Origin of the sequence: Roseivivax sp. GX 12232, from assembly GCF_021272185.1 — a bacterium.
Classification (GTDB): domain Bacteria; phylum Pseudomonadota; class Alphaproteobacteria; order Rhodobacterales; family Rhodobacteraceae; genus Roseivivax.
This window is the reverse complement of sequence record NZ_JAJSEC010000005.1, coordinates 113011-170681: the sequence shown is the minus strand read 5'-3', so window position 1 is coordinate 170681 and position 57671 is coordinate 113011. Positions and strand designations below refer to the sequence as shown.

The window sequence follows — 57671 nt, the reverse complement described above, 5'->3', positions numbered from 1 at the left end:
GCGGGCTCCTGCTGGAAAAGACCATGCGGGTGAACCTGACGCTGCAGGCGCTGGCGCGCTTCGGCGGGCTGATCATCGACCGCGCCGCCGAGGAGCGCGCGCTCGACGGCGCGATCTCCGAGTTCGACATCCGCGCCGGACGCCGCGACATGGCGGTGGGCAACCTGTCCGGCGGCAACCAGCAGAAGCTCCTGCTGGCCAAGATCATGCAGTCCGAGCCCCGCATCCTGATCGTCGACGAGCCGACGCGCGGCATCGACATCGGCACCAAGCAGCAGATCTACGCCTTCCTGCGCGCCTTCGCGGCGCGGGGCCACGGCGTGGTGATGATCTCCTCCGAGATGCAGGAGGTCATCGGCCTGGCCGACCGGGTGCTGGTGATGCGCACCGGCCGGGTCGCGGGCGAGCTGTCCGGGGACCGGATCACCGAGGACGCGATCGTGCGCCTGGCCATGGGGCTCGGGGCCGAGGAGACAGGGAGGGTCGCCTGATGACCACGGAAACCACCAATAGCGCGCCGCGCTGGACGCTGCCCTCGATGAGCGTCCTGGGCCCGATCCTCGCGCTGATCGTGCTGATCGCCATCGGCGCGGCGCTGAACTCGAACTTCCTGGGCGCGGCGAATATCACCAATGTGCTCGCGCGCTCGGCCTTCATCGGCATCATCGCGGTCGGTATGACCTTCGTGATCACCGCCGGCGGGCTCGACCTGTCGGTGGGCTCCATGGCGGCCTTCATCGCGGGGCTGATGATCCTGGTGATGAACGCCGCGCTGCCGACCCTCGGGGTGGGCGTGCCGATCATCCTGCTCGGCATGGCGGTCGCCATCGTCGCGGGCATCGCGGCGGGGCTTCTGAACGGCTTTCTCATCACCACCGTCGGGATCGAGGCCTTCATCGTCACGCTCGGCACCATGGGCATCTACCGCAGCCTCGTGACCTGGCTTGCCGACGGCGGCACGCTGAGCCTCGATTTCGGGCTGCGCACCTTCTACCGGCCGGTCTACTTCGAGGGCATCCTGGGCATCTCCTGGCCGATCATCGTCTTCGCGCTGGTGGTGATCCTGGGCGAGCTCCTGATGAGCCGCGCGCGCTTCGGCCGGCATTGCGCGGCGACCGGCTCCAACGCCGATGTGGCGCATTATTCCAATGTCGACGTGAACCGCACGCGGCTTCTGACCTACGCCATGCTGGGCCTGCTCGTGGGCATCGCGACCATCATGTATGTGCCGCGCCTGGGCTCGGCCTCGGCCTCGACCGGGCTTCTTTGGGAGCTCGAGGCCATCGCCGCGGTGATCATCGGCGGCACGGTGCTCAAGGGCGGCTTCGGCCGGGTCTGGGGCACGGTGATCGGCGTGCTGATCCTGAGCCTGATCGACAACATCCTGAATCTGACCGACCTCGTGTCGCCTTATCTCAACGGCGCCATCCAGGGGGTCATCATCATTCTCGCGGTCATTCTGCAGCGGGAAGCCAAGGCCAAGGGCTGAGCCCCGGCCGATCCAAAGGGAGGAAACCACATGAGCTACATGAAGACGGTTCTCGCCGGATGCACGGCGCTGGCGCTCGCGGGCCCGGCCTGGGCGCAGGACGACACCACGGTGATCGGCGTGTCGATCCCGGCTGCGACCCACGGCTGGGCCGGGGGCATGAACTTCCACGCCCAGGAGACGGTGAAGCGTCTCGAGGAGGCCTATCCGCAGCTCGACTTCGTGCTGGCGGCGGCCTCGGACGCGGGCGCCCAGGTCAACGACATCGAGGACATGGTCGCCACCCGCGACATCGACGCGCTGGTGGTCCTGCCCTTCGAGAGCGACCCGCTCACCCCGCCGATCCAGTCGGTGGCGGCCAATGGCACCTGGGTCACGGTGGTCGACCGCGGCCTTTCGGTCGAGGGGGTCGAGGATCTTTACGTCGCCGGCGACAACCCCGGCTTCGGCCGCGTCGCGGGGGAATACATGGCCGAGAAGATGCCCGAGGGCGGCGACATCGTCGTGCTGCGCGGCATCCCCACCACCATCGACAACGAGCGCGTTGCGGGCTTCGAGGCGGCGATCGAGGGCTCCGGCATCACCATCATCGACATGGAACACGGCAACTGGAACCGCGACGACAGCTTCAACGTGATGCAGGACTTCCTACAGAAGCACGAGCAGATCGACGCGGTCTGGGCCTCGGATGACGACATGGCCGTGGGTGTCCTGGCCGCGATCGAGGCGGCGGGCCGCGAGGACGTGCAGTTCGTCCTGGGCGGCGCCGGCATGAAGGAGATGGTCCAGCGGGTGATGGAGGGCGACGAGATGATCCCCGCCAATGTCACCTATCCGCCCGCGATGATCGCCACGGCGATCGAGATGACCGCGGTCGGCATGGTCTCCAACGCGCCGGTCTCGGGCACCTTCACCATCGGCTCGGTGCTGATCACCGAGGAGAACGCGGAAGACTTCTACTACCCCGACAGCCCGTTCTGATCGGTCCCCGGCCGGGCGGCGGGTGCGCCCTCCGGCCGGGACCTCCGAACGGTCGAGAGCCGGGCGGTCCGCCGCCCGGTTTTCTTGTTTGGGGGGCAACGTGCCTCCAGGCGTTCGACGCGTGCCCCTCGCCACCTGCGACCCTCAAACCTGAAAACCAGCGCAACAGAGGGCGCGCACCGGACCGGGGGCCGGCGCTGCTGACCTCCGAGCGAGGCGCTTTATCCACGCAAGGTCAGGACAAAAGATGAACTAAGCGCAACGCCCACAAGAGCGCCGGCCCAAGGGGCCGGTCCGGCGCGCGCCCGGCATCTTCGATGCTATTCGGGCGCAAGCGGGGGGTTGGTTGCATCGGGGTGCTTTAGTGAAGATGGCGGTGTGACGGGCCACGTTCACGGTCTGACGGGGCGTTTGCAGAGGCTGGGCTCTCTGCCCGCCACTGGCGCCCGGCGTCTAGGATTAGCGCACAACGCTTCAGGTGCTGCCCGCGTGCGAGGGCCACCTACCAGAAGCCCCCCCCCCCTCACACCTTCAAATCCCCCGCCCCGCTGTCGATATGCGGCGCCCAGAAGGCCACGCTTTCGGCGATCTGCGGGATCACCTCGCGGTCGTTGGGCTCGCGCTCCTTGAAGGAGAGCTCCAGGCAGATCTCGTTGTCCTCGGCCCCGCCCTCGGCGAAGGCTTCGAGCAGCGGCGCGGGCTGGATCGCGCCCTTGGCGTTGAACTCCGCGGTGAAGGGCCGGTGCCCGCCCTTGTCCATCAGCGACTGCTTGATGTGGATGATCGGCGAGACCTTCGGCACCGCCCGCGCCCAGGCGTAGGGGTCATAATCGGCGGGGTTGGCGCTCGTGACATCACCGTGGTCGATGTCGGCCATCATCCACATCGGCACGGCCATCTCGGCGGCGCTCAGACGGTCCTGCAGCGCCAGGCAGCTCTCGATCGTCTCGCCGAACTCGCGGCCGACGCTCATCGGCTCCCAGAAGACATAGTCCAGTCCCGCGGCGCGCGCGTGGTCGGCCACCTCGGCCCAGCAGTCGATGGCGATGCGGATCAGCTCCTCGCGGCGCGCCGGATCGTCGTAATCGCGGAAGGTGAAGATCGCGAACTGCGTGCCGACCGAGGCACCGCCGAGATCGCCGATGATGTCGGCGAAGGTCTTGAACCACTCGACGTAATAGCGCCGCACCTCCGGGTCGGGATGGCCGAAGTGGTTGAGCCGCCCGTAAGGCCCGGTCATCCCCGAGGTCACCCGCACCCCGGTGCGCTGGCAGGCGCGGTCCATCTCGCGGGTCAGCCGGCGCAGGGTCGCGGCCGGCCAGGAGGGATTGATGAACTCATGGGTGAGCTGCAAGTCGCGCAGCCGCAGATCGCGCGCGGTGGTCTCGATCAGGTCGGCGGGCTCGGCGAAACGGTTCACCAGCGGGTTGGTGTTGAGCGAAAGCGTCAGCGGCATCAGGCGGCCTCCTGCGCCTGGGCCGCGAACCAATCGGCGAAGGCGGCCTGTTCTGCGGCGCTCAGGTCGAGCCGGTGCTTGGTCCGGCGCCAGAGCACGTCCTCGGGCCGCCGGGCCCATTCATGCACCATGAGATAGCGCGCCTCGGCCTCGTAGAGCTGGCCGCCGAAATGCCTGCCGAGCCCCTCGAGCCCCGTCGCGCCCCCCGCGATCAGCGCCGTGCGCGTGCCGTAGAGCCGCCCGTAGTGCTGGCGCAGCTCACGCGGCATCCAGGGGTAGTCGGCCTTCAGCCGTTCGCGGAAGAGATCGTAATCGGCCGCCTCCATGTCGCCGCCGGGCAGGGGGGCGTCATGGGTCCAGTCTCCGCCCATCTTCGGGAAGACATGGGCGAGCTTCTGCAGCCCGTGCTCGGAGAGCTCGCGGAAGGTGGTGATCTTACCGCCAAAGACGTTCAGCAGCGGCGCGCCGTCGCGTTCCTCGAGGTCGAAGACATAGTCGCGGGTCACCGCCGAGGGGTTGCCCTGGCCGTCGTCGAAGAGCGCCCGCACCCCCGAGAAGGTCTCGAGGATGTCCTCGCGGCGCAGCTTCTCCTTGAAGTAGCGGTTCACCGCGGCGAGCAGATACTCGATCTCGTCGTCGGAGATCTCGGGGTCGGCGGCGTCGCCTTCGTAGGGCACGTCCGTGGTGCCGATCAGCGCCTTGTCGCCCTCGTAGGGGTTGATGAAGATCACCCGCTTGTCGTGGTTCTGCACCAGGTAGGAGTTCGGCCCCTCCCAGAACTTCGGCACGATGATGTGGCTGCCCTTCACCAGCCGGACGTTGCGGCTTGAGTTCGCCCCGGCGACCCGCTGGATCACGTCCGAGACCCAGGGGCCGGCGGCATTGACCACCACGCGGGCGCGGTAGCTGCGCTCCTCTCCGGTCAGGCTGTCGCGGGTCACGCAGGTCCAGGCGCCGTCCTCGCGGCGGGCCGAGACGCAGGGGCTGCGGGTCAGCACCGTCGCGCCGCGCTCGGCGGCATCGACGGCGTTCAGCACCACCAGCCGGGCGTCGTCGACCCAGCAGTCGGAATATTCGAAGCCGCGGGTGTAGCGGTCGAGGATCGGAGCGCCCTCGGGGTCGCGGCGCAGGTTCAGCGTGCGGGTGCCGGGCAGCTTCTTCCGCCCGCCCAGGTGGTCGTAGAGAAAGAGCCCCAGCCGCACCAGCCAGGCCGGGCGGTCGTCGGGCGAATGCGGCAGCACGAAGCGCAGCGGCCAGATGATATGCGGCGCGGCGTTCATCAGCACCTCGCGTTCGATCAGCGCCTCGCGCACCAGCCGGAACTCGTAATACTCGAGGTAGCGCAGCCCGCCGTGCACCAGCTTGCCCGACCGCGAGGAGGTGCCCTCGGCCAGGTCGTCCTTCTCGCAGAGCACCACGCTCAGGCCGCGGCCCGCGGCGTCCCGGGCGATGCCCGCGCCGTTGATGCCGCCGCCGATGACGAACAGGTCGACGTCTTGGGATTGGGTCATGGTCTCACTCCGGTCAAGTGGCCCGCGCGGTCGCGTCGAGCGTCATGTCAGTGGCTTCGCCCCGGGCCGGGGCATTGGCGCCGGCGCGGGCCTCGGCCAGCCGGTCCCAGACCGGCGGCAGGGTCTCGCGCGCGGCGACATAGGCGGGGAAGATGCCGCGGTAGGTCTCGACCAGCTCAGGGTCGGGGGCCTCGGGCGCGCCGAGAAGCGGCGTCACCCAGCGGGCGATGCAGGCGTCCATGTCGGGATAGGCGCCGATCGCCACGGCGGCCATCATCGCCGCGCCCGCGGCCCCGGCCTCTTCGCGGGCCGAGACCCGCACCGGCGCCTCGGTGGCCGCCGCCAGCACCCCGCGCAGCGCCGCCGAACGCGCGGCCCCGCCGGTCAGGCGCAGCTCGCGCGGCATGCCGCCCATGGCGGAATAGCAGTCCCGCGCCGCGAGCCCGAGCCCCTCGACCACGCCGCGCATCATGTCGGCGAAGCGGTGATGCGCCGAGAGCCCGATGAAGCCCGCCCGCGCCTCGGCGTTGACGAAGGGGCCGCGTTCGCCGGCCTCGGAGATATAGGGGTGGTAGATCAGCGCCCCGGGCTGGGCGCGGGCCATCCAGCCGTCGATCCGGCCCACGAGGTCGGCGTAGTCATGCGGGTGGCCGGTCTCGCTCATCAGGTCGGCGGCGACGCGCAGCGCCCAGTCGATGTTGAGCGCGGCGGCCATGTTGGTCTGCACCTGGGTGACCAGCCCCGGCACCGGCGCGCAGATCACGTAGCCGGTGCCCTCGGCGTTCAGATGCACCTCCTCGGCGGTGACCGCGCGCATGTGCACCCCGGTCGAGCCGATGGTCGAACAGGCCGCGCCCGCGTCGCCGGTGTGCACGCCCGCGCCGAGCGCTGTCATCATCATGTCGACATAACCCAGGCTGACCGGCGTGCCGGGCAGAAGCCCGGTCTCGCGCGCGGCCTCCTCGGTCAGCGGATGCGTCACCTCGGTCCCGTCGAGGATTTCCGGCAAGAGGTGTCGCCTATGCCCGAGCCCCAGCGCGGCGATGACCGTGTCGTCATAGGCCCGGCTGCGGAAGTTGCCGAAGGTGAAGCTGGCCTCGGAAGGGTCGGTCGCCCGCACCCCGGTGAGGTTGAGATAGAGCCAGTCCTTGCAGTGCAGCGCCACCTCGGCGCGGTCCAGAAGCGCAGGGTGATTGGCGTCCATATGCGCCATCTGCGCGCCCTGCTGGCAGGTGTTGAGCCCGGTGCCCGTGGCCTCGAAGCGCGCGCGGTCCTCCGCGCCCGAGGCCAACCGGCGCACGGTCGGTGCGGCGCGGGCGTCGAGCCAGAGCCAGGCGTCATCGACCGGGCGGTTGTCGGCATCGACCAGCCAGGTGCCGTCGCCCTGGGCGGTGACCGCCAGCGCGGCGCAGCGGCGGGCGAGGTCCGGCACCGTCTCGCCCAAGCGGCGCAGCGCGGCGCTCGCGTCGGCCCAGGTCTGGTCGAGCGATTGCACCGCCGCGCCGTCGGCACCGCTGCGGTAGTGGTTCAGGACCGAGGCATCGGCCACCTGGCTGCCCTCGAGGTCGAAGGCCACCGCCTTGACCACCGAGGTTCCGGCGTCGAGCCCGATCAGAAGATCCCTCTCTGCCATGTCGTGCTCCTCCTCCTGGCGGCCCCTCAGGCCGCGTCGCGGGCCAGAAGCGCGCGGGCACTGGCCTCGTCGGTGATCAGCCCGCTCAGATGGCCGCTTTTCAGGACCGCGGCGATGGCCTCGGTCTTGTCCGGCCCGCCGGCGATGGCGACCACGCGGCGGCCGCCCAGCTCGGAGAGCGGCGGCGCCACGGTGCGGGCGCTGAGCGGGGTGTCGACTACCGCGCCCGTCGCGTCGAAGAAATGCCCCAGCATCTCGCCGCAGCCGCCGCGCGCGGCGACGGCGTGGATCTCCTCGGGGTTGACCATGCGCGAGGCGACAAGCTGGGTGTCGGCCCGGACCGTGCCGATGCCCACGAGATAGAGCGCCGCCTGCCGCGCCAGCGCCGCCACCTCGGCGACGCCGTGCTGCGCCATGAGCACCTCGCGGTCGGCGGGGGTATTGGCGAAGAAGGGCACCGGCATGACATAGGCTTCGGCCCGGGTCTTGGCGGAAAGCTGGTGCATCACGTCATGCGGGTTGGCGGCGTAGTTCCGGGTCAGCCCGCCCAGGAGCGAGACGAAGCGCGTGTCGCGCGCCTCGAGCCGGGGCAGGGCGGCGATGGCGGCGGCCAGGGTGCGCCCGTGGCCAAGCCCGATCAGCCCGACCGCGGGGTCATGCACCGCCCGTTCGAGAAGCTGCGCCCCGGCGGGGCCGAGGGCGCGCAGCGGCAGGCCCTCCTCGCCGAGGTCCGGGACCACGCGGCAGTCGGTGAGCCCGTGGCGGGCGGAGAGCTGGGCCTCGAGCTCGAGGCATTCGACCACGTCGCCCTCGACCGAGACGCGCACCGCGCCGATCTGGTTGGCGAGCTGCACGAGGCGATGCGCCTTGACCGCAGAGACACCGAGCCTTGCGGCGACCTCGGCCTGGGTCAGCCCGCCGGCGTAATGCAGCCAGGCGGCGCGGACGGCGAGGCTCTGCTCGGCGGCGCTGCGCTGTCCCGGCTGTCGTCCCTCTGCGCCCATGCGGCTCTCCCGAAGTGGTGTCCTGGCGACTCGCTTTGGTGAGTCGCAAGAAATTTCATGTTACGAAAAATACTTCATGCGGGCGGATCGGTCAAGAAAATCACATAAGCGGTGTGATGTTCTCAGGTGGGCTAACGCTTGGGTTGGATTCTTTTGTGGGTGGTCGCCTGGGGTGTGGTGCTGTGGCGCTGTGCGGGGTGGGGCGGGTGGTCCGAACCTCAGGGGTGTCCATAAAAGCTCATAAAAACATAGGTTAGGGTGGGTTTTCGGGCGCATGCCTCCCGCCCGCCCAGCCCTCTTTGTCCGGCCTTCCATCAGCCCTCATCAACCCGCGCCACCCCATCTTCTTCACACCAGCCCCTCCCGCCGATCACAAGAATCAATTGACAGGCCGCTGTGAATTTAACATTGTTATCTCACAATGCCGCGGGCCGAGGTGGGGCGCATCCCCTCCGAAACCCCGGTCATGGGCCCCGATGCCGGCGCGAGGAGGGCGCGGCACCATGGGTCCGGGGGAGGAGGCGGCGGCGTCCCGCATCGGCGCCAGGACGCGCGGGCACCCGGAAGGGGTCGCGCCGGCCAAGACCCCCTGACAACAGAATTTCCGCGCCGGTCCGGCCTGTCCCGGGCCTGCGCGCCTCGACCGACGGAGGAAAGGTCCGAGCCATGAGCACTCCCGCCGATCCCGGCCGCCCCGGCGCGGCCCGCCTCTCCCTCAAGACGCTGCTCGGCGGCGCCGCGCTGGTGGCGATCCTCGCCGCCATGGCGCTCGACACCAAGGTGGTGGTGATCGGCTCCGAGGAGGACGTGCAGGACGAGGTCTTCGACCCGGCCAGCTACGGCCAGGCGCAGTTCCCGCGCATCCGCGACAGCATCCTCGAGCGCGCCGTCCCGGCCCCCGAGCTGGCCGCCGCCGTCGCCGAGGACGCCACCGCCGCGGGCCAGGAATATGGCGTCGGCGAGGGCTTCGGCCCGGTCGTCCCGGTCACCTTCACCGGCACCGCGGGCGAGGCGAAATCCGGCATTTACACCGTCGACGTCGAGGGCCTGCCCGAGGGCATGGGCATCCGCGTCCAGACCGGCCCGGCGATCAACGGCACCGAGCTGCGCGACGCCACCGGCGACATCGAGTTCGGCCAGTTCACCAACCAGATCGAGTATCAGGACGCCGGCGCGGCGATCAACAACGCCATGAAGGAAGAGGTCCTGGCCGGGGTCGACACCGCCAATCTGACCGGCAAGACGATCACCGTCACCGGGGCCTTCAAGCTGATCAACCCGAAGAACTGGCTGGTCACGCCGGTGGAGCTGTCGGTCGAATGACCCGCCACGACCCCATCGAGGCGCAGACCGGCGCGGTCGTCCTCTCGGCCCAGAACGTCGCCAAGTCCTACGGCAGCGTGCACGCGCTGAAGGGCGTGAACTTCGACGTCCACAAGGGCCAGGTGACGACGCTCTTCGGCGAGAACGGCGCGGGCAAGTCGACCTTGATGAAGATCCTCTCGGGGGTGATCCGGCCGACCTCGGGCGACATCGTGCTGGACGGTCAGCCGGTCAGCTTCGGCTCCGCCGCCGAGGCCCGCGACCTGGGCATCTCGATCATCCACCAGGAGCTGAGCCTCGCGCCCAACATGAACGTGCGCGACAATATCTTCATGGGCCGCGAGATCATCGGCCCGGCGGGCGTCGACTATGCCGAGGAGGCCCGCCAGGCCCGCGCGCTGATGGAGGAGCTCGAAGAGGACATCGACCCGCTGACCCCGGTCGAGGACCTGCGCCTGGGCCAGCAGCAGGTGGTCGAGATCGCCCGCGCCCTGTCGGTCAATTCGCGCATCCTGATCATGGACGAGCCGACCTCGGCGCTGTCGGCCTCGGAGGTCGAGGTGCTCTTCAAGGTGATCCGCGACCTGACCGCGCGCGGTGTCTCGATCGTCTACATCTCGCACCACCTCGAGGAGGCGTTGGAGATCACCGATCACGCGGTGGTCCTGCGCGACGGCAATATGACCGCCTTCGCCCCGCGCGCCGAGATCGACCTCGAATGGATCGTGCGGCACATGGTCGGCGACCATTTCGACCTGGGCGCGCCGCCCACCGGCTACGACTTCGGCGAGACCGCGCTCGAGATCGACAACCTCTCGGTGCCGGCGCCCGGCAACAAGGGGTACGACCTCGTCGACCGGCTGTCGCTGAGCGTCCGCAAGGGCGAGATCGTCTGCCTTTACGGGCTGATGGGCGCCGGCCGCACCGAGACCATGGAATGTGTCGCCGGGCGGCTGAAGCCCTCGGGCGGGCGGATCCTGCTGCACGGCCAGGACGTGGCCGGGCTTTCCATCGCCGAGCGCATCGCGCGCGGGCTGGTGCTGACCCCCGAGGACCGGCAGCGCGACGGGCTGGTGCAGACCATGAGCGTCGGGCAGAACCTCTCGCTGGCCTCGATCGGGGCCTTCACCCGCGGGCTCTTTACCTCCAAGCGCGCCGAGAAGGCGCTGGTCGACGAGGCGATCCGCGACGTGACCATCAAGACCGACGGCGGCGACGCGGCCATCGGCTCGCTCTCGGGCGGCAACCAGCAGAAGGTGGTGATCGGCAAGATGCTCGCCACCGGGCCCGAGGTGGTGCTGCTCGACGAACCTTCGCGCGGCATCGACATTGGCGCCAAGGCCGAGGTCTTCCGGCTGCTCTCGGAAGGGGCGGAGCGCGGGCTCGCGGTGATCTATTCGACCTCGGAAGTGACCGAGTGCCTGTCGATCGCGCATCGCATCATCGTCATGCACAAGGGCAAGATTTCCGCCGAGTTCGGCCCCGATGCCACCAAGGAACAGATCATGGCGGCCTCGGGCGAGGTCGACCTCGAGCAGAACCTGGCCGAGGCCTACGGGCTCGACCTCTGCGAGGTGGTCAGCGACCTGCACCAGGACGACCTGCCGCTGGCGCCCCTGGGTGCCGCGGGCGCAGCCTTCCTGGCCGGCGAGATCGGGCGCAAGCCCGACCTGTCGCTGGGGGTGAGCCACGGCCGGACGCTCCTGGCCTGCGCCGAGGCGCTGCCCGCGCTTGCCGCGCCCGAGGTCCGGGTGCAGGCGCTCATGGGCGGGCTGACCCGCCAGTCCGAGGCCAACCCCCACCAGGTGGTCAACCGACTGGCCGAGGCGACCGGCGGCACCGCCACGCTGATGCCGGTGCCCTTCATGGCCAATTCCGCGGCCGACCGCGCGGTGCTTCTGGGCCAGAAGGAGGCCGCCACCGCCCAGGACCAGGCCCGCGCCGCGGACCTTCTGGTGGTGGGCATCGGCGGCGTCGACGCCGAGGCGGAACTGGTGAAGACCGGCATGGTCACGCCCGAGGAAATGGCCGCCCTGGCCGAGGCCGGCGCCGTCGGCGAGGCCATGGGCCATTTCTTCGACGCCGCGGGCCGCCCGGTCGAGACCGAGCTGACCGAACGCATCCTGACCCTGCCGCGCGCCGATCTCGACCGCGCGCGGGTGGTCGCCGTGGCCGGCGGCCGCATGAAGGTCGGCGCCGTCCGCGCCGTCCTGGCCAGCGGGATGCTCTCGGGCCTGATCACCGACGAACACACCGCGCGCGAGATCACCGATGCGCTGCGCGGCGGCGCGGGGCCGCGATGAGCCACCCCCGCATGACCCATAGCGCCCCGGCCCGGCCCGGCGGCAAGACACCAGCAAGGGGACGACCCTCATGACCGACATGCCCGCATCCACGGCGAAACGCGGCGGCCTCTTCGGAGAGGACTTCAGCCTCGGCCGCGCCCTGCTCGAAGGCCGCGCCTTCTTCGCGCTCGTGGCGATCATCATCGTCTTCTCGATCCTGTCGCCGGTCTATTTCTCGACCAACAACTTCCTGATCATGTCGAGCCACGTGGCGATCTTCGGGATCCTCGGCATCGGCATGATGCTGGTGATCCTGACCGGGGGCATCGACCTCTCGGTCGGCTCGACCCTGGCGCTCGCGGGCGTCTGCGCGGGCTTCCTGATGCAGGGCATCACCATCGAATGGGCGGGGGTGATCCTCTATCCGCCGGTCTGGGTCGTGGTGATCATGACCTGCGCGGTGGGCGCCTTCGTGGGGCTGATCAACGGCGTGCTGATCGCCTTCTTCAAGGTGCCGGCCTTCGTCGCGACCCTGGGCCTTCTCTACGTCGCCCGCGGCGTGGCGCTGCTTCTGACCAACGGCCTGACCATGAACGACCTCGCGGGCGAGCCCGCGCTGGGCAACACCGGCTTCGACTGGCTGGGCTTCAACCGGCTCTGGGGCGTGCCGATCGGCGTCATCGTCATGGTGCTGGTGGCGATCCTCTGCAGCCTGATGCTGAACCGCTCGGCGCTGGGGCGCTGGATCTATTCGACCGGCGGCAACGCCCGCGCGGCGGAGCTCTCGGGCGTGCCGGTCAAGCGGGTGCAGGTCACGGTCTATGTCCTCTCGGGCATCTGCGCGGCCATCGCGGGGCTCGTGCTGAGTTCGCAGCTCACCTCGGCCGGGCCGACCGCGGGCACCACCTACGAGCTGACCGCCATCGCCACGGTGGTGATCGGCGGGGCGGCGCTGACCGGCGGGCGCGGGGGCGTGCGCGGCACGCTGCTCGGGGCCTTCGTGATCGGCTTCCTCTCGGACGGGCTCGTGATCATCGGCGTGTCTTCCTACTGGCAGACCGTCTTCACCGGCGCGGTCATCGTCCTCGCCGTGCTTCTGAACTCGATCCAGTACAGCGGCGGCAAGAAAAAGAAGCCCGCCGCCGCCAAGAGCGCGCCGCGCGCCGGGGGCAAGGCCTGAGGCCCGCCCCCCGGCCACCGCGCCGCGTCCACGAAGCCGGTCCGCCGGCAGCTTCACCACCGCCGGGGACCCGGCACCAACCGTGCCCTACCGGCACATAAGACCAAGGGAGTGAGACCACATGTTTACCCGCAGAAAGAGCCTCTTGATGGGCGCCGCCCTGGCCGCGGCCCCGCTGTTCTCCGGCGCCGCCTTCGCGCAGGACCAGGGGCTGATCTCGATCATCGTCACCGATCCCTCGAACCCCTATTGGTTCACCGAGGGCGAGGTCGCCAAGGCCACCGCCGAAGAGCTGGGCTACAAGGCCAATGTCTCGGCCCACAAGGGCGACACCAACACCGAGTCGAACCTGATCGACACGGCGATCACCAACCAGGCCAAGGCGATCATCCTCGATCCCGCCAATGCCGACGGCTCGATCGGCGCGGTGAAGAAGGCCGTGGCCGCCGACATCCCGGTGTTCCTCGTCAACGCCGAGATCAACGAAAGCGGCATCGCCATCGCGCAGCTCGTGTCGAACAACGCCCAGGGTGCCGCACTCGGCGCGCAGCAGTGGGTGCAGACGGTGGGCGACAGCGCCACCTACGTGGAGTTCTTCGGCAACCCCGCCGACAACAACGCCGCGACCCGCTCGAACGGTTATGAGACCGTGCTGAGCCAGTATCCCGACCTCGAGAAGGTGGCCGAGGAAGTGGCCAACTGGGACCGCACCCAGGGCTACAACAAGATGCAGTCCATGCTGCAGGCCAACCCCGACATCGACGCGGTGATCTCGGGCAACGACGAGATGGCGCTGGGCGCGATCGCGGCGCTCAAGGAAGCCGGCAAGCTCGAGAATGTCACCGTCGGCGGCTTCGACGGCTCGCCCGACGCGGTCGAGGCGATCAAGGCCGGCGAGATGGCCTATTCGGTGCTGCAGCCGGTGGCGGTCTTCTCCGCCGAGGCGGTCAAGCAGGCCGATTACTACATCAAGAACGGCGAGCCGATGGTCGACACCGAGAAGCAGCTCTTCGACTGCGTGCTGATCACCCCGGACAACGTCGATCAATACACCGCCCCCTTCACCCTGGAAGGCATGGCGGGCTAAGCGCGCCCTAGCGCTGGCACCGGCGGGCCCTCTCTCCCGGGCCCGCCGGATCCCCCCCTCCGCACCGCTTGGACCCGAGCATGTGATGACCGACCGAAAAGATCCCGCAGCGATCGACCAGCTGATGGCCGAGGAGGTGCCCGGCGACAGCCGCCAGGCGCGCCAGCTCGCCCGCCGCCAGATGATCGCCGAGGCGGTGATGGAGGCCGGCACCATGCGCATCGAGGATCTTGCGGCGCGCTACGACATTTCCCTGATGACCGCCCACCGCGACCTCGACGACCTGGCCGAGCGCGGGCTCCTGCGGAAGACCCGCGGCATCGTCTCGGCGGCGCCGACCAGCCTGATCGAGGCCAGCGACGTCTACCGCGCCGTGCGCCAGTCCGAGGAGAAGGCCGCCATCGCCGCCGCCGCGCTCGAGTTCGTGGAGCCGGGGCAGGCAATCTTCATGGACGACAGCACCACCGTGGGCCAGATGGCGCCGCTGCTGGCGGCGAAGACGCCGCTCACGGTGATCACCAATTCGCTGCGCTTGATGACCGAGCTCAGCGATGTGCGGGACGTGACGCTCCTGGGGCTCGGTGGGCAGTTTCACAAGTGGTGCCACGCCTTCATGGGGCGGATGACCACCAACGAGATCGGGCGGCTTCGGGCCGATACGCTTTTCATGTCGATCTCGGCGATCATCGACGACATCGTCTTTCACCAGTCGCCCGAGATGGTCGACACCAAGCGCGCGATGTTCGACTCGGCCAAGCGGCGGATCCTCCTGGCCGATCACACCAAGTTCGAGCGCCGCGCCCTGCACGGGCTGGTGGCGCTGCGCGACTTCGACGCGGTGATCGTCGACGAGAAGACCCCGGCCTTCCACCTCGAGCGCATCCGCGCCGGCGGGGCCGAGGTGGTCGTCGCCCCGCTGCGCCGGGCATGAGCCGCGCCACGCCCGGGCGGGGCGAGAGGACGGTTGAGGCTGGCCGCGTGGGGCTCGCCCGTCCCGAGCCGTCCCGCAGATCCCCAACCGACCCCCAACCGCGAAAGGGCGCGCCATGGCCTGCCTGATCGGCCTCGACAGCGGCCTGACCGTCACCAAGGCGGTGCTGTTCTCGGATGACGGCCGCGAGCTGGCGGTCGCCCGCCGCCGCGTGCCCCGCGACGTGCCGCGCCCGCGCCACGTCGAACGCGACATGGACGCGCTCTGGGCGGCCACCGCCGAGGCCATCTCGGAGGTGATCGCCGAGGCCCGCATCGACCCCGGCGAGGTCGCGGCCATCGCCGCCACCGCCCATGGCGACGGGCTCTACCTTCTCGACCGCGACAAGGCCCCGCTCGGCCCCGCGATCCTCTCCCTCGACAGCCGCGCCGAGCCGCAGGTCGCGGCCTGGCGCGCCGAGGGCATCTCCGACCGCGCGCTGGCGCTGACCGGGCAGGTGCCGCATGCCTCGGCCCCCTCGGCGCTCCTGGCCTGGATCGCCCGGGAGGAGCCCGACCGCTTCGCCCGCATCGGGCATATCCTCTCCTGCAAGGACTGGCTGCGCTTCTGCCTGACCGGTGAGATCGGCACCGACCGGACCGAGGCCAGCACCGCCTTCACCGCGCTCGAGACCCAGGACTACACCCCCGAGGCGCTGGCGCTTTACGGGCTCGAGGCGCTCTGGTCCGCGCTGCCGCCCGCGAGCCCCGTCGACGCGGTGGTCGGCCATGTGACCGAGGCCGCCGCCCGGCGCTGCGGATTGCGTCCGGGCACGCCGGTCGCGGCGGGGCTGCACGACGTGACCGCCTCGGCGCTGGGCATCGGCGGGCAGCGGGCGGGCGCCGCGGATGTGGTCGCCGGGACCTATTCGATCAACCAGGTGATCTGCGACAGCCCGCACCGGGACGCGCGCTGGTTCTGCCGCAACGGCATCGCGCCGGGCACCTGGAACGCCATGTCGATCTCTCCGGCCTCGACCACCAATTACGACTGGTTCGCCGAGACGCTCTGCCGCGACGGGGAGGCCGCACCGGATCACGCCGCGCTGGCCGCCGAGATGCGGACCACGGCGCCGACGCCCGGCGGGCCGATCTTCCATCCCTATCTCTACGGCAGCCCGCAGGGCGGCGGGCCGAGCGGCGGGTTCCTGGGCCTGCGCGGCTGGCACGGGCGCGGCGACCTTCTGCGCGCGGTGCTCGAAGGCATCGCCTTCAACCACCGCCATCATATCGACGCCCTGGGCGAGGGGTTCGCCTTCGACCGCCTGAGGCTCACCGGCGGCGTCTCGCGCAATCCCGATTTCGCCCAGCTCATGGCCGATGTGACCGGCCTGCCGGTCCTGACCTCGGCCACCGGCGAGGCGGCGGCCTGGGGGGCGGCGCTCTGCGCGGGCGCGGCGGCGGGGCTTTGGGAGAGCCCCTTCGACGACCCGCGCGACCTTTCCGCGCTGGAGACCGCGCATACCCCAGACCCCGACCGCGTCGCGGCCTATGCCGCGCGCTACGCGCTCTACACCGAGGCCGCAGCGGCGCTGACCCCGGTCTGGGAGAAGATCGAAGCCCTGAGCGAGCATGAGGACAAGACATGAGCGCGACGCCGGAGACAGGCGACTACGAGGTGGTGATCCTCGGGGCCGGGGTGAATGGCGCGGGGCTTTACCGCGACCTCTGCGCCCAGGGCGTCGACTGCCTGCTGGTCGACAAGGGCGACTTCGGCTCGGGCAGCAGCGCCGCGCCTTCGCGGCTGATCCACGGCGGGCTGAAATACCTCGAGACCGGCGAGTTCGGCCTGGTGGCGCAATCGACGCTGGAGCGGAACCTGCTGCTGCGCAACGCCCCGCACCTGGTGCATCCGCTGCCCACGGTGATCCCGATCTTCTCCTGGACGCGCGGCATCGGCGCGGCGCTCCGGACCTTTTTCGGGGCCAAGCAGGCGCCGCGCAGCCGGGGCGCGCTCCTGGTGAAGATCGGCCTCGCGCTCTACGACTTCTACGGCCGTCGCGCCCGGGTCATGCCGCGCCACGCGCTCTGGCGCCGGGGCCGGGCGCTGGAGAAGCTGCCCGCGCTGACGCCCCGGATCGTCGCCGCCGGCACCTATTACGACGCCTCCGTGACCGCGCCCGAGCGGCTGGTCTGGGAGCTTGTGGCCGAGGGCTCCGCCGCCAACCCCCGCTCAAGGGCGCTGAACGCCACCGCGCTGCGCCCCGGCGACGGCGCGGCGCTGAGCTTCGATCTGCCGGACGGCGGCAGCCTGACCACCCGCCCGCGCGTGGTGGTCAATGCCGCGGGCCCCTGGATCGACAAGGTCAACGCGCTGATGGGCGCCCCCTCGAAGCTGATCGGCGGCACCAAGGGCTCGCATATCCTGCTCGACCACCCCGAGCTGGTGCGCCAGCTCGCGGGCCGGATGATCTATTTCGAGGCCGACGACGGGCGCATCTGCCTGGTCTTCGACTACCTCGGGCGGGCGCTGGTCGGCTCCACCGACATTCCCGCCGAGGACCCCGACGCGGTGCGCTGCGAGGAGACCGAGACCGCCTATTTCCTCGAGAGCCTGCGGGGGCTCCTGCCGGGGCTCAGCTTCGACGCGGGTCAGATCGTCGCGCGCTACAGCGGCATCCGGCCGTTGCCGGCCTCGGACGGGACCGCGCCGGGGCTGATCAGCCGCGATCACTCCGCCCCGGTGGCCGAACCCGAGGGCGCGCGGCGCTTCCCGATCCTCTCCATGGTGGGCGGCAAATGGACGACCTTCCGGGGCTTCTCGGAGGAGGTCGCGGACACGGTGCTGGCCCGCCTCGGGCGCGGGCGCGAGCGCTCCACCCGCGAGCTGCCGATCGGCGGCGGGCGGGACTTTCCGAAAGGCGCTGCGGCGCGGGCGTCCTGGCTGGCCGAGGCCGCGCGGGAAAGCGGTGTCGAAGAGGCGCGCCTTGCGGTGCTGCTCGACCGCTACGGCACCACGGCAGCGCGGATCGCGGGCCACGAAGGGCCGGGGGCCGCGCCGCTGGCCGATGCCCCGGGTTACACCCGGGGCGAGATCGACTGGATCGCGCGGCACGAACAGGTCGTGCACCTCGCCGACGTGGTGCTGCGGCGGACGACGCTGGCGATCACCGGGCGGCTCACCGGGCGCGACCTGGAGGCCATCGCCGGGATCCTGGGCGAGGCGCTGGGCTGGGACGATGCACGGCGGGAGGGCGAGCTCTCCGAGACGCGGCGGCTGTTGGAGGAGCGGCACGGGGTGCGGCTTTGACGAGGGGGCTCGCGCCGGGTGGCGGACTGATCGGCGGGCTCTAGGGCTCAGCCCTCTCGGCAAGCCTCAACGTAAGGCTCCGAACCCGCCCCATGACGTGAAAAAAGAAAACCCGGGGCGCTCTCTCGAACGCCCCGGGTCTCTCACTCTCCTCCAAGACAGCCACGCGCGGCCAAAGCCCCGCGTGCCGCTCCGCTCAGGCCGTGTGATACTTCCGGTCGAGCGCGTCGATCGCCTGGACGTTGCCGGCCGATTTGCCCTCGGGGTCGAAGACCGCGCCGAGGAAGGCCTCGGCGATGTCCTTCGCCAGTTCCGCCCCCACGACGCGCGAGCCCATGGTGATCACCTGCGCGTTGTTCGAGGTCGCGGCCTTGCCGGCGGAATAGGTGTCATGGGTCTGGGCGGCGCGGATGCCCGGCACCTTGTTGGCCGAGAGGCAGACGCCGATCCCGGTGCCGCAGCAGAGGATCGCGCGGTCATAGGTGCCGTCGAGCACCTGCGCGCAGACCCGGTCGGCGAGATTGGCGTAATATTCGCCGCCCGCGGGCGGATCGGAAAGCTCGGCGACCTCGAAGCCCTGTTTGGCGCCCAGGTGCTCGGCCAGAACCTTGGCCAGCGGGGCGCCGGCGCTGTCTCCTGCGATGGCGAGTTTCATGGTGGGGTCCTTTCCTCAGATGACGCGGGCGCAGCGGTCGAGAATGTCGAGGTAGCCCTCGACCTCCCAGGCCGAGCGCCCGATGAAGAGCCCGTCGACATGGTCGCGGACGATGAGTTCGGCGCAATTGCCGGGGTTCACGCTGCCGCCGTAGAGGCAGGGCACATGGCGGCCGAGCGCGGCGCGGGCGACCCCGGCGATATGGGCGTGGCGGGCCTCGGCGTAGTCCGGCGTCGCGGGCGTGCCGCCGGCGCCGATGGCCCAGACCGGCTCGTAGGCCAGAAGGATCGGGCGCGCGGCCAGCTCGGGCGGCAGCCCGGCGAGGCAGCTTTCCACCTGGCGGGTCAGCACCGCGTCGGCCTCGCCGGCGGCTTTCTCCTCGGCGGTCTCGCCGATGCAGATGAGCGGCGTGAGGCCATGGCGCAGTGCCGCGGCGGTCTTCAGCCCGACGGTCTCGTCGGTCTCGCCGAAATGGGTGCGGCGCTCGGAATGGCCCAGCTCCACCAGGTCGAGCCCGCAGTCGGTCAGCATGAGCGGCGAGACCTCGCCGGTCCAGGCACCCGCGTCGTCCCAATGCATGTTCTGCGCGCCGACGGCGACGTCGGTCTCGGTCAGCGCCGATTTGACCTCGCGCAGGGCGGTGAAGGGCGGGATCACGAAGCGCTGGATGCGTGGGTTAGGCGCCGCGCCGCGCAGCCCCTCGGCGAAGCGCAGCGCCTCGCCCAGGGTCTTGTTCATCTTCCAGCTCGTGCCGATCCAGCGGCCTGCGGCTTCGGCCATCTTCAGCCCTCCTCGTGGAAATGCAGCGCGATGCCGCGGTCGCGCAGCGCCGCCGCGCGCGGCTCGGGCAGGGCGCTGCTGGTGACGACGCCGTCGAAGGCGTCGAGGTCGGTGACGTAATGCAGCGCGGTGCGCCCGAACTTGCCGTGATCGGCCATGAGGTAGCTCCGCGCCGAACAGGCGATCATCCGGCGTTTGACCTCGAGCACCTCCTGGTCCTGGTGAAAGGCGGTGTGCCCGTCGATGGCCGAGGTCGACAGAAGCGCCACGTCGGCCCGCAGGTTGGTCAGCGCGGTCAGGGTGACCACGCCGAAGAAGCCGTTGAACTTGCGCGAATAGGTGCCGCCGAGCGCCACCAGCTCGATGCCCGAGGTGCCGGCCAGCCCCTCGATCAGGGCGTGATTGTTGGTGATCACCGTGAGCGGGCGCAGCTCGATCAGCGCCGAAAGGATCTGCTGCGAGGTCGAGCCGTCGTCGACCATGACGCTCATGCCCGGCTCGAGGAAGCGCGCCGCGCGTTCGGCGATCTGGCGCTTCTCCTCGCCGGCGCTGCGCATGCGGTAGCGGAAGTCGCTCTCGAACTGGCCCGAGGCCTCGATGGTGGCGCCGCCGCGCATCTTGCGCAACAGCCCCTCCTGTTCGAGCTCGTCGAGGTCGCGGTGGATGGTCATCTTCGAGACGCCGAACTGGCGCGACAGGTCGTCGAGGCTCGCCGAGCCCAGGTCGACAAGCAGTTCCACGATTTCCTGCCGGCGGTCTTCAGGCTTCACCGCGCGCCCTCCTGCTACTGCGTTGTTTCTGAAGATAACATCGAATCTGTGTGATGCAACATAATTTATGTGACTTTGTGATTTTAACTTGTGATTTATAACGCGATATATAACATTGCACCGAGATCGAGGAGGGACTCACCATGCCCATTGACCGCCGGGCGCTGCCCAGCCGGACCCCGGAAGGCCGCGCCTTCCGCGTGGCCCCCGTGGCCGCAGCGACCCGCGCGCACTGCGCGTGCCACGCCACCTTCACCACCGCAGCACCCCAAACGGTGCCCGCATGACCCAAGGCCCGCTCTTCACCCCGACCGACGACCCCGAGGCCCGCGCGCCCGCGCTTTCCGATCACCTCGAAGGGCAGGGCGCGCCGGGCCTCGCCGAGATCGTCCAGGCCATCGCCGAGGCCGCCCGGCCCATCGCGCTGCGCCTCGCGCTCGCGGGCCTGCCGGGTGATCCGGCGGCCAAGACCGGGCAGAACGCCAGTGGCGACAGCCAGAAGGCGCTCGACCTCGCCGCGCATGACCACATGATCGCCGCGCTTGCCCGCACCTCCGTCGTGCGGGTGGTCTCGGAGGAGGCGGAAGCCCCGATCACCCTCAACGAGGCAGGTGAATGGGACGTGGTCATCGACCCGATCGACGGCTCCGGCAGCATCGGCATTGGCGCGCCGCTGGGCCTTCTCTTCGGCATCTTCCCCAAGGGCGAGAGCGTCCTGCGTCCGGGCCGCGAGATGGCCGCGGCGGGCTATGTCTCCTTCGGGCACAGCACCGACCTGGGCGTGAGCCTCGGCGCCGGCGTGAGCCTCGCCACGCTCGATCCGCGCGACGGGGTCTTCCGGCTCACCCGCTCCCGCGCCGAGGTGCCGCCCACAACGAAGATGCTGGCCTACAACGCCTCGAACGAGCGTCACCTGGCACCCGGCCTGCGCGCCTACCTGGATGAGGCCCGGGCCGGGGTCACGGGCCCGCGCGGGGGTGACACGAACATGCGCTGGATCGCGGCGGCGGTGGGCGACCTGCACCGCATCCTGATCCAGGGCGGGGTCTTCCTCTATCCCGCCGACGCGCGCCCCGGCTATGAGCGGGGCCACCTGCGGCTTCTCTACGAGGCCTTCCCCATCGCCTTCCTGATGGAGCAGGCCGGGGGTGCGGCCTCAGACGGTGCCGGGCCGATCCTCGACCGCAGCCCCGCCGAGATCCACGACAAGACCCCGCTTTTCTTCGGCGCGAGAGACGAGCTTGCCCGTCTGCACGCCCATCTCACCGAGTAAGGAGACCCTCATGTCCCGCATCACCCTGCGCCAACTGCTCGATCACGCCGCCGAGAACGACTACGGCGTGCCCGCCTTCAACATCTCCAACATGGAACAGGGGCTGGCGATCATGGCCGCCGCGGATGCCTGTGACGCGCCGGTGATCCTGCAGATGAGCCGTGGCGCGCGCGCCTATGCCAACGACCTGATCCTGTCGAAGCTCCTGGACGGGCTGACCGAGATGTATCCGCATATCCCCGTCTGCGTGCATCTCGACCACGGCAACGACATCGCCACCTGCGTGACCGCGATCCAGCACGGCTTCACCTCGGTGATGATGGACGGCTCGCTCAAGGCCGACGGCACGACGCCCGCGGATTACGCCTATAACGCCCGGATCACCGCCGAGGCGGTGCGCATCGCCCATGCCGCCGGGGTCTCGGTCGAGGGGGAACTGGGCGTCCTCGGCTCGCTCGAGACCGGGATGGGCGACCAGGAGGACGGCCATGGCGCGACCGAGAAGCTCGAGCGGGAGCAGCTGCTGACCGACCCCGACGAGGCGGCGCGTTTCGTCGCCGACACCGGGGTGGATGCCCTGGCGGTGGCCATGGGCACCAGCCACGGCGCCTACAAGTTCACCCGCGCGCCCGACGGCGAGGTGCTGGCGATGGATGTGATCGAGGCGATCCACAAGCGGCTGCCGAACACCCACCTGGTGATGCATGGCTCGTCCTCGGTGCCGCAGGACCTTTGCGCCGAGATCAACGCCCATGGCGGCGAGATCCGCCCGACCTGGGGGGTGCCGCTCGAGGAGATCCGCCGCGGCATCCGCCACGGGGTGCGCAAGGTGAACATCGACACCGACATCCGGCTGGCGATCACCGCCGCGGTGCGCCGGACGCTGAGCGAGACCCCGGGCGAGTTCGATCCCCGGAAATACATGGCGCCGGCCATGGCCGGGGTGCGGGCGCTCTGCGAGGACCGCTTCGCAGGCTTCGGCACCGCCGGCCACGCCGCCGCGATCCGCAGCACGCCGGTGCGGGAGATGGCGCGGCGGTATGCGGCGTGAGGGGGGGTGGGGCTATGGGGTGGCGCCTTAGGTGTTCGCAGCAGCCCCGCTGCGCCTGACCTGACCGTTACGCACCACCCGCACCCTTCTTGCGCCCGAATAGCACCGAAGGTGCCGGGCGCGCGCCGGACCGGCCCGATGGGCCGGCGCTCCTTCGGGTGGCGCGCTTAGCGTTTCGCTAGCCCCGACCTTGCCGGGATAAAGCGCCTCGCTCGGAGGGCAGCAGCGCCGGCCCCCGGTCCGCCGCGCGCCCTCTGTCGGTGTTAGCCGACAGGGCGGCAGGGCGCTGTCTTTGCAGGAGGCGCTTTGCCTGACCCGGTTCCCTGGCACCCCCGCTATGGACGGCTCTCCTCTTGCGCCCGAATAGCATCGAAGGTGCCGGGCGCGCGCCGGACCGGCCCCTTGGGCCGGCGCTCCTTCGGGTGGCGCGCTTAGCGTTTCGCTAGCCCCGACCTTGCCGGGATAAAGCGCCTCGCTCAGAGGGCAGCAGCGCCGACCCCCGGTCCGGCCCGCGCCCTCTGGTGCACGGGCTTGCAGCCGGGGAAGGCGTCACGGGTTCACTGCAGACGGTGAGCGGTGGGAAAGGGCGCTGCCACCGGCCTTAATTCCGGTCGCGCAGGGCGCGGCGGTCCCGCCGCACCCCGTCATCAAAGCGGAGCCGGAGCTAGACGTCCCCGCCTCACCCCACAGCCCGCGCCACACTCACGCTGCCGCGGACGGCGCCACGCTCACGCCGCCGCGGACGTCGCCGCCGGAGTCGCCTCCAGCCCCGCGTGCAGGCGGGTGATCGACACCGCGGCCTCCGCCGCCTCGGCGCCCTTCTTCACGAAATGCTCGGAGAAGAAGCCCTCGTGTTCCTCCGTCGGCTGGAAGTGATGCGGGGTCAGCGACACCGACAGAACCGGCACGCCGGTGTCCATCTGCGCCTGCATCAGGCCCGAGACCACGGTGCTGGCCACGAAATCATGCCGGTAGATCCCGCCGTCGACCACCAGCGCGGCGGCGGCCACGGCCTGATAGCGACCGGTCTCGGCAAGCTTCCGCGCCAGGAGCGGCATCTCGAAGGCGCCGGGCACGTCGAAGACCTCGACCCGGGCCTCGGGGTCGAGCGCGGCCAGCCGGGCCTCGAAGCCCACGAGCGCGCGGTCGACGATCTCTGCGTGCCAGCGCGCGCGGATGAAGGCGAAAGTAGGGGATTTTGTCACAGCTCTGGTTCCTTTCCACATGACAAGATCCCAGAGCGTCAGAGGCGCACGGCCAAAGCCGCGCGCGTCATTCTCTCCCATCCGGACTGTCACCGTCGGCCCCGGAGTTTCACCGGATCTGCTGACCCATCCCGAGGGATGGCGCTCGCGGGCTGTCACCGCCGGTGGGGAATTGCACCCCGCCCTGAGAATGGCCTTCAGATAGCGGCTTTCCCCCCGCGCGTCAAAGGCCGGGGCGGGCAGGAGCGCCTCAACCCTTCAGGCGGAAGCGCTGGATCTTGCCGGTCTCGGTCTTGGGCAGGGCCTCGGTGAAGATCACCCGGCGGGGATACTTGTAAGGCGCGATCTCGGCTTTCACGTGGTCCTGCAAGGCCTTGACCAGAGCGTCGTCGCCGCTTGTGCCCTCGGCCAGGACCACATGGGCCTCGACGAGAGCGCCGCGCTCCTCGTCGGGCTGGCCGACAACGGCGCATTCGGCGACGGCGGGATGCGACAGGAGCGCCGCCTCCACCTCGGGCCCGGCGATGTTGTAACCCGAGGAGATGATCATGTCGTCGTTGCGCGCGGCGAAATGCAGGTAGCCGTCGGCGTCCATGACGAAGGCGTCTCCGGTGACATTCCAGCCGTCCTTGACGTAATCGGTCTGGCGCGGATCGGCGAGGTAGCGGCAGCCGGTGGGCCCGCGCACCGCGAGCCGCCCGACGGTGCCGCGCGGCACCTCGGCGCCCGCCTCGTCGATGACCTTGGCCTCGTAGCCCGTCACCGGCCTGCCGGTGCAGGCCGGGCGGTGGTCGTCGAAGCGGTTGGTGACGAAGATATGCAGCATCTCGGTGGCGCCGATGCCGTCGAGCATGGGCTTGCCGGTCTTGGCGATCCAGTCCTCGTAGACCGGCGCGGGCAGGGTCTCGCCCGCCGAGACCGCGGCGCGCAGGCTCGAAAGGTCGGCCCCGTCCTCCATGGCGCGCAGCATCACCCGGTAGGCGGTGGGCGCGGTGAAGGAGACCGTGGCGCGGTAGGTCTCGATGATCTCGATCATGTTCGGCGGCGAGGCGTTCTCGAGGAGCGTCGCCGCCGCGCCGAAGCGCAGGGGAAAGACCGCGAGCCCGCCCAGCCCGAAGGTGAAGGCCAGGGGCGGGGAGCCCACGAAGATGTCCTCGGGGGTGACGCCCAGAACCTCTTTCGCGTAGCCATCGGCGATGGCCAGGATGTCGCGGTGGAAATGCATGGTGGCCTTGGGCGCGCCGGTGGTGCCCGAGGTGAAGCCCAGGAGCGCCACGTCGTCGCGGCCCGTCGGCACCGCCTCGAACTGCACCGGTTTCTGAAGCGCCAGGCGGTCGAGCTCGGCGTCGTGGTTCGAGGTGCCGTCGAAGCCCACCACGGTCTTCAGATGCGCGCTGGTCTTGGCGCAGGTGACGATCTCGTCCATCAGCCTCGTGTCGCAGAGCGCGAAGGTCACCTCGGCCTTGTCGACGATCTTCGCGAGCTCGCCCGCGCGCAGCATCGGCATGGTGTTGACCACCACCGCCCCGGCCTTGGTGGCCGCGAGCCAGACCGCGACCATGGCGGGGTTGTTGGCCGAGCGGATCAGCACCCGGTTGCCGGGCTTCACGCCCAGGTCCTCGACCAGCGCATGGGCCAGGCGGTTGGTCCAGTCGGTCAGCTCCTTGTAGGTGCGCCGCCGCCCGTTGCCGATCAGCGCCGTGCGGTCGCCGTGGCCCTGGGCGACCATGGCGTCGGTCAGCTCGACGCCGACGTTGATGCGCTCGGGGTAGTCGAAGCCCGCCAGCAGGAAGTCCGGCCATTGCTCGACCGGCGGCAGGTTGTCCCGCGCGAAAGTGTCGGTATGGGCCGAGGGGCCCAGAAGCTCGTCCGCCGTTTGTGCCGCCATTCTACCCTCCCTTGTGCCGGCCCCGCGGGGCCCTGTCGTGCCGTCTCAGGCCCCGGCGCCGAGCGTCTGCCGCGCGATGATGACCTTCTGCACGTCCGAGGCGCCCTCGTAGATCCGAAGCGCGCGGATCTCGCGGTAGAGCCGTTCGACCACCTCGCCCGAGCGCACGCCGTCGCCGCCGTGCAGCTGGACCGCGGCGTCGATCACCTTCTGCGCCTCGTCGGTGGCATAGAGCTTGGCCATGGCCGCCTCGCGGCTGACCCGCGGCGCGCCCTGATCCTTGGCCCAGGCGGCGCGGTAGACCAGGAGCGCCGCCGCATCGACGCGCAGCGCCATCTCGGCGATATGCCCCTGGACCATCTGCAGCTCGGAGAGCGGCTGGCCCTGCACCTCGCGGGTGGTGACCCGGTTCAGCGCCGCGTCGAGCGCCCGGCGGGCGAAGCCCAGGGCGGCCGCGGCAACCGTGGTGCGGAAGACGTCGAGCACCGACATGGCGATCTTGAAGCCCTGGCCGGGCTGGCCGATCAGCGCCGACTTGGGCAGCCGCGCGCCCTCGAAGCGCAGGGTCGCCAGCGGATGCGGCGCGATGGTGTCGAGCCGCTCGGCGATGCTGAGGCCGGGCGTGTCGGCGGGCACCACGAAGGCGGAGAGGCCCTTGGCCCCCGGCCCCTCGCCGGTGCGGGCGAAGAGCGTGTAGACATCCGCGATGCCGCCGTTCGAGATCCAGGTCTTCTCGCCGTCGAGCACCCAGGCGTCGCCGTCATCGCGCGCGGTCATGGTCGAATTGGCCACATCCGAGCCCGATTGCGGCTCGGTCAGCGCGAAGGCCGAGATCGCCTTGCCCGAACGGGTGAGCGGCAGCCACTCGGCCTGCTGCTCGGGCGTGCCGAAAAGCGAGATCGCCCCGGTGCCGAGCCCCTGCATGGCGAAGGCGAAATCCGCCAGCCCGTCGTGGCGCGCCAGCGTCTCGCGCGAGAGGCAGAGCCCGCGCACGTCCAAGGGCTGCGGATCGGCAGGGTCCACGGCGGTGGCCTCGAGCCAGCCGTCGGCGCCGAGCCGGGCCACGAGGTCGCGGCAGGCGGCGTCGGTCTCGGCGTGGTCGATGGGCCCGTAGCCTGCCATCCAGGTGTCGAGCGCCCCGGCCCGGGCCTTGTGCCGGGGCTCGAGGAAAGGCCAGTCAAGGTAGCTGCGGTCGGCCATCAGTCGCCCTCGAAGACGGGTTTTTCCTTGGCCACGAAGGCCTTGTAGGCGCGGGTGAAGTCCTGGGTCTGCATGCAGATCGCCTGGGCCTGGGCCTCGGCCTCGATCGCCTGGTCGAGCGACATCGACCATTCCTGGTTCAGCATGGTCTTGGTCATCATATGCCCGAAGTTCGGCCCCGCGGCGATTTTCCCGGCCAGCTTCTGCGCCGCCTCGGAGAGCTCACCCTCGGGCACCACCTGGTTCCAGAAGCCCCAGGCCTGGCCTTCCTCGGCCGACATGGCGCGGCCGGTATAAAGAAGCTCCGCCGCGCGGCCCTGGCCGATGATCCGGGGCAGCATGGCGCAGGCGCCCATGTCGCAGCCCGCCAGGCCGACGCGGGTGAAAAGGAAGGCGACCTTGGCGCCGGGCGTGGCGATCCGCATGTCCGAGGCCATGGCGATGATTGCGCCCGCGCCCGCGCAGATGCCGTCGACCGCGGCGATCACCGGGGTGCCGCAGTTGATCATCGCCTTCACGAGGTCTCCGGTCATCCGGGTGAAGGCCAGAAGCTCCTTCATCGACATCTCGGTCAGGGGGCCGATGATCTCATGCACGTCGCCGCCCGAGCAGAAGTTGCCGCCGTTCGGGCCGAAGACCACCGCGCGCACGCTGTCGTCGTAATGCAGTTCGCGGAACCAGTCGCGCAGCTCGGCGTAGCTGTCGAAGGTCAGGGGGTTCTTGCGCTCGGGCCGGTCGAGGCAGAGCGTCGCCACGCCGTTCTCCACGCTGCAGCGGAAATGCCTGGTGTCGGTTCTCATCTGGTCTCCTCCCGGTGGCTGACGGCCTCGAAGCGGTCCGAGAGGCTGTCGGCCTCTTCGGTGTCGAAATCCTGCAGAAGCTCGGAGACCCAGCCCTCGTGGGCGACGGCCTGGCGGGCGAACTCCTCCTGGCCCTTGCGGGTCAGCCGCACCAGCGAGGCGCGGCGGTCGCCGGGCACCTGCACCCGGACCGCCAGCCCGTCCTCGGCGAGCCGGTCGACGATGCCGGTGACATTGCCGTTGGAGACCCGAAGGACGCCCGAAAGCGCGCTCATCTTCAGGCCCTCCTCGTAGCGCGCGAGCGCGGCCATGACGTCGAAGCGGGGCAGGGTGGTGTCGAACTCGGTGCGCAGCCGGTCGCGCAGGACGGCCTCGACGCGGCGGGTGCTCTTGAGCATCCTGAGCCAGAGGCGCAGCCGCGCCTTGGCGCGCTCCTCGGCGGTTCCGCCGCGCGGCGCCTGCTTGTCGATCCCGGGTGTGGTCACGCCTCCGGCCTCCTTCGCCGTCTGTGCAGATCAAAGGCTAGGCAGGGGCAAAAATTATTTCAAGCAAAAAAGGTTTGAGCTTGAAATACTAATCGACCTTGGTCAGGATCACTTCTACGGGCTGCGCCGCACCGCTGGGGCGCGGATGGAAAAATACTTGCGGGACGGGGCGATCGCGCCCTCAATGGACCGGCACTAAGCCTTGGCACGACGCCCGACAGACGGCGCGGCCACCTCACCAACACGGGAGACCATCCATGACCCTGACGACCAGACTCCTTCTGACGACCGCGCTTGCGGCCGGGCTTGCCACCACGGCCCAGGCGCAGGACGTGCCCGCCTCGGCGGAGGACGACGTGCTGAAGATCGGCCTTGTCTACACCCTGTCCGGCCCCGCCGCCGCGCTGGGCAAACAGGCCCGCGACGGCTTCATGCTGGGCGCCGAGCAGATCGGCGAACTGGGCGGCATGGAGGCCGAGATCGTCGTGATCGACGACGAGCAGCGCCCCGACAAGGCCGCCGACGACGCCCGCGAGCTGGTCCAGCGCGAGAACGTGGACTTCGTGGTCGGGCCGATCTTCTCGAACATCCTGGTGGCGATCCACCAGCCGGTGACCGAGACCGGCACGATCCTGATCTCGACCAATGCCGGCACCTCGAATTTCGCCGGGGCGGAGTGCAACGAGAACTTCTTCGTCACCTCCTACCAGAACGACCAGAACCACGAGGTCATGGGCGCCTATGCCGAGCAGCAGGGCTACCAGAACGTCTTCCTGATGGCGCCGAACTACCAGGCCGGCAAGGACAGCCTGGCGGGCTTCAAGAACTCCTACACCGGCGGCGTCGCGGGCGAGGTCTTCACCGAGCTCGGGCAGCTCGACTTCTCCTCGGAGCTGGCGCAGATCGCGGCCTTCCAGCCCGACGCGCTTTTCACCTTCATGCCGGGCGGCATGGGCGTGAACCTGGTGAAGCAATACGACCAGGCGGGGCTCTCCTCGATCCCCTTCCTCTCGGCCTTCACCGTCGACGAGACCACCCTGCCCGCGACGCAGGACGCCGCGGTCGGCCTTCTGGGCGGCCAGAACTGGGCGCCGGATCTCGACAACGCCGCCAATGAGGCCTTCGTCTCGGCCTTCATCGAGAAATACGACTACGTGCCCGGCACCTATGCGATGCAGGCCTATGACGCGGCGCAGCTGATCAACTCGGCGGTCGGCAAGATCGGCGGTGAGCTCACCGACCGCGACGCCCTGCGCGCGGCCCTGAAAGAGGCCGACTTCGACAGCCCGCGCGGCGACTTCTCCTTCGGCGTGAACAACTACCCGGTGCAGGACTTCTACCTGGTCGAGGCGGTGAAGCGCGACGACGGCCGCTACGCGACCTCGATCGTCGAGAAGATCTTCGACGATTACGTCGACAACTACGCCGACCAGTGCGGCATGGAGTGAGCCCCAAGGGCCTGACCTGAGGAGACCACGTCCATGACGAACCTCTTCGTGCTTCAACTCCTGAACGGGGTTCAGCTCGGTGTGCTTTTGTTCCTGATCGCCGCGGGGCTGACCCTGGTCTTCGGGATCATGGACGTGGTCAACCTCGCCCACGGGGTGCTCTACATGGTGGGGGCCTATTTCGTCGCCACCTTCGCGGCCTGGACCGGCAGCTTCTGGTGGGGGCTCCTGTTGATGCTGCCCGCAGCGGTGGCGGTCGGGCTGATCCTCGAACTGGTGGTGATCCGGCGATTGTACACGCGCTCGCATCTCGACCAGGTGCTGGCGACCTTCGGGCTGGTGATGATGGCCAACGAGACGGTGAAGATCGTCTGGGGCGTCTCGCCGCTCTCGGTGCCGATGCCCGAACTGCTCTCTGGGTCGGTGCCGCTCATGGGGCCGCTGCAATATCCCGTCTACCGCATCGCGATCATCGTCGCGGGGCTGGGCGTCGCGGCAGGGCTCTTCCTGATGGTGAACTACACCCGCATCGGGATGCTCCTGCGCGCCGGCGCCACCAACCGGGCCATGGTCTCGGCGCTGGGCATCGACATCGGCAAGCTCTTCGCGGTGGTCTTCACCCTGGGCGCGGTGCTGGCCTGCCTCGCGGGTGCGCTGATCGCGCCGATCCTCTCGGTCGACACGGGCATGGGGGAAAGCGTGCTGATCCTGACCTTCGTCGTGGTGGTGATCGGCGGCATCGGCTCGATCAAGGGCGCCTTCCTCGGCGCCATCCTGGTGGCCGTGGTCGACACGCTCGGCGGGGTCTTCGGGCCGATCCTCCTGCGCGAGGTGCTGGACCCGGCGGCGGCCGGGCAGGCGGGCCGGATGCTGGCGCCGATGCTGGTCTACATCCTCATGGCGGTGATCCTCTTCGCCAAGCCTGCGGGCCTTTTCGGAGGGCGCGCCTGATGGCCGAGACAACCGTCAGCGCCGCCCCGCACCGGACCCCGGCCATCGCGCCCAGGGTCAAGGCCGCCGCCGTCCTCTTCGTGCTTTTCGCGCTGGTGCCGCCCGTCGTCACCGCGCTCGGCGATCCCTTCCTGGTGCTGGTCGCGACCCGCATCCTGGCCTATGCCATCGCCGCGCTCGCGCTCGACCTGATCCTGGGCTACGGCGCCATGGTCAGCTTCGGCCATGCCGCCTACCTGGGCTTCGGCACCTACGCGGTGGCGATCCTGTCGAGCTACGGGGTCAACGACCTCTTCCTGCAGATGCTGGGCGCGATCCTGGTCTCGGCGGTCTTCGCCTTCGTGACCGGCGCGATCTCGCTGCGCACGCGCGGGGTCTATTTCATCATGATCACGCTGGCCTTCGGGCAGATGGCTTTCTTCTTCTTCATCTCGCTTTCGGCCTATGGCGGGGACGACGGCTACGGGCTGTCGAACCGCTCGACGATCTTCGGCAGCGACATGCTGGAGAACGACGTGACGCTCTTCTACGTGACGCTGGCGCTGCTGATTGCGCTGTTTGCGCTCTGCCACCGCATCGTCAGCTCGCGCTTCGGGCGGGTGCTGACCGGCATCCGCGAGAACGCCACCAGGATGGAGGCGATCGGCTACGCGCCCTTCCGCTACCAGCTGACCGCCTTCGTGATCTCGGGCTGCATGACCTCGGTCGCGGGGGTGCTCCTGGCCAACCAGGCCGAGTTCGTCTCGCCCGCCTTCATGTCCTGGCACCGCTCGGGCGAGCTGATCGTCATGGTGGTCCTGGGCGGCATCGGCACGCTGACCGGCGCCATCGGCGGGGCAGTCGCGGCGCTGCTTCTTGAAGAGTTCCTGGGCATGGTCACCGACCACTGGCAGCTCTGGTTCGGCCTGTTCCTGGTGCTCATGGTGCTGTTCAGCCCACGCGGCATCACTGGGCTCGTCGAACAGATCGGGAGGCGCAAGCGATGAGCCGCCTGGAGATGACCCATCTCGACAAGAGCTTCGGCGCGCTCAAGGTCACCGACGACGTGAGCCTGACCATCGAGCCGGGCGAGATCCACGCCATCATCGGGCCGAACGGCGCGGGCAAGACGACGCTGGTGGCGCAGCTCTCGGGGCAGCTCGCGCCGGACAGCGGGCGGATCACCCTCGACGGGCGCGACATCACCCGGGCGACCATGCCCGAGCGGGTGCACCTGGGGCTCGCGCGCAGCTTCCAGATCACCCAGGTCCTGCCGAGCTTCACCGTCCTCGAGAACGTCGCCCTCTCGGTGCAGGCGCGGGAGGGCTCGAGCTTCCGCTTCTTCGCGCCGGTCGCGGGCGAGACGGCGCTGAACACCGCGGCGCTGAAGGCCCTGGCCGAGGCGGGGCTCGACGAGCGCGCCGATCTGCCCGCAAGCGCGCTCAGCCACGGCGAGCACCGGCGGCTGGAGCTGGCTATGGCGCTGGCGACCGATCCCAGGACGCTGCTGCTCGACGAGCCGCTCGCGGGCGTCGGCGGCGAGGATGCGGATGCCTTCATCACCCGGCTCATGGGGATGAAGGGGCGGTTCACCATGCTGCTGATCGAGCACGACATGGACGCGGTTTTCCGCCTCGCCGACCGGGTGTCGGTCCTGGTCTACGGCCGGATCATCGCCACCGGCACGCCCGAGGAGATCCGCTCCGACCCGCAGGTCCGCGCCGCCTACCTGGGCGAGGAAGAGGAGGCGGAGGCATGAGCCGTGCGGAGTGCATGAGGGGGCCGCGCGGGGTGGTTCTGGCCATGCCGCACCCGGCGCGCGTCTCCTGGTTGCGGCCTGTCAGCCGCCCCGCCCACCGCGCCGCCACCACGGCGCCCCCCTTGCCACATCACATCCCCGTGCGCGCGTCCCTCGCGCCGCACCCCGGCCTCCCTGCCGCCCGCCGCAAGGCGCGCGGCGCGGGGCCCGTCCGGCCCGGCGCGGCCCCCAAGGCGTCGCACTCGCGCCCGGGGCCCTGCCGCGTGCCGGACGGGCACTTGCCGGAAAGGAGAGGCCCATGCTGACCGTCGAAGCCCTGGAAGCCGCCTATGGCGACAGCCGCATCCTCTTCGGTATCGACCTCTCGGTCGGCCAGGGCGAGGTGGTCACCCTTCTGGGCCGCAACGGCATGGGCAAGACCACCACGGTCAAGTCGATCTTCGGCATGCTGAAGCCCCGGGCGGGCCGGATCAGCATCAACGGCACCGACCTGACCGGCGCCGAGCCGCACCGGGTTGCGCACGCGGGCCTCGGCCTCGTGCCCGAGGGGCGGCAGATCTTCCCGACCCTCTCGGTCGAGGAGAACCTGCGCGCAACCGCGCGGCCGGGCAAATGGGACCTCGCCAAGATCTACGGGCTTTTCCCGCGCCTCGAGGAGCGGCGCCGCAATATGGGCAACCAGCTCTCGGGCGGCGAGCAGCAGATGCTGGCGATCGGCCGGGCGCTGATGACCAACCCCCGGCTGGTGGTGCTGGACGAGGCGACCGAGGGGCTCGCCCCGCTGATCCGCGCCGACATCTGGGCCTGCCTCGAACGGCTCAAGGCCGAGGGCGAGGCGATCCTGGTGATCGACAAGAACGTCGACGCGCTTTGCCGCTTCGCCGACCGCCACGTGGTGATCGAGAAGGGCCGCATCGTCTGGACCGGCAGCACCGCCGACATCCTCGCCACGCCCGACGTGAAGAACCGCTTTTTGCATGTCTGAGCCCAGAAGGAGACACCCATGACCATGCTGCCCGGCGTCACCCGCTCCCATACCGGGATCGACGACATCTCCTGGAACATCCTCGGCCAGACCTATGTGCCGAAGCAGAAAAGCGCCGCCTCCTTCGGCTGGCACGCCACCCTGCCCAAGGGCACCTTCGTGCCGCCGCATATCCACCCCACGCAGGACGAGTTCATCTATGTCCTCGAGGGGCGCTTCAACCTGCTCCTGAACGGGGTCGAGGCCTATGCCGAGCCGGGCGACCTGATCCGCCTGCCGCGCGGCATCCCGCACGGGATCTTCAACAAGACCGACAGCACGATCAAATCGCTGTTCTGGGTGGCGCCCTCGCGGCGGCTCTACGACCTGTTCTGGGCGCTGCACAACCTCGGCCCCGAGGCCAACCCGGCGGATGTGGTCGCGGTCTCGGCGGAACACGAGGTCGACTTCCTGCCGCCCGACGACGAGGACTGAACCCATGCGGGTCCTGATCGCGGGGGCGGGCATCGGCGGGCTCACCACGGCGCTGATGCTGCATGCGCGCGGGGTGCCCTGCGTGCTCTACGAGGCCGCCCGCGAGGTCCGTGAGGTCGGCGTCGGGATCAACGTGCTGCCCCATGCCATCGCCGAGTTCGCCGCGCTGGGGCTGCTGCCCGCGCTCGACCGGGTCGGCGTGCGGACCCGGCGGCTGACCTATCTGACCAAACACGGCCAGGAGGTCTGGTCCGAGCTGCGCGGCATGCACGCGGGCCACGAGGTGCCGCAGTTCTCGATCCACCGCGGACGGCTGCAGAAGGTGCTGCACGACGCGGTGATCGAGCGCCTCGGCCCCGAGGCGGTCCGCACCGGGCGGCGGCTCTCGGGCTTCGTGCAGACCGAGGCCGGGGTCACCGCGCAGTTCACCGACGCGGTGGCGGGCGGAGCCGCCGAGACCACCCGCTCTGAGGTCTTGATCTGCGCCGACGGCATCCATTCCGCCGGGCGCCGGACCTTCTACCCGGGCGAGGGCGCGCCCTCCTGGCAGGGCGTGGTGATGTGGCGCGGCGCCGCCGACTGGCCGATCTGGCAGGACGGCGAGAGCATGGCCATCGGCGGCGGGCTCGGCGGCAAGGTGGTGCTCTATCCGATCGCCCCGCCCGAGGGCGACCGGCAGCTGATGAACTTCGTGGTCAACGTCCGGGTGAAGGATCCCGCCGTGGCGACCCCGCCGCCCGACAACTGGTCGCGGCAGGCGCCGCTCGCGCGGGTGCTGCCGCATGCGCTGCGCTTCTCGGTGCCCGGCATGGACATCGGCGCGCTCGTCCAGGCCGCCCCGGCGATCTACGAATACCCGATGGCCGACCGCGACCCGCTGCCGCGCTGGACCTTCGGGCGGGTGACGCTTCTGGGCGATGCGGCGCATCCGATGTATCCCGTGGGCTCCAACGGCGCGAGCCAGGCGGTGCTCGACGCGCGCTGCCTCGCCGATGCGCTGGCCCGCGCCGAACACCCCCGCGCGGCGCTCTGGGACTACGAGAAGGAGCGCCTGCCGAAGACCGCCGACATCGTGCGCACCAACCGCGCCGGCGGGCCCGAGCGGGTGATCGACGTGGTCGAGAAGCTGGCCCCGGCCGGGTTCCGCGACATCGAGAGGGTGCTGACCGAGGCCGAGCGCCGCGCCATCGTCGGCGGCTACGCGGCCATGGCGGGGTTCTCTGCGGTTCGCGCGCGGCGCTAGGTCCGGCCCCCTGGGCCGGGCGAGAGGCGCTGCCTCTCGCGCTCTCCGAGGTATTTGCACCAGCTGAAGGGCTGGGGGTGGCGCGCCGGGGTCGCGGTTGGCGCGCGGAATGTGAGGGGGGGAAGGGCGGTTGCGCTTCGGGGCGGGGCTGGTCTCAGACCTCGCCGCCAGCGATGGCGATGGCCTGGCCGGTCACGCCTTCGGAGCCGGGGCCGCAGAGCCAGAGGGCGGCGCGGCTGACCTCTTCGGGGCGGATCAGGCGGCGCTGGGGGCTCATCTTCTCCAGGCTCTCGCGGGCGGCCTCGGGGCTCATGCCGGTCTTCTCGGTGATATTGGCGATCGAGCGCTCGGTCATCTCGGTGTCGAGAAAGCCGGGGCAGAGCGCGTTCACCGTCACGCCGGTCCGGGCGAACTCCAGCGCGGCGGATTTCACCATGCCGATCACCCCGTGTTTCGAGGCGGCATAGGCGGAGACATAAGGATAGCCCTTGAGCCCGGCCGAGGAGGCCACGGCGATCAGCCGGCCCCAGGGGGCCTCTTTGCCGAGGCGGCGGGCGGCCTCGCTGAGGGTCAGGAAGGCGCCGGTCAGATTGACCTCGACCATCTGCCGCCAGTCCTCGGCGCTGGTGCGGGTGAAGGGCGCGCTGAGCGAGCTGCCGGCATTGGCCAGGACGATCTCGCAGGGGCCGGTCCTGTCGAACAGCGCCGCGACCGAGGCCGCGTCGGTCACATCGGCGGGGACGGCGCTGATGCCGGGGTGGCTGGCGGCCAGGGCTTCGAGCGGCGCGGCGCGGCGACCGGCGACCCAGACCCGGGCCCCGGCCTCGGCGAAGCGCCGGGCGAGGTCGGCGCCGAGCCCGGTGCCGCCGCCGGTGACCAGCGCGGTCTTGCCACTGAGATCGCTCATACCCGGATCCCCAGGCCCTCGCCGCGCTCGGCGAGGCGACGCATCTGGTCGCGGCCGGGCAGATAGGGCAGGGGCCAGGCGCTCTCCTCGTCCTGCAGGGCGGCGGCGGCATGCAGCGTCCAGTAGGGATCGGCGAGATGCGGGCGGGCGAGGCAGACGAGGTCGGCGCGGCCCGCCATCAGGATCGAGTTGACGTGGTCGGGTTCGTAGATGTTGCCGACCGCCATGGTCGGGATGCCGCGCTCGTTGCGGATGCGGTCGGAGAAGGGCGTCTGGAACATCCGCCCGTAGACCGGCCTGGCCTCGACGCTGGTCTGGCCCGCCGAGACGTCGACGATGTCGACGCCGGCATCGCGGAACATGGCGGCGATCTCCACGGCTTCCTCGCCCTCGACGCCGCGGTCGCCGACCCAGTCGGTGGCGGAGATGCGGACCGACATCGGCTTGGCCTCGGGCCAGGCGGCGCGCATGGCGCGGAAGACCTCGAGCGGGTAGCGCATGCGGTTCTCGAGGGAGCCGCCGTAGTCGTCCTCGCGACGGTTGGAGATCGGCGAGATGAAGGAGGAGATCAGGTAGCCATGGGCGGCGTGCAGCTCGATCATGTCGAAGCCGGCGCGGTCGGCCATCTGTGCCGCGGCGACGAACTCGTCGCGCACCCGGTCCATGTCGGCGCGGTCCATCTCCTTCGGCGCGGCATGGCCCTCGTCCCAGGGGATCGGCGAGGCGGACATGGTGGGCCAGTTGCCCTCGGGCAGCGGCGCGTCCATCTCCTCCCAACCGAGCTGGGTCGAGCCCTTCCGGCCCGAGTGGCCGATCTGCATGCAGAGCTTGGCGTCGGTCTCGGCATGCACGAAACCGGTCAGGCGCCGCCAGGCGGCCTCGTGTTCCGGCGCGTAGAGGCCGGGGCAGCCCGGGGTGATCCGGCCTTCGGGGGAGACGCAGGTCATCTCGACGTAGACAAGGCCCGCACCGCCCTTGGCGCGTTCGGCGTAATGGGCGAAATGCCAGTCGGTCGGGCAGCCGTCCTTGGCCTTGTATTGCGCCATGGGCGAGACCACGACGCGGTTTTTCAGCCGCATGTCGCGCAGTTGGAACGGCGCGAACATCGGCGCGCGGTGCACGCCGTTGGCCCCGGCCTGGGCCTGGAACCATTCCTCGGCCTCGCGCAGCCACTTGGCGTCGCGCAGGCGCAGGTTCTCGTGGCTGATGCGCTGCGAGCGGGTCAGCAGTGAATAGTTGAACTGCACCGGGTCGAGATGCAGGTAGCGCTCGACCTCCTCGAACCATTCGGTGGAGTTGCGCGCGGCGGACTGCAGGCGCAGCACGTCGAGGCGGCGGTCCTCTTGGTAGGTGGTGAAGGCGGCCTCCAGCGTGGGTTTCTCGGTCACCAGTTCGGCCAGCGCGATGGCGCTTTCGAGCGCCAGCTTGGTGCCCGAGCCGATGGAGAAATGCGCCGTCGCCGAGGCGTCGCCCAGAAGCACCACGTTCTCGTGGTGCCAGGTCTCGCAGAGCACCCGGTTGAAGTTCAGCCAGGCCGAGCCGCGCAGGTGCTTCATGTTGGAGATCAGCGCATGGCCGCCGAGGTGATCGGCGAAGATCTCCTCGCAGCGGGCGATCATCTGGTCTTGGTCCATCTGGTCGAAGCCGAGCCCGCGCCAGGTGTCCTCGGCGCATTCGACGATGAAGGTCGCCGTGTCCGCGTCGAACTGGTAGGCATGGGCCCAGATCCAGCCCGCGTCGGTCTTCTTGAAGATGAAGGTGAAGGCGTCGTCGAACTTGGCGTGGGTGCCGAGCCAGACGAACTTGCAGGCGCGGGTGTCGATCTCGGGGCGGAAGGCGTCTTCGTAGGCCTTGCGGGTCTTGGAGTTCACCCCATCGGCGGCGACCACCAGGTCATACTCGCGGCGCAGGGCCTCGATGTCCTCCACTTCGGTCTCGAAGCGCATCTCGACGCCGAGCTCGCGGGCGCGGTCCTGCAGCAGGAGCAGCATGGTCTTGCGCCCGAGCCCGCAGAAACCGTGGCCGGTGGAGGTGATGGCCGTGTCTTCCTTGACCACCTTGATGTCGTCCCAATAGGCGAAATGGCCGCGGATCGCGGCGGCGCTCTTGGGGTCGTTCTTCTCGAGGTTGTCGAGGGTCTCGTCCGAGAGCACCACGCCCCAGCCGAAGGTGTCGTCGGCGCGGTTGCGCTCGATCACCACGACCTCGGCCTCGGGCTGGCGCAGCTTCAGGCTGATGGCGAAATACAGGCCGGCGGGGCCGCCGCCCAGACAGACGGTCTTCATCGCCTTGTCCTCCCAGTAGACTGTCTTCGACACTCCCAAACCCGGGCAATCATTTCAAGCCTAAAACTTTAGGCTTGAAATTTTTAGCCCGGGCGGGGACATTGACAGGGTCACGCGCGGGATCCGCGCGCCCATGCGTGGCAGGACCTAGCGCGCTTTGCCGGAAAGGACCGCCCGATGCTTCGAACTGCCGCGACAGGGAGCTGAGCCATGGCCGCCTTCGAGCACCGCATCCCGGTGATGTTCCAGCATTGCGACCCCGCGGGGATCGTCTTCTACCCGCGCTATTTCGAGATGATCAACGCCACGGTCGAGACCTTCTTCGCCGAGGCCGTGGGCTGGTCCTTCGGCCAGATGCATGTGGCCGAGCGCGTCGGCGTGCCGGCGGGCAAGATGGAGACCGACTTCCACGCCCCCTCGCGGCTGGGCGACGTGCTCGACTGGCGCCTCACGGTGCAGCGCATCGGCGGGGCGAGCCTCGATCTCGAGATCGCGGCCAGCGCCGAGGGCGAGCCGCGGCTGACCGCCCGGGTGACGCTGATCCTGGTCGACCTCGACCATATGACCTCGCGCCGCTGGCCCGAGCCGCGCCGCTCGATACTGGAAACCTACAAGGAGGAGTGAGGCCGTGGCCCTGATCCCCATCCATCCCGAGGGCTGGAAGCCCGCCAAGGGCTACGCCAACGGCATCCTGGCCGAGGGCCGCACGCTCTATGTCGGCGGGCAGATCGGCTGGAACGCCCAGCAGGTCTTCGAGACCCATGACTTCATCGGGCAGATGTCCCAGGCGCTGCGCAACATCGCCGCCGTGGTCGAAGAGGCCGGCGGCAGCGTGGAGCATGTCACCCGGCTGACCTGGTATGTGACCGACAAGACGGAATACCTCGCCCGCCAGAAGGAGATCGGCGCGGCCTATCGCGCGGTCATGGGCTATCATTTCCCGGCCATGACCATGGTCGTGGTCGCCGCCCTGATCGAGGACGAGGCGCTGGTCGAGATCGAGGCCACCGCCGTCCTGCCCGCCTGAGCGCCGCGCCGCCGGACCGGCTGGGTCCGGCCCCGGCCGCGCCTAGGCCCGACATCCTGCCCCCGGGCGCCCGAGCGGCGCCCGCCACGCCCGCCCCGGAGCCCGCCCATGTCCGATCCCTACAACCCCGAAGACGACGGCGCGCAAATGTCCTTCGACCGGGACATGAGCTACGGCGATTACCTCGGGCTCGACCGCATCCTTACCGCCCAGGCGCCCCTGTCGACGGCGCATGACGAGATGCTCTTCATCATCCAGCACCAGACCAGCGAGCTCTGGATGAAGCTGGCGCTGCACGAGTTGAACGCCGCGCGCGAGGCCATCGCGGCGGGGGCCTTCCAGCCCGCCTTCAAGGTGCTCTCGCGGGTGGCGCGGATCTTCGATCAGCTCAACTCGGCCTGGGACGTGCTGCGCACCATGACGCCCAGCGACTACACGACCTTCCGCGAGAGCCTCGGCAAGTCCTCGGGCTTCCAGTCGCATCAATACCGGCTGATCGAATACGTGCTGGGCAACCGCAACCTGAACCTGATGAAGGTGCACGACCACCGCCCCGACGTGCTGGCGCTGCTCGAGGGCGAGCTGGCGCGGCCCTCGCTCTACCACGTCACGCTCGAGGCGCTGGCCGGAGCGACCGGCCACAGCCTGCCGGACGCGGCCTACCAGCGCCGCGCGCCGCACGCCCATGTGCCCGAGGTCGAGGCCGCCTGGCGCGAGGTCTACCTTGACACCACCCGCTACTGGACGCTCTACGAGCTGGCCGAGAAGCTGGTGGACCTGGAGGATTACTTCCGCCGCTGGCGGTTCAACCATGTCACCACCGTCGAACGCGTGATCGGTTTCAAGCGCGGCACCGGCGGGACGAGCGGCGTGGTGTATCTGCGCAAGATGCTGGACGTGGAGCTTTTTCCCGAGCTCTGGAGCGTCCGAGGAGGACTTTGAGACATGCCCACCGTGACCCGCAAGGAGATGTTCCACCTGCCCGAGGGCGTGATCTATCTCGACGGCAATTCGCTCGGCCCCCTGCCGCGCGCCGTGGCGCAGCGCACCGCGACGATGATGCGCGAGGAATGGGGCGAGATGCTGATCCGGGGCTGGAACGCGGCTGACTGGATGGGCCAGCCCGCCCGCGTCGGCGACCGGGTGGCGGGGCTGATCGGCGCGCCACAGGGCTCGGTGGTCATGGGCGACACGCTCTCGATCAAGGTCTACCAGGCGCTGGCCGCGGCGCTGGCGATGCGGCCCGACCGGCGGGTGGTGATCTCGGACAGCGGCAACTTCCCGACCGATCTTTACATGGCCGAGGGGCTCTTGCGGACCCTGGGGCGGGGCCACGAGCTGCGCGTGGTCGCCCCCGAGGAGGTGACCGAGGCCATGGGCCCCGAGGTCGCCGCCGTCATGCTGACCGAGGTCGACTACCGCACCGGGCGGCGGCACGACATGGCGGCGCTGACCCGCGCCGCGCAGGACGCCGGCGCGGTGATGATCTGGGACCTCGCCCATAGCGCCGGGGCGCTGCCGGTGGATCTGACCGCCTCGGGCGCGGAGTTCGCGGTAGGCTGCACCTACAAGTATCTCAACGGCGGCCCCGGGGCCCCGGCCTTCATCTACGTGCGCCCCGATCTCGCCGAAGAGGCGCAGCCCGCGCTGCAGGGCTGGCTCGGCCATGACGCGCCCTTCGCCTTCGACCTCGACTACCGCCCCGCGCCGGGGATCGAGCGGATGCGCGTCGGCACGCCCCCGGTGCTGCAGATGACCGCGCTGGAAGAGGCGCTGCGGGTCTGGGACTCGGTCTCCATGGAGGATGTCCGCGCCGAGGCCGTGGCGCTGATGGAGCGCTTCATCTCCGGCGTCGAGGCGCGCTGCCCCGGGCTGGAGCTTGCCAGCCCGCGTGACCCGGCGCAGCGCGGCAGCCAGGTCTCCTTCCGCTTCCCCGAGGGCTACGCCGCCATGCAGGCGCTGATCGCCCGCGGGGTAATCGGCGATTTCCGCGCGCCCGACATCATGCGCTTCGGCTTCACCCCGCTTTACCTCGACGCCGGCGACATCGACGCGGCGGTCGAGGTCATCGCCGAGGTGATCGGCGAGGAGCTCTGGCGCGCCGAGGAATACCAGAGCCGCGCGCGGGTGACCTGAGCTGGGGGGGCCGATGAAGCGCCCGATCGGGCGGCGGAGGCACGCCCCGCGCCCGCCCATCGCGGGCTGAAAACGCCCCGTCGGCAATCCTCTGCCGAATCCCTCTGGAATCAGCCGCTTCGCCTTGATTCGCGCGATAGTCACCTCGCAGCGGGGTGATTCGTTTCCGCGACCACTGCCCGTTTCCGCGGCAGATGCTGCGGCGCATGGGTCACAGTTCGTGTCATATTCACGTTTTGCTTGCAGCGCGAACACGGCTTCCCGCCCGCCGGGACCGACCGCATTCACCAATGTTTCAAGGGCTTGGGCAAATCTGCCACGGTTTTTCCGGCTCTCTCCGAGGGCCGGATCCCGGTCAAGGTCAGGCTTACCGGAGTAGACGGACAACCCGGCAGCTTTTATACCGATTACGCCTCGTCAACGGCTCTTGAAATTGGACGAGGCGGACCCAGGGGCTGCCCCTGCTGCCGGGAGTTTTTATGATGTCGGACCGTCGTTTTGGTCGGGAAAGTCAGGCGCTTCTGCGCGAACGCGTGAAAGACGGCATGGCCGCCCTGAAAGAGGGCGACATCGACAGCGCCCGGGACATTTTCACCGACCTTCTCGAGGCGCAGCCCGATCTTGCGGTCGCCCACCTGGGCCTTGGCCGGGTCTTCGAAAAGCTCGACGACCCCCAGCGCGCGCTCGAGCACTTCCAGGAGGCCCAGGCGCTGAAGCCCGACCTCGTGCCGGCGCAAATCCTGAGCGCGGGCATGCTGGGCAAGCTCGGCGACACCGACGAGGCCATGGCCGAGCTGGAAACCGCCATTCACCTCGATCCCACCGCCTCGGCGGCCTACCTGCGCAAGTCGCGGCTGCTGCAGCAGAAGGGCCGCCCTGAAGAGGCGCTGGCGCTCCTGCGCGACGCGGTGCTGCACAATCCCCAGGAGGTCCGGCTGCGCATGGCGCTGGCGACGCATCTCGCCAAGGCCGGCGAGACCTCGGCCGCCGCCGAGGAGCTGCGCCGCGTCTCCGAGATCAACCCCGACCTCTGGATGCCGCATTTCCAGCTCGGCCGGATCTACCGCGAAGAGGGCGATCTTTCCGCCGCCCGCGAGGCGCTCGACCGCGCCGCGGCGCTGGCGCCCGACCGGGTGCCGGTGCACCAGGCCTTGGGCCAGGTGCAAAGCGAGCTCGAGGATCACGCCCAGGCGCTCAAGAGCTTCGACCGCGCCATCTCGCTCAAGCCCAACAACCTGCGCGCCACGATCCGCGCCGCCCAGGCCCGCGCCCAGACCGGGCGCCACCGCGACGCGCTGGCCATGCTGACCAAGCTTGGCCCGAAGGCGCGGCGCTCGGGCTTCGTGCAGAAGGCGCTGGGCGACGTCTACCTGGCGATGGAGCGCAACCGCGACGCGGTGGATTGCTACCGCGCCGCGATCCTGAACTCCGCGCAGCTCTGCGAGGCGCATCCCGAGCTCAAGACCCTGGCCGAGGCCGAGGTGCCCGAGGATGCCGCCGCCCATGCCGTTCTTCTGCGCGACAGCATCGCGCAGAAGCTTTCGGCCCGGCAGGAGCGGGGCGGTGACCGGCGCGACGCGCTCCGGGCGCGGCTCGCGGCCCGCCGCGAAGCGGCCGCCGGCTGAGGAGGGGCGCGGGATGCCTCGCAACCTCGTCCTCATCACCTACGATTCCTGCCGGTATGACAGCGTCATGGCCGCTGCGGCGCCGAACCTGCGGCGTCTGGGCGAGATCGAGCAGCGCCATGCCTATGCCTCCTGGACGGCGCCCTCGCATTACACCTTCATGATGGGGCTGGTGCCGCATCTCGCGCCCGCCAAGGTCTATGCCTCCGAGGTCTACAAGGAGGATTTCGCCAAGTGGTCCGACCGGCTCGAGATCCCCGATCTCGCCTTCGAGACCTTCCTGCCGCAGCTCTCGCTGCCGGGCATGCTGCGGCAATACGGCTACCGCACCGTGGCGCGGGTCTCGATGCCGGTCTTGAACCCGCAGACGGTGATCTCGAACGCCTTTGACGACTACAAGCTCATGTCGAACCACAATGATTTCGCCGGCATGATCGAGGAAATCAGCTTTTCCCGGGACCATCCGAGCTTCCATTTCCTGAACCTTGGAGAGACCCATTACCCCTATATGCTCAAGGACGAGGCCCTGCCGCATATCTCGGGGCTGCACGGGGTGGCCAAGACCCTCGCGCAGGGCGGCGACGCGGGCGGGCGGGTCTGTCCCGGCAAGGCGATGAGCCTTGATGAATTCTTCTCGGACGAGGTGATGCGCGGTCTGCACCAGCAGCAGATCCGCTGCGTCGACTACCTCGACGAACTTCTGGGGGCGCTTTTCGACAAGGCGCCGTCCAACACCTGGTTTATGATCATGGGCGACCACGGCGAGGCCTTCGGGGAAGGGGGCTATTTCGGGCACGGGCCGGTCATGCACGACAAGGTATTCGAGGTCCCCTTCGTGGAGGGGGCACGGCCGAGAAAGGCCAGTTTGATGTGATGTATTAGCACGGGCCGTCGCCCCGTCGGGGCCGCGTCCGGTGTGTCATAGGGGAGCGGAACGATGGCACATGACGACGACGACAAGCGCCGGGCGGCGCTGGAACGGCTGCGCGAACGGCGCGGTCCCGGGGCGGCGCAGCGGCCCTTTCTGAACAACCAGGGTGTCGGCGGCGGCGGCGGCGCGGCGGGCCCGGGCGGAGAGCGCGGCGCCTTCCTGCGCAAGATGCTGGCCGAACGCCAGGCCGGCGGCGGCGGTGCCGCGGGTGGTGGCCTCGGTGGCGGCGGCGCGCTTGGCGGCGGCGGTCTGGGCGGCGGTGGCCTCGGCGGCGGCGGTCTGCGTGAACGTCTGAAGGCCCGCGCGGCGGGCGGCGGCGGGCTTGGCGGTGGCGCCGGGCTTGGCGGCGGCGGTCTCGGCGGCGGGCTTGGGGCCCGGCTCGCGGGCGGCGGTGCCGGGGCTGCCGGCGGCGCGGGCGGCGGCCAGGACCGGCCGCTTCTCCGGCGGCTCCTGGCCGAGAAGGCCGGCGGCGCGGGCGCAGGGGCTGCGGGCGGTGGCGGTGCGGCTCCGGCCCCCGGCCAGCTGCGCGAGGCGCTGGAAGAGCGCATCGCCAAGCTCCAGGCCCGGCTCGACGCACTCGAGGGCGCCCAGTCCCAGGACAGCGACATTCCCGACGCGGAGGTGACGGAGACCACCCCGCCCCCGGCCGCGGCCAAGAAAACCTGACAGGAGCGCCATATCTCGGCGGCATCCGGAGACGCGACATGACCCATCCCTTCGGCATTCTCGTTCTGACCCCCGCCGGGACCGGCGATCCGTCACTGGCCATCGCGGCGCAGCGCGCGGGCCGCATCGGGGTCTTCAATGCCGAACTGCCGCTGGCCGAGGGCGCGCTCGAGGCCGGGCTCGACCGGCTGGCCGAGGCGGCGCCCGGGGGATGGGGCCTGCAGATCACCGACCTCGACGCGGCGACGCGGCTTGCCGGGCTCTACAAGGCGCGCGGGCTGGGGCTGGTGATCCTGCCCGCCGAGGCGGCGCTGGCGGCGCCCGAGCCGCTGGGCGCCCTGCGCGCGGCGGGGCTCACGGTCCTGCTGGAAGCCATCGCCTGGGACGACCGGCTTGCCGGTCCGGCGGCGGCCCAGGGCGTCGTCCTCAAGGGCCACGAGGCCGGCGGACGGGTCGGCGAGGCGACCACATTCATCCTGCTGCAACAGGCCCGCGCGGCGGGGGCCGCGACGGTCTATGCCCGCGGCGGCATCGGGCTGCATTCGGCCGGCGCGGTGCGCGCCGGGGGCGCGGCGGGCGTGGTGCTCGACGATCAATGCCTGATGCTGCGCGAATGCGCGCTGGGCGAGGCGCTGGCCCCGGTGCTGGCGCGGATGACCGGCGGCGAGACCGCGCTGATCGAGGGCCGCGCGGGCATCCGCTGGCGCGGCGTCGAGGCGCCGGGCCGCCAGGCCGCCGCCGGGCTGCGCGCGGCGCTGGCCGCTGCGGAAAGCGCCGGGGCTGAGGCGACCCGCGCCGAAGTGGCCTTCGGCTGGGACCTCGCCGCGGGCCAGCTCGCGCCCATGGGCCAGGCCGCGGCCTTCGCGCCGGACCTCGCACAGCGCTACGGCGGGCTCGGACGGCTCTGCGCGGCGCTCGACCGGCTTTCCGCCGAAGCGGTGGCCCGCGCCGCCGATACCGACATTCTTGGCGCAGGCACACCGCTGGCCGCCGACCATGGCACCGAGTTTCCCATCGTCCAGGGGCCGATGACGCGGGTCTCGGACACCGCGCCTTTCGCGCAATCCGTGGCCGAGGGCGGCGCCCTGCCGATGGTGGCGCTGGCGCTGATGCGCCCGGCCCAGGCCGATACGCTGCTGGCGGATGTGGCCCAGCGGCTCGCGGGCAAGCCCTGGGGCGTCGGGCTCCTGGGCTTCGCGCCCTCGCAGCTGGTCCAGGAACAGGTGGCGGTGGCCCGAAAACACGGGCCCGCCTTCGCGTTGATCGCGGGCGGGCGTCCCGACCAGGCCATCGCGCTCGAGGGCGATGGCATCCCCTCCTACCTGCATGTGCCCTCGCCCCGGCTTCTGTCGATGTTCCTCGAACAGGGCGCGCGGCGGTTCGTCTTCGAGGGCCGCGAATGCGGCGGCCACGTTGGGCCGATGTCCTCGCTGGTGCTCTGGGACAACATGGTCCGCACCCTGCTCGAGGAGGTGCCCGACAAGAAGACCGCCGCCGAGATTTCGGTGCTTTTCGCGGGCGGCATCCATGACGCGGCTTCGGCGGCCATCGTCGGCGCCTTCGCCGCGCCGCTGGCCGCGCGCGGGGTCAAGGTCGGCGTGCTGATCGGCACCGCCTACCTCTTCACCGAAGAGGCCGTGCGCGACGGCGCCATCGCCGAGACCTTCCAGGACACGCTGCTCGCCTGCTCCGAGACGGTGACGCTGGAGACCGGCGCGGGCCATGCCAGCCGTGCCGCGCTCACGCCCTTTGCCGAGGAATTCGCCGCCAAGCGCCGGGCGCTCGAGGCCGCGGGCACCGGTGCCGAGGACATGCGCGAGGAGCTGGAGAGCCTGACGCTCGGCCGGCTGCGCATCGCCTCCAAGGCGACCGAACGCCAGGGCGACGCGCTGCGCGAGGTGCCGGTCGACCGCCAGCAGGCCGAGGGCATGTATATGATCGGCCAGGTCGCCCAGCTCCGGCACGGGCTGACCGACATCCGCAGCCTGCACCGCGGCATCTGCGAGGAGGGCGCCGCCCGCCTGCGCGAGATCGCCGGCACCGCCACCGAGGACCGGGGCCCCGCGCGGCCCAGGACCCCCGAGCCCGCCGATATCGCCATCGTCGGCATGTCGGCGCTTCTGCCGGGCGCGCGTGACCTGCGGGAATACTGGGAGAACCTGCTCGACGGGCGGGCGGCGATCTCGGAGATCCCGGCGCACCGCTGGGACTGGCGCATCTACTTCGACCCCGATCCCAGCGTGCCGGACAAGATCTATTCGCGCTGGGGCGGCTTCCTCGAGGACATGCCCTTCGACCCGATGGCCTATGGCATCCCGCCGCGCGCGGTGAAGTCGCTCGATCCCTTGCAGCTGATGACGCTGGAGGTGGCGCGGCGCTGCCTCGACGACGCAGGCCTGACCGGCGCCGCCGGGATCGAGGGGCCGCGGCTGCGGACCTCGGTGATCCTCGGCGCCTCGGGCGGGGCGGGGGACGTGGGCGCGCAATACGCCGTGCGCTCCGAGATGCCGCGCTTCCTCGGCGGGATCGACCCGGAGGCGGCGGGCTATCTGCCGGAATGGACCGAGGACAGCTTCGCCGGGATCCTGCTCAACGTCGCCGCCGGGCGCACCGCCAACCGGCTCGATTTCGGCGGGGTGAACTACACCGTCGACGCGGCCTGCGCCTCGTCGCTCGCGGCGGTCTACCAGGGCGTGCTCGAGCTTGAGACCGGGCGCTCGGACATGGTGCTGGCCGGGGGCATCGACACCGTGCAGGGCCCCTTCGGCTACCTGTGTTTCTCCAAGACCCGGGCGCTCAGCCCGCGCGGGCGCTGCGCCTCCTTCGAGGCCGGGGCCGACGGCATCGCGATCTCCGAGGGGCTCGCCATGGTGGCGCTGAAGCGGCTCGCCGATGCCGAGCGCGACGGCGACCGCGTCTACGCGGTGATCAAGGGCGTCGGCGGCTCCTCGGACGGCAAGGCCAAGTCGATGACCGCCCCGCATCCCGACGGGCAGATCCGCGCGCTCAGCCGCGCCTACGAGATGGCGGGCTACGGGCCCGAGACGGTGGGCCTTTTCGAGGCGCATGGCACCGGCACCGTGGTCGGCGACACCGCCGAGATGGAGACCGTGACCCGGCTTCTGACCTCGGCCGGGGCGGCGCCGCGCTCGGCGGCGATCGGTTCGGTCAAGACCCAGATCGGCCATACCAAGGCCGCAGCGGGCATCGCGGGCATGATCAAGGCGGCCTTGGCCTGTCACCACGGCGTGCTGCCGCCGCATGGCCGCGAGGGCGCGCCGAACGAGAAGCTCCTGGAGGAAGAGCTGCCGCTCTACCTCGTCGACCGCGCTCGGCCCTGGAACGCGGGCGCGCTGCCGCGCCGGGCCGGGGTCTCGGCCTTCGGCTTCGGCGGCACGAACTTCCACGTCACGCTGGAGGAACACGACGCCAAGCGCGCGATCCCGGCGCTCCGGCCCGCCGCGCGGCGGCGCTGGCCGCATGAGCTTCTGGTCTGGCGCGGCGCCTCGGCGCGCGGCGTGGTCCAGCAGATCCGCGCCCAGCTCGACCGGCTGGGGCAAGGCTGGGCACCGGAGCTGGCCGACCTCGCGCGCAGCCTCTGGGAAGCCGCGCCCGCCTCGGGGCTGACGGCGACGCTGGTGGTCTCGGACCCCGCGACGCTGGCGGCGCGCATGGGCGCGCTGATCGCCGCGCTGGAAGAGGGCGGCAAGCTGCCCCCGGGTGCGAGCTGGTCCGAGGCCCCGCGCCTGGCCTCCGGCGGCAAGCTCGCGCTGATCTTCCCCGGCCAGGGCAGCCAATACCCCGAGATGTTCGCCGATCTCGCGACGCTGCTGCCCGAGCTCTCCGAAAGCCTGGCCGAGGCCGACGCCGCGCTGGGCGAGCCGCTCAGCCGGGCGATCCTGCCCGAGGCCGCCTATGACGCCGAGGCCCGTGCCGCCGCTGCCGCCGCGCTGACCCGCACCGACATGGCGCAGCCCGCGCTGGGCGCGGTCGAGGCCGGGCTCTGGGCGCTGCTCGAGGGGCTGGGACTGCGCGCCGACATGGCCGCCGGGCACAGCTACGGCGAGTTTGTCGCCCTGCATGCCGCCGGCGCGCTGACGCGCGGCGACTTGATCAAGCTGTCGCGGGCCCGCGGCCGCTTCATGGTCGAGGCGGGCGAGGGCGCGGATCTTGGCACCATGGCCGCCGTGCGCGCGCCCCGGGCCCGGATCGAGGCGCTGATCGAGGGCATCGAGGGGCTCTGCGTGGCCAACCACAACGCGCCCGAGCAAAGCATCCTCTCGGGCAGCCGCGCCGCCATCGAGGAGGCCCGCGCCAAGGCAGAGGGGGAGGGCCTGTCGGTCCGGCTCCTGCCGGTGGGCGCGGCCTTCCATTCGCAGATCGTCGCCCCCGCCGAGAAGCGGCTGGCGGGCTTCCTGAACAAGCTGCCGGTCGCCGCGCCGCGCTTCCCGGTCTACGCCAATACCACCGCCGCGCCCTATGACCCCGAACCCAAGGCCGTGCGCCGCACGCTGGCGCGGCAGCTCTCGCGCCCGGTGGAATTCGTGGCCGAGGTCGAGGCCATGCACCGCGACGGTGCCCGGGTCTTCCTGAGCGTCGGGCCCAAGGCCGCCCATGCCGGCATGGTCCGGCAGATCCTGGGCGAGGCCGATCACGCCGCCATCGTTACCGACGACGAGGAGGGCGGCCTGAAGGGTGTCCTCGCGGCGCTGGGGCAGCTTCTGTCCGAAGGCGCGTCGCTCGACCTCGCGCGGCTCTTCCGCGGCCGCGACGCGCGGATCGTGGCGCTGAAGGGCGCGATCGAGCTGCCCGAGGCCCCGGGCCGCAACATCTGGATGCTGAACGGCTCGGGCGCCCGCCCGGCCGACGGCCCGCCGCTGCCGGTGCTGACCCTCGAGGAGATCGAGGCCCGCAAGGCCGCCGCCCCCGCATCCGCCCCCGAGACCCCCGGTGCCGCGCCCCTGACCGGCGTGACGCTTCCGCCCCTCGCGCCCGCTGCCGGCGCGTCCCACGCCCCCGCCAGCATGGCGGGCGCTCCGACTGGCCCCGGAAAGGAGACCATCATGGACCAGAGCCCGCAGGACCTGTCTCGTAGCGAGGCGGTCTATCCTCAGACCTTCGACAGTCCGGCCGAGGCGATCATGGCCGGGTTCCAGTCCACCATGACGCGCTTCCTGGAGATCCAGGAGCGGGTGATGCTCGCGAGCCTCGGGGCCGGTGTCCCGATGCGCAGCGCGCGTCCCGCCCGGCCCATGGCCCGGCCCGTGGCTGCGGCACCCCAGGCGGTGCTGAGCGCCCCGGCCCAGGCCCCGGCGCCCGCGCCGCAGCCCGCGCCCGCTGCCGTCACCGCGCCGGTCGCGCCGCCGCCGGCCCAGCCCTCGGCGCCCGTGCCCCCGGCGCAGCCCGCCGCCGCCTCGGCCCCGCCGGCACCCGCACCTGCGCCGAAGCCCGAGGCACCCGCCGCAAGCGCCGGCCTCGACCGCGAGGGCATCACCGCGCTGCTTCTCGAGATCGTCGAGGACCGCACTGGCTACCCCTCGGACATGCTCGACCTCGAGCAGGGCATCGAGGCCGACCTCGGCATCGACTCGATCAAGCGGCTCGAGATCGTGGGCGCGCTGGTCAAGGCGCTGCCCGCGCCGCAATCCGCGGCGGCCGCGCCGATCGGCGAGACGCTGAACGCCCAGAAGACGCTGGGCGCCATCGTCGAGACGCTGACCGCGCATCTCGAAAAGGAAGGGGCGCCGGTCCCTTTTGATCCCGCCGGGGCGGAGAATGCGGAGCGCGCGGATGCGCCCCGACCGCCCCGGTTCGTCATCACCGCCGAGGCCCAGCCGGGCCCGGCGACGGCCCCCCTGCCGAAGGGGCTCTACCTGCTGACCCGCGATGCGGGCGGCGTGGCCGAGGCGCTGGCCGCCCGGATCGAGGCGGCGGGGGCCAAGGCGCGGCTGCTGACCGCCGAGGAGGCCGCCGCGCCCGAGGCGCTCGAGGGGGCCCCCGCGGGCCTCGTGCATCTCGCGCCGCTCGACGCCGCGCCGCTCGTGCTCGAGGCCGGGCGCGACGCCTGGCGCGACGCGCTCGCGCGCTCCGAGAAAAGCGCCTACCGGCTGGTCCGGGCTCATGCGGAAGGGCTGAAGCAGGGCCGGGTGGTCTTCGCCTCGGCGCTGGGCGGCGACTTCGGGCGCAGTGGGGCCCGGGGGCTGATGCTCGCGGGCGGGGCCACCGGCCTGGCCAAGTCGCTGCGCGAGGAATGGCCCGATGCGCGCACCCGGGCGGTGGACTTCGACCCCGCGCTCGCGCCCGATGAGATGGCCGCGCGGCTCTTCGACGAGCTCTCCGCCCCCGAGGGCCGGATCGAGGTCGGCTACCCCGAGGGGCAGCGCCACGTCTTCCGCAGCCGCCCCGAGGAGGTCGCCGACCGTCCCGCCCGCGACCTGCCGCCCGGCGCGCTGATCCTCGCCACCGGCGGCGCGCGGGGCATCACCGCCGAGGTGCTGCGCCCCTTCGCCCGCGCCGGTGCCCGGCTGGTGCTGATCGGCCGCTCCGAGCCGCCGGGGCGCGAGGCGCCCGAACTGGCGGCGCTGGCCGATGCCGGGGCGCTGCGCCGCCACCTCGCCGGCGCGGCCAAGGCCCGGGGTGAGAAACCCACACCCGCCGCCATCGACCGCGCCATCTCGGTGATCCAGCGCGACCGCGAGATCCGCGCCAACCTCGCCGATCTCGCAGCGCTTGGGGCCGCCTCCGTCGACTACCGCGCCTGCGACATGGCCGATCCCGCCGCCGTCGCGGCGCTCCTGGCCGAGCTCGGCCCGGTCCACGGCGTGCTGCACGGCGCCGGCGTGATCGAGGACCGCCGCATCGAGGACAAGACGCCCGAAAGCTGGGACCGCGTGGTCGAAACCAAGGTCATGGGCGCGCTGGCGCTGGCCGCCGGGCTCGACGCCGCGCCGCCGGCCTTCTGCGCGCTGTTTGCCTCGGTCGCCGGGCGCTACGGCAACTCCGGGCAGACCGATTACGCCACCGCCAACGAGCTTCTGAACCGCATCGCCGCGGCGCTGTCGGCGCGCTGGCCGGACTGCCGGGCGCTGGCGGTGAACTGGGGCCCCTGGGATGCCACGAAGTTCGGCGCGGGCATGGTCTCGGAGGCCGTGCGCGCCAAGTTCGAGGCCCAGGGCGTGACGCTGGTGCCTTCCGAGGGCGGCGCCGCGGCCTTTTACGACGAGATCCTGCGCGCCCCCGAGGGTGTCTCCGAGGTGACCTTGGGCGCCGGCCCCTGGGAGCGGCACGAGACCGACCGCGCGGGCGGCGAGCCCGCGCCCCCCGCCGCGACGCCGACACCCCAGCGCGCCGCGCGCGACAGTGCCTTCCCGCTTCTGCCCGATCCCCGGCCCGCGCCCGCGCCGCGCGGCGGCACCGCCATCGCCCGGCGCTTCGCGCTGGCCCAGGACCCCTGGATCGGCGCGCATCGCATCGGCGGCACGCCGGTCGTGCCGCTGGCCTGCGCCGCCGAGACCTGCGCCGAGGCCGCCCGCGCGATCTGGCCCGACTGGCGGGTGGCGGGGCTCTCGGACCTGCGCGTGCTCTCGGGGCTGAAGCTCGACGAGGATGCCGACCGCGAGGTGCTGCTGGTCGGAACCTCGGCGGAACACGGCGATCCCACGGGCTTTGCCGCCCGGGTCGACATGAAGGCCGCCGAGGCCCCGCATCGCGGGTATTACCGCGCCTCAGCGATCCTGCGCCCGACGAAAGGCGCCGCCCCGCTCGAGGGCGCCGAGGAGCTGGCCCATGACCTCTTGATGACCCGCGCCGGGTCCGCGGGGCTGACCGCCCGGGGCGCCTACCGCGAGATGCTGTTCCACGGCTCCGAATACCAGCGGGTGAAAGAGATCCTCGGGCTCGACACCGGCGGCGTGACCGCCCGCGTCGCCCCGAGCCCGCCGGGCAGCTTCGGCCCGGGCACCGGCTGGCTGGTCGATCCGGGGCTTCTCGACGCCGTGGCGCAGCTGGCCTGGGTCTGGTCCATGGTCACCCGCAAGGCGCCCGCGCTGCCCAATGCCATCGCGCGGCTGGTGCCGATCGGCGCCGGGCGCCCGGCCCGGATGGTGCTGCGGATGCGCCCGGAGGCGCAGGCGCCGCAGGTGCTTTTCGACGCGGTGGTGACCGATGAGGACGACCAGCCGGTCTTCCTGGCCGAGGGCTTCGAATGCACCTCTGACGCGGGCCTCGCGCGCTTTGCGGGCTTCAAGGGCGAGATCCTCTCGGATGTGGTCGGCGACCGGCGCGCCGAGGCCGCCGAATGACGCGGCCCGCCAAGGGGCAGGGCGACATCGCCATCGTCGGCATGGCCGGCATGTTCCCGGGCGCCGGGGACATCCACCGCTACTGGGCCAATATCTGCGCCAAGCTGGATTTCGTCGGCGACCCGCCCCCCGACTGGGAGGCGGCGCGCTACCTCGGGGCCGAGGGCCCCTCGAAGATCCCCACCGCGCGCGGCGGCTACCTGGGCGAGGCCTTCGCCGCCGATCCCGTCGACCTCGGGGTCATGCCCTCTTCGGTGGACGGCAGCGAGCCCGACCAGTTCGTCGCCCTGCGCATCGCCCAGGCGGCGCTCGAGGACGCGCGGCAGGGGCAGATCAACGCCGAGCGCACCGGGGTCATCGTCGGCCATTCGACCTATCTGCACCGCGGCAACGCGGCTGTGGTGCAGCACGGGGTGGTGCTTGACCAGACCCGCGAGCTGCTGGGCCAGCTCATGCCCTGGGCCGATCCCGCGACACTCGACCGGGTGCGCGCCGAGATGGCCCGCCGCCTGCCGCCCTTCAACGCCGACATCGCGCCGGGGCTTGTGCCCAACGTGCTTTCGGGGCGGATCGCCAACCGGCTGAACCTGAACGGGCCGAACTATATCCTGGATGCGGCCTGTTCCTCGTCGATCCTGGCGGTCAACGCCGCGATGATCGAGCTGCGCGCCGGACGGTCGGACATGATGATCGCCGGCGGGGTCAACGCCTCGATCCCGGCCGAGGTCTACATGGTCTTCAACCAGCTCGGCGCGCTGTCGGGTGCGGGCCATGTCCGCCCCTTTGCCGAGGGCGGGGACGGCACACTTCTGGGCGAGGGGCTGGGCCTGCTGGTCCTGAAGCGCCGCGCCGAGGCCGAGGCGGCGGGCGACCGGATCTACGCGATCCTCAAGGGCGCCGGCCAGTCGAGCGACGGCAAGGGCTCGGGCCTTCTCGCGCCCCGGCTCGAGGGCGAGCGCCTGGCCATCGAACGCGCGATCGCGGATGCGGGCAGCGCCGAGACGCCGCCCGGCCTGATCGAGGCGCATGGCACCGGCATCCCGCTGGGCGACCGCACCGAGATCGGCGCGCTCTCGCATGTGCTGGGCGCAAGGGCGCCCTCGGGGTTGCCGACCACGGCCATCGGCTCGGTGAAGTCGATGATCGGCCATTGCATCCCCGCCGCCGGGGCGGCCGGCCTGATCAAGACGGCGCTGGCGCTTTATCACAAGACCCTGCCGCCGACCCTGGGCGACAAGGTGCGCGCGGGCATCGGCATCGAGGAGACGCCGATCTACGTCAACACCGAGACCCGTCCCTGGATCGCGCCGCCGGGCGCGCCACGCCGCGCCGCGGTCAATGCCTTCGGCTTCGGCGGGGTCAATTCCCACGCGGTCCTCGAGGAGGCCGAGCCCGAAGAGGCACCCTTGCGCGCCTTCGGGGCGACGCCCGCCAACTGGGCGCGCGAGCTGGTGGTGCTGGCCGCCCCGGATCTGCCCGCGCTGGCGGCCGCCGCCCGGCACCTGGCGGAGCGGGTGAGCCTGCGCGACGATGCCTCGCTGGCGCAGATCGCGGCCTATGCAGCCGCGCAGGCCGGGCAGGCCGGAGAGGGCCCCTGCCGGCTCGCGGTGATCGCCGAAAGCCGCGCCGATCTTCTGGAGAAGCTCGCCAAGGCCGCCGAACGCTTCGAGGCCGGCAAGGGCAGCTTCCGCATCAAGTCCGGGGTGATTGCCTCCGACGCGCCGCTCGGGGGCCGCATGGCTTTCGTCTTCCCCGGCGAGGGCGCGCAATACCAGGGCATGCTGGGCGAGGTGCTGACCGCCTTCCCCGAGGCCCGCGCCTGGTTCGACTTCTGGGACGGGCTGTTCCCTTCGCGCGAGACGCCGCCTTCGGCCTCGGTCTTCCCGCCGCCGACGACGCTCTCGGACAAGCTCAGGACGCGTCTGGCCGACAAGCTCTTCGGGCTGGAGTTCGGCTCCGAAAGCGTCTTCATCGCCGCCCAGGCGCTGATGGCGGTGACCGGGCGGCTGGGGCTGTCGCCGGACCTCGTGGTCGGCCATTCCTCGGGCGAGCATTCGGCGCTGGCCGCCGCCGGGGTCTTCGGTGCGACCGCCAGCACGGAGGACCGCGCGACATTCGCCGGGCGCATCCGCTCTCTGAACCGGCTCTACCAGGAGATCGAGGCCGCGGGCGGGCCGGGGCAGGGGGCGCTTCTGACCGTCGGCGGCGTGCCGCGCGCGCGGCTCCTGGCGCTGACCGAGGCCGACCCCGAGGTGCATCTGGCGCTCGACAACTGCGAACACCAGGCGGTGCTTTTCGGCAGCCGCGCCCGGATGGAGGCCGTGGCCGAGGAGCTGCGCCCCGAGGGCGGCATGACCGCCTTTTTGCCCTTCGACCGGCCTTATCACACGCCGCTTTTCGCGGAGATCGCCGAGAAGGTGGCCGGGGTCTACGCCGAGATGGACTTCGCCCCGCCGCGCCTGCCGGTCTATTCCTGCGCCAGCGCCGCGCCGATGCCCGAGGACCCCGACGCGATCCGCGCCGCGGCGGCCGGGCAATGGGCCGCGCGGGTGCGCTTCACCGAGACGGTCGAGGCGCTCTACGCCGACGGCGTGCGGCTTTTCGTGGAGATCGGGCCCTCGTCCAACCTCACCGGCTTCATCGAGGACACGCTGAAGGGCCGCGAGGCGCAGGCCGTGGCGCTCGACAGCCGCCGGCGCGGCGGGCTAGGCCACCTCCTGCAGGCTTTGGGCCGGATCTGGTGCGCCGGACGGGCGCTGGACGCGGGCGCGATGTTTGCCGGGCGCGACCTAGCGCCGCTCGACCTCTCCGAGGACCCGCCGAAGCGCCGCCCCCGGGTGATCGACAACACGCTGGCCGTGGTGCGCCTGCCCGAGGAGGTCGCGGGCGAGATCGCCGCCGCGCTCGGCCAGGACGCCGCCGCCGCGCTGGGCGCCGAGGGTTTGGCGCCGATGCCGGGCGGTGTCCCCGCGGATGGGCCCTTCCAGACCGCCCCGCCGGGCGGCGCACCGGGGATGGGGGCTTTCCCGAACGCGCCGCCGGGTGTCACCCCCGCGGATGGCCCTTTCCAGACCGCCCCGCCGGGCCCCGAGGACGGCGCGACGCCAACAGCCGCATTCAACGGCGCGCTCGCCCCGCCCCCGCCCGCAGGCCAGGCCGCCGAGGCCCTTCTCGCCGGTCATTTCAACGTCATGCAGCGCTTCCTCGAAACCGCGGGCTCGGTGACCGAGGCCGCCGTCGCCGCCCGCCCCGCGCCGGAGGCGCTGACCGAGGAGCCCGCCGATTGGGTGCCGCCGCTCCTGCACGAGGTCGACTGCGACGGCGCGCATCTGCGCGCCACCAGCGCCTTCGACCCCAAGGCCGATCCTTTCCTCGCCCAGCACACCTTCTACGCCGATCACGTCTCGGACAGCGCGCCCGAGTTGCAAAGCCTGCCGGTCCTGCCGCTGGCGGTCAGCCTCGAGATGGTGCTCGAGGCCGCCGCCGTGCTGACCGGCCAGGTCGCCACAAGGCTCGAGAACGTCCGCGCCCGCGACTGGGTGGCCTTCGACGAGGGGCTGGCGGTGTTGACCACCGAAGCCGACCTGCTGGGCGACCGCGTGGCGGTGCGGCTCCTGAAAGGCACGGCGCTCCTTTTCGAGGCCGAGGCGGTCCTGTCCCCCGCCGATCTGCCGGTCCCGCTGCCGGACCTCGCCGAGCCTCATGCGCCGGTCTGGACCGACGAGGCGCTCTACACCACGGGCATGTTCCACGGCCCGCTCTTCCAGGGTGTCGCGAGCCTGACCGCCTGGGATGCGGGCGGGCTCGACGCCGAGCTTGGTGACATGCCGCTCGATGCCTTCTTCGCCTATGACGAGGCGCCCGAGGGCCTCCTGATCAACCCCGCGCTTCTGGACCAGGTGGGCCATGTGACCGCCTTCTGGATCGCCCAGGGCTGGGGCACGGATTTCAGCTCCTTCCCTTCGGGCATTGCCCGGATCGATCTGCCCGACGCCCGCCGCGAGGCCACCCGCGGGGCGCTGGTGCGCGGCCGGCTCGGCTTCCGCGACGAGGCCGACCGCCCGGTCGGCACGCCCGAGGCGGCGCGCTTCCTCGAAGGGGATTTCGACGTTCTGGCGCCCGACGGTGCGCGACTGATCTCGGTGCGGGGCTGGCGCGACCGGTTCTTCGAGGTGCCGCACCGCTTCTACGAGGCCCGCTACCGCCCGCGCGAGGCCTGGTATGGCCAGGAGGCGACGGGGCTGTTCCCCGACCTGCCCGAGGGGCTCCGCCTCTGGTCGGTGCCCGCTTTCCCGCGCGGCTTTCTCGAGGATGCCGGCGGGATCTGGGCCCGGGTGCTCGCCGCCACGGTCCTTTCCGAGGAGGAGCGCGCGCAATTCGCCGGGCTGACCGGCAAGCGCCGCCGCGACTGGCTGATGGGGCGCATCGCGCTCAAGGAGGCCGCGCGCGGCTGGTTCGCCGCCGAACAGGGGGTGCTTCTGCTGCCGGCGGATATTCCCGTGGTCTCGGACGCCCAGGGGCGGCCCCGGATCGCGCCCGACCGGCCCTCCACGCTGGGCATCACCGGGCCCATGCCCGAGGTCAGCCTGGCCCATGCGGGCGGCGCGGCGCTGGCCGCCGTCGGGCCCGCGGGCCTGCCGCTCGGGGTCGACCTGGAAACGCCCCAGGGCCTGGCGCCCG

The 57671-nt window shown here is 70.9% G+C and carries 42 protein-coding genes and 1 riboswitch (2 of these 43 only partly in view); of the genes, 28 read left to right on the top strand and 14 right to left on the bottom strand.

Annotated elements, in window-relative coordinates:
• The 3 genes in view from LR948_RS10865 to LR948_RS10855 are tightly spaced (at most 39 nt apart) and all read left to right on the top strand, a layout consistent with a single transcriptional unit that may run on beyond the window.
• Window positions 1–491 carry the 3' portion of a sugar ABC transporter ATP-binding protein gene (locus LR948_RS10865; protein WP_232754037.1) on the top strand. It extends 1021 nt beyond the left edge of the window, so the window shows 491 of its 1512 coding nt (coding positions 1022–1512); the start codon falls outside the window, past its left edge; it ends in the stop codon at window positions 489–491.
• Entirely contained in the window at window positions 491–1489 is a 999-nt protein-coding gene (locus LR948_RS10860) for an ABC transporter permease (protein WP_232754036.1), read from the top strand. Before LR948_RS10865 ends, LR948_RS10860 begins: the two co-directional genes overlap by 1 nt.
• Before the next feature lie 39 nt (window positions 1490–1528).
• Window positions 1529–2470, top strand: a complete 942-nt coding sequence (locus LR948_RS10855) for an ABC transporter substrate-binding protein (protein WP_232754141.1) — start codon at window positions 1529–1531, stop codon at window positions 2468–2470.
• A gap of 523 nt (window positions 2471–2993) precedes the next feature.
• Here LR948_RS10855 and LR948_RS10850 read toward each other — a convergent pair.
• Genes LR948_RS10850 through LR948_RS10835 form a run of 4 tightly spaced genes read right to left on the bottom strand, consistent with a single transcriptional unit; the run spans window position 2994 to window position 8074 of the window.
• Entirely contained in the window at window positions 2994–3926 is a 933-nt protein-coding gene (locus LR948_RS10850) for a TIM barrel protein (protein WP_232754035.1), read from the bottom strand.
• Window positions 3926–5437, bottom strand: a complete 1512-nt coding sequence (locus LR948_RS10845; RefSeq protein ID WP_232754034.1) for a glycerol-3-phosphate dehydrogenase — start codon at window positions 5435–5437, stop codon at window positions 3926–3928. The genes LR948_RS10850 and LR948_RS10845 overlap by 1 nt, the downstream gene beginning before the upstream one ends.
• A 13-nt stretch (window positions 5438–5450) precedes the next feature.
• Entirely contained in the window at window positions 5451–7070 is a 1620-nt protein-coding gene (locus LR948_RS10840) for an FGGY-family carbohydrate kinase (RefSeq protein ID WP_232754033.1), read from the bottom strand.
• Between the two features lie 26 nt (window positions 7071–7096).
• Window positions 7097–8074, bottom strand: a complete 978-nt coding sequence (locus tag LR948_RS10835) for a sugar-binding transcriptional regulator (protein WP_232754032.1) — start codon at window positions 8072–8074, stop codon at window positions 7097–7099.
• Between the two features lie 666 nt (window positions 8075–8740).
• Here LR948_RS10835 and LR948_RS10830 point away from each other — a divergent pair.
• The 7 genes from LR948_RS10830 (at window position 8741) to LR948_RS10800 (ending at window position 18168) form a co-directional block, all read left to right on the top strand.
• Window positions 8741–9397 carry a DUF2291 family protein gene (locus tag LR948_RS10830; RefSeq protein ID WP_232754031.1) on the top strand — a complete coding sequence of 219 codons (657 nt, stop codon included), beginning with the start codon at window positions 8741–8743 and terminating at the stop codon, window positions 9395–9397.
• Window positions 9394–11700: a sugar-binding domain-containing protein gene (locus tag LR948_RS10825; protein ID WP_232754030.1), complete on the top strand. Its 2307-nt coding sequence runs from the start codon at window positions 9394–9396 to the stop codon at window positions 11698–11700. The genes LR948_RS10830 and LR948_RS10825 overlap by 4 nt, the downstream gene beginning before the upstream one ends.
• 70 nt (window positions 11701–11770) lie before the next feature.
• The gene (locus LR948_RS10820; RefSeq protein ID WP_232754029.1) at window positions 11771–12862 is read left to right on the top strand and encodes an ABC transporter permease; all 1092 of its coding nucleotides are present in this window, start codon (window positions 11771–11773) and stop codon (window positions 12860–12862) included.
• Between the two features lie 121 nt (window positions 12863–12983).
• The gene (locus LR948_RS10815; RefSeq protein WP_232754028.1) at window positions 12984–13949 is read left to right on the top strand and encodes a D-ribose ABC transporter substrate-binding protein; all 966 of its coding nucleotides are present in this window, start codon (window positions 12984–12986) and stop codon (window positions 13947–13949) included.
• Window positions 13950–14034: 85 nt separating this feature from the next.
• Window positions 14035–14880, top strand: coding sequence for a DeoR/GlpR family DNA-binding transcription regulator (locus LR948_RS10810; RefSeq protein WP_232754027.1), 846 nt, complete (start codon window positions 14035–14037; stop codon window positions 14878–14880).
• 115 nt (window positions 14881–14995) lie between these two features.
• The gene (locus LR948_RS10805) at window positions 14996–16507 is read left to right on the top strand and encodes an FGGY-family carbohydrate kinase (protein ID WP_232754026.1); all 1512 of its coding nucleotides are present in this window, start codon (window positions 14996–14998) and stop codon (window positions 16505–16507) included.
• Window positions 16504–18168: a glycerol-3-phosphate dehydrogenase/oxidase gene (locus LR948_RS10800; protein WP_232754025.1), complete on the top strand. Its 1665-nt coding sequence runs from the start codon at window positions 16504–16506 to the stop codon at window positions 18166–18168. Before LR948_RS10805 ends, LR948_RS10800 begins: the two co-directional genes overlap by 4 nt.
• 196 nt (window positions 18169–18364) lie before the next feature.
• Here LR948_RS10800 and LR948_RS10795 read toward each other — a convergent pair whose 3' ends face one another.
• From LR948_RS10795 to LR948_RS10785, 3 genes are read right to left on the bottom strand one after another with little or no spacing between them, the layout of a single operon-like run.
• Window positions 18365–18823: an RpiB/LacA/LacB family sugar-phosphate isomerase gene (locus LR948_RS10795; protein ID WP_232754024.1), complete on the bottom strand. Its 459-nt coding sequence runs from the start codon at window positions 18821–18823 to the stop codon at window positions 18365–18367.
• A 15-nt stretch (window positions 18824–18838) separates the two neighbouring features.
• On the bottom strand, window positions 18839–19603 hold the full coding sequence (locus tag LR948_RS10790) for a triose-phosphate isomerase (protein ID WP_232754023.1): 765 nt from the start codon (window positions 19601–19603) through the stop codon (window positions 18839–18841).
• A gap of 2 nt (window positions 19604–19605) precedes the next feature.
• A complete protein-coding gene (locus LR948_RS10785; RefSeq protein ID WP_232754022.1) occupies window positions 19606–20373 on the bottom strand; it encodes a DeoR/GlpR family DNA-binding transcription regulator in 768 nt (255 codons plus the stop codon).
• A 283-nt stretch (window positions 20374–20656) separates the two neighbouring features.
• On the opposite strand from LR948_RS10785, the gene LR948_RS10780 reads away from it, so the two are divergent.
• Window positions 20657–21646: a class 1 fructose-1,6-bisphosphatase gene (locus tag LR948_RS10780; protein WP_232754021.1), complete on the top strand. Its 990-nt coding sequence runs from the start codon at window positions 20657–20659 to the stop codon at window positions 21644–21646.
• A gap of 10 nt (window positions 21647–21656) precedes the next feature.
• Window positions 21657–22697, top strand: a complete 1041-nt coding sequence (fba, locus tag LR948_RS10775; protein WP_232754020.1) for a class II fructose-bisphosphate aldolase — start codon at window positions 21657–21659, stop codon at window positions 22695–22697.
• Window positions 22698–23425: 728 nt separating this feature from the next.
• Here fba and LR948_RS10770 read toward each other — a convergent pair.
• The 5 genes from LR948_RS10770 to LR948_RS10750 all read right to left on the bottom strand — a co-directional run bounded on the left by LR948_RS10770 (window position 23426) and on the right by LR948_RS10750 (window position 28188).
• Entirely contained in the window at window positions 23426–23902 is a 477-nt protein-coding gene (locus LR948_RS10770; RefSeq protein WP_370634936.1) for a 6,7-dimethyl-8-ribityllumazine synthase, read from the bottom strand.
• Between the two features lie 65 nt (window positions 23903–23967).
• Window positions 23968–24098: riboswitch (FMN riboswitch) on the bottom strand.
• A gap of 54 nt (window positions 24099–24152) precedes the next feature.
• On the bottom strand, window positions 24153–25790 hold the full coding sequence (locus LR948_RS10765) for an AMP-binding protein (protein WP_232754018.1): 1638 nt from the start codon (window positions 25788–25790) through the stop codon (window positions 24153–24155).
• Between the two features lie 45 nt (window positions 25791–25835).
• On the bottom strand, window positions 25836–26990 hold the full coding sequence (locus tag LR948_RS10760; RefSeq protein WP_232754017.1) for an acyl-CoA dehydrogenase family protein: 1155 nt from the start codon (window positions 26988–26990) through the stop codon (window positions 25836–25838).
• Complete coding sequence (locus LR948_RS10755; RefSeq protein WP_232754016.1) at window positions 26990–27790, bottom strand: enoyl-CoA hydratase family protein; 801 nt, start codon at window positions 27788–27790, stop codon at window positions 26990–26992. The genes LR948_RS10760 and LR948_RS10755 overlap by 1 nt, the downstream gene beginning before the upstream one ends.
• On the bottom strand, window positions 27787–28188 hold the full coding sequence (locus LR948_RS10750; RefSeq protein WP_232754140.1) for a MarR family winged helix-turn-helix transcriptional regulator: 402 nt from the start codon (window positions 28186–28188) through the stop codon (window positions 27787–27789). Before LR948_RS10750 ends, LR948_RS10755 begins: the two co-directional genes overlap by 4 nt.
• A 344-nt stretch (window positions 28189–28532) precedes the next feature.
• Between LR948_RS10750 and LR948_RS10745 the strand changes: the two genes are divergently transcribed.
• From LR948_RS10745 to LR948_RS10715, 7 genes are all read left to right on the top strand, one after another.
• Complete coding sequence (locus LR948_RS10745; protein ID WP_232754015.1) at window positions 28533–29723, top strand: ABC transporter substrate-binding protein; 1191 nt, start codon at window positions 28533–28535, stop codon at window positions 29721–29723.
• A 33-nt stretch (window positions 29724–29756) separates the two neighbouring features.
• Window positions 29757–30674 (top strand): branched-chain amino acid ABC transporter permease, encoded by a 918-nt coding sequence (locus tag LR948_RS10740; RefSeq protein ID WP_232754014.1) that lies wholly within the window; start codon window positions 29757–29759, stop codon window positions 30672–30674.
• Window positions 30674–31660, top strand: a complete 987-nt coding sequence (locus LR948_RS10735; RefSeq protein WP_232754013.1) for a branched-chain amino acid ABC transporter permease — start codon at window positions 30674–30676, stop codon at window positions 31658–31660. The genes LR948_RS10740 and LR948_RS10735 overlap by 1 nt, the downstream gene beginning before the upstream one ends.
• The gene (locus LR948_RS10730) at window positions 31657–32412 is read left to right on the top strand and encodes an ABC transporter ATP-binding protein (protein ID WP_232754012.1); all 756 of its coding nucleotides are present in this window, start codon (window positions 31657–31659) and stop codon (window positions 32410–32412) included. Before LR948_RS10735 ends, LR948_RS10730 begins: the two co-directional genes overlap by 4 nt.
• A 298-nt stretch (window positions 32413–32710) precedes the next feature.
• The gene (locus tag LR948_RS10725; protein WP_232754011.1) at window positions 32711–33397 is read left to right on the top strand and encodes an ABC transporter ATP-binding protein; all 687 of its coding nucleotides are present in this window, start codon (window positions 32711–32713) and stop codon (window positions 33395–33397) included.
• 24 nt (window positions 33398–33421) lie between these two features.
• Window positions 33422–33871 carry a cupin domain-containing protein gene (locus LR948_RS10720; RefSeq protein ID WP_232754139.1) on the top strand — a complete coding sequence of 150 codons (450 nt, stop codon included), beginning with the start codon at window positions 33422–33424 and terminating at the stop codon, window positions 33869–33871.
• 4 nt (window positions 33872–33875) lie between these two features.
• Entirely contained in the window at window positions 33876–35114 is a 1239-nt protein-coding gene (locus LR948_RS10715) for a flavin-dependent oxidoreductase (RefSeq protein ID WP_232754010.1), read from the top strand.
• A 154-nt stretch (window positions 35115–35268) separates the two neighbouring features.
• On the opposite strand, the gene LR948_RS10710 is transcribed toward LR948_RS10715, so the two are convergent.
• Together LR948_RS10710 and LR948_RS10705 are read right to left on the bottom strand one after the other, a co-directional pair.
• Entirely contained in the window at window positions 35269–36021 is a 753-nt protein-coding gene (locus tag LR948_RS10710; protein WP_232754009.1) for an SDR family NAD(P)-dependent oxidoreductase, read from the bottom strand.
• The gene (locus tag LR948_RS10705) at window positions 36018–38306 is read right to left on the bottom strand and encodes a bifunctional salicylyl-CoA 5-hydroxylase/oxidoreductase (protein ID WP_232754138.1); all 2289 of its coding nucleotides are present in this window, start codon (window positions 38304–38306) and stop codon (window positions 36018–36020) included. The genes LR948_RS10710 and LR948_RS10705 overlap by 4 nt, the downstream gene beginning before the upstream one ends.
• A gap of 210 nt (window positions 38307–38516) precedes the next feature.
• Between LR948_RS10705 and LR948_RS10700 the strand changes: the two genes are divergently transcribed.
• The 9 genes from LR948_RS10700 to LR948_RS10660 all read left to right on the top strand — a co-directional run.
• Window positions 38517–38930, top strand: coding sequence for a thioesterase family protein (locus tag LR948_RS10700; protein ID WP_232754008.1), 414 nt, complete (start codon window positions 38517–38519; stop codon window positions 38928–38930).
• 4 nt (window positions 38931–38934) lie between these two features.
• On the top strand, window positions 38935–39333 hold the full coding sequence (locus tag LR948_RS10695; RefSeq protein WP_232754007.1) for a RidA family protein: 399 nt from the start codon (window positions 38935–38937) through the stop codon (window positions 39331–39333).
• A 108-nt stretch (window positions 39334–39441) separates the two neighbouring features.
• The gene (locus LR948_RS10690; RefSeq protein ID WP_232754006.1) at window positions 39442–40275 is read left to right on the top strand and encodes a tryptophan 2,3-dioxygenase; all 834 of its coding nucleotides are present in this window, start codon (window positions 39442–39444) and stop codon (window positions 40273–40275) included.
• A gap of 3 nt (window positions 40276–40278) precedes the next feature.
• Window positions 40279–41469: a kynureninase gene (gene kynU / locus LR948_RS10685; RefSeq protein WP_232754005.1), complete on the top strand. Its 1191-nt coding sequence runs from the start codon at window positions 40279–40281 to the stop codon at window positions 41467–41469.
• 479 nt (window positions 41470–41948) lie between these two features.
• Window positions 41949–43094, top strand: a complete 1146-nt coding sequence (locus LR948_RS10680; protein ID WP_232754004.1) for a lipopolysaccharide assembly protein LapB — start codon at window positions 41949–41951, stop codon at window positions 43092–43094.
• A gap of 13 nt (window positions 43095–43107) precedes the next feature.
• Complete coding sequence (locus LR948_RS10675; protein WP_232754003.1) at window positions 43108–43968, top strand: sulfatase-like hydrolase/transferase; 861 nt, start codon at window positions 43108–43110, stop codon at window positions 43966–43968.
• A gap of 63 nt (window positions 43969–44031) precedes the next feature.
• Window positions 44032–44691 carry a hypothetical protein gene (locus LR948_RS18945; RefSeq protein WP_304621974.1) on the top strand — a complete coding sequence of 220 codons (660 nt, stop codon included), beginning with the start codon at window positions 44032–44034 and terminating at the stop codon, window positions 44689–44691.
• Window positions 44692–44729: 38 nt separating this feature from the next.
• Entirely contained in the window at window positions 44730–52991 is an 8262-nt protein-coding gene (locus LR948_RS10665; RefSeq protein ID WP_232754002.1) for a type I polyketide synthase, read from the top strand.
• Window positions 52988–57671 carry the 5' portion of a type I polyketide synthase gene (locus LR948_RS10660; RefSeq protein WP_232754001.1) on the top strand. 317 nt of this gene lie beyond the right edge of the window, so 4684 of the gene's 5001 nt are visible here — the first part of the coding sequence; it begins with the start codon at window positions 52988–52990; its stop codon lies off the right edge, out of view. The genes LR948_RS10665 and LR948_RS10660 overlap by 4 nt, the downstream gene beginning before the upstream one ends.

Coding starts and splice junctions, on each gene's coding strand:
- LR948_RS10860 (WP_232754036.1), top strand. CDS start 491: ATGACCACGGAAACCACCAATAGCGCGCCGCGCTGGACGCTGCCCTCG.
- LR948_RS10855 (WP_232754141.1), top strand. CDS start 1,529: ATGAAGACGGTTCTCGCCGGATGCACGGCGCTGGCGCTCGCGGGCCCG.
- LR948_RS10850 (WP_232754035.1), bottom strand. CDS start 3,926: ATGCCGCTGACGCTTTCGCTCAACACCAACCCGCTGGTGAACCGTTTC.
- LR948_RS10845 (WP_232754034.1), bottom strand. CDS start 5,437: ATGACCCAATCCCAAGACGTCGACCTGTTCGTCATCGGCGGCGGCATC.
- LR948_RS10840 (WP_232754033.1), bottom strand. CDS start 7,070: ATGGCAGAGAGGGATCTTCTGATCGGGCTCGACGCCGGAACCTCGGTG.
- LR948_RS10835 (WP_232754032.1), bottom strand. CDS start 8,074: ATGGGCGCAGAGGGACGACAGCCGGGACAGCGCAGCGCCGCCGAGCAG.
- LR948_RS10830 (WP_232754031.1), top strand. CDS start 8,741: ATGAGCACTCCCGCCGATCCCGGCCGCCCCGGCGCGGCCCGCCTCTCC.
- LR948_RS10825 (WP_232754030.1), top strand. CDS start 9,394: ATGACCCGCCACGACCCCATCGAGGCGCAGACCGGCGCGGTCGTCCTC.
- LR948_RS10820 (WP_232754029.1), top strand. CDS start 11,771: ATGACCGACATGCCCGCATCCACGGCGAAACGCGGCGGCCTCTTCGGA.
- LR948_RS10815 (WP_232754028.1), top strand. CDS start 12,984: ATGTTTACCCGCAGAAAGAGCCTCTTGATGGGCGCCGCCCTGGCCGCG.
- LR948_RS10810 (WP_232754027.1), top strand. CDS start 14,035: ATGACCGACCGAAAAGATCCCGCAGCGATCGACCAGCTGATGGCCGAG.
- LR948_RS10805 (WP_232754026.1), top strand. CDS start 14,996: ATGGCCTGCCTGATCGGCCTCGACAGCGGCCTGACCGTCACCAAGGCG.
- LR948_RS10800 (WP_232754025.1), top strand. CDS start 16,504: ATGAGCGCGACGCCGGAGACAGGCGACTACGAGGTGGTGATCCTCGGG.
- LR948_RS10795 (WP_232754024.1), bottom strand. CDS start 18,823: ATGAAACTCGCCATCGCAGGAGACAGCGCCGGCGCCCCGCTGGCCAAG.
- LR948_RS10790 (WP_232754023.1), bottom strand. CDS start 19,603: ATGGCCGAAGCCGCAGGCCGCTGGATCGGCACGAGCTGGAAGATGAAC.
- LR948_RS10780 (WP_232754021.1), top strand. CDS start 20,657: ATGACCCAAGGCCCGCTCTTCACCCCGACCGACGACCCCGAGGCCCGC.
- fba (WP_232754020.1), top strand. CDS start 21,657: ATGTCCCGCATCACCCTGCGCCAACTGCTCGATCACGCCGCCGAGAAC.
- LR948_RS10765 (WP_232754018.1), bottom strand. CDS start 25,790: ATGGCGGCACAAACGGCGGACGAGCTTCTGGGCCCCTCGGCCCATACC.
- LR948_RS10760 (WP_232754017.1), bottom strand. CDS start 26,990: ATGGCCGACCGCAGCTACCTTGACTGGCCTTTCCTCGAGCCCCGGCAC.
- LR948_RS10755 (WP_232754016.1), bottom strand. CDS start 27,790: ATGAGAACCGACACCAGGCATTTCCGCTGCAGCGTGGAGAACGGCGTG.
- LR948_RS10750 (WP_232754140.1), bottom strand. CDS start 28,188: ATGCTCAAGAGCACCCGCCGCGTCGAGGCCGTCCTGCGCGACCGGCTG.
- LR948_RS10745 (WP_232754015.1), top strand. CDS start 28,533: ATGACCCTGACGACCAGACTCCTTCTGACGACCGCGCTTGCGGCCGGG.
- LR948_RS10740 (WP_232754014.1), top strand. CDS start 29,757: ATGACGAACCTCTTCGTGCTTCAACTCCTGAACGGGGTTCAGCTCGGT.
- LR948_RS10735 (WP_232754013.1), top strand. CDS start 30,674: ATGGCCGAGACAACCGTCAGCGCCGCCCCGCACCGGACCCCGGCCATC.
- LR948_RS10730 (WP_232754012.1), top strand. CDS start 31,657: ATGAGCCGCCTGGAGATGACCCATCTCGACAAGAGCTTCGGCGCGCTC.
- LR948_RS10725 (WP_232754011.1), top strand. CDS start 32,711: ATGCTGACCGTCGAAGCCCTGGAAGCCGCCTATGGCGACAGCCGCATC.
- LR948_RS10720 (WP_232754139.1), top strand. CDS start 33,422: ATGCTGCCCGGCGTCACCCGCTCCCATACCGGGATCGACGACATCTCC.
- LR948_RS10715 (WP_232754010.1), top strand. CDS start 33,876: ATGCGGGTCCTGATCGCGGGGGCGGGCATCGGCGGGCTCACCACGGCG.
- LR948_RS10710 (WP_232754009.1), bottom strand. CDS start 36,021: ATGAGCGATCTCAGTGGCAAGACCGCGCTGGTCACCGGCGGCGGCACC.
- LR948_RS10705 (WP_232754138.1), bottom strand. CDS start 38,306: ATGAAGACCGTCTGTCTGGGCGGCGGCCCCGCCGGCCTGTATTTCGCC.
- LR948_RS10700 (WP_232754008.1), top strand. CDS start 38,517: ATGGCCGCCTTCGAGCACCGCATCCCGGTGATGTTCCAGCATTGCGAC.
- LR948_RS10690 (WP_232754006.1), top strand. CDS start 39,442: ATGTCCGATCCCTACAACCCCGAAGACGACGGCGCGCAAATGTCCTTC.
- kynU (WP_232754005.1), top strand. CDS start 40,279: ATGCCCACCGTGACCCGCAAGGAGATGTTCCACCTGCCCGAGGGCGTG.
- LR948_RS10680 (WP_232754004.1), top strand. CDS start 41,949: ATGATGTCGGACCGTCGTTTTGGTCGGGAAAGTCAGGCGCTTCTGCGC.
- LR948_RS10675 (WP_232754003.1), top strand. CDS start 43,108: ATGCCTCGCAACCTCGTCCTCATCACCTACGATTCCTGCCGGTATGAC.
- LR948_RS18945 (WP_304621974.1), top strand. CDS start 44,032: ATGGCACATGACGACGACGACAAGCGCCGGGCGGCGCTGGAACGGCTG.
- LR948_RS10665 (WP_232754002.1), top strand. CDS start 44,730: ATGACCCATCCCTTCGGCATTCTCGTTCTGACCCCCGCCGGGACCGGC.